This window comes from Gemmatimonadales bacterium (assembly GCA_019637315.1).
Taxonomy (GTDB): Bacteria; Gemmatimonadota; Gemmatimonadetes; order Gemmatimonadales; family GWC2-71-9; genus SHZU01.
This window is the reverse complement of record JAHBVU010000020.1, coordinates 1-57432: the sequence shown is the minus strand read 5'-3', so window position 1 is coordinate 57432 and position 57432 is coordinate 1. Positions and strand designations below refer to the sequence as shown.

Sequence of the window (57432 nt, the reverse complement as noted above, 5' to 3'; positions counted from 1 at the left end):
GAGCTCCGCGCGCGCGGTCATCATCCGGTCCTCGCCATGCCGGGCTACGCCCGCGATCTGGTCGAGCGCGAGGGGCTCGAGTTCCATGCCGTCCGGCCGGACGGCGACCTGAACGACATCGCGACCATCGCCCGCATCATGGACCCGGCCCGCGGGACGGAGTATCTGATTCGTGAGATCATGATGCCCGCACTGGCGGACTCCGAGGCGGATATCGCGCCGCTGCTCGCCGATGCGGACCTGGTGGTGACCCATCCCTTGTCGTTTGCCGCCGTCTACTTGGCCGAGAAGGCCGCGATCCCCTGGGTTTCGACAGTCCTGGCGCCGATTTCGTTTCTTTCGCGCTACGATATGCCGGTTGCCCCGGGCGCACCGTGGACCAAGGGTCTCGAGGCTATTCCCGGCGTCGCCAGTCTCTTCACCCGGCTGGGCAAGGCAATGACGCGCCGTTGGGTCCGCCCCGTCGAGGACCGTCGCCGTGCCCTGGGTCTCCCGACAACGCTCAACCCGCTGGCCGAAGGACAGCATTCCCCGGCAGCCGTTATCGCGCTGTTCTCGAGCGTGCTGGCCGAGCCGAAGCCCGACTGGCCAGAGAACGTAACGGTAACTGGGGCCGTGCAGTACAACGGCGTCGATGCGGAGCAACCACTGTCCGCCGCGCTGATCGATTTCCTGGCGGCGGGCCCGGCGCCAGTTGTTTTCACCCTGGGAAGTGCGGCCGTGGCTGCCGCCGGGACCTTCTTCGAGGAGAGCCTGGCTGCGGTTCAAATCCTTGGTGTTCGAGCAGTTCTGCTGGTCGGTGCGCATGCGGGGAACCAACCCATCGGCACCGTCCCCGATACCGTGCGTCTCGAGCCCTATGCCCCTCATGCAGCTCTTTTCCCTCATGCGGCGGCCATCGTCCATCAGGGTGGGATCGGCACCCTGCATCAGGCCCTGCGATCCGGTCGACCCATGCTGACCGTGCCGTTCTCTCACGATCAGCCGGACAACGCTCATCGAGTTGCCCGGTTGGGGTGTTCGCGCACCCTGCTACCCTCCCGGTATCGGGCCAGGCGCGTCGCCCGCGAACTGCGCCGACTGCTCGACGACCCGATCTGCCATGACAGGGCTCAGGCGGTGGCGGCGCAGGTCCGCGCCGAGGGAGGCGCCAGCGCCGCGTGCGACGTGATCGAGTCGCTGCTTCCCCGCTGACTTACCCTCTCTTGCGCCCTCTCTGATCGCGCCGCACCTTCTGGGGTCCGGCCATCTCGGCCGGCCTTCCCCTCCCAGGAGGCAGTGATGGTTTCATTGGCTTCGCTGTGGCTTCCGATCCTCGTTTCCGCGGTTGCAGTGTTCATTGCGAGCTCTGTGATTCACATGGTGCTCACCTATCACAACTCCGACGTGCGTCGCGTGCCCGACGAGGATGGCGTGCGTGCCGCGCTCCGGCCGTTCGCGATTCCGCCGGGAGACTACGTCATGCCGCGGGCTCAGAGCTCCGCCGAGATGCGCTCAGCCGAGTATCTCGAGAAGCTGAACCAAGGCCCGGTCATCCAGATGACGGTGATGCCGAACGGTATGTTCAACATCGGGAAGCAACTGGGACAGTGGTTCATCTTCTGTATCGTGGTGGGAATCTTTGCCGCGTATGTTGCAGGGCACGTCCTGCCCCCTGGCGAAGCATACCTGCGCGTCTTCCGGATCACGGGAGCTGTTGCCTTTGCCGGTTACGGCCTGGCTCAGATCCAGCAGTCGATCTGGTTCAACCGGAGCTGGACGACGACACTCAAGTCCCTTTTTGACGCTCTGATCTTCGCCGCACTCACTGGCGGCGTCTTCGGTTGGCGCTGGCCGGCAGCGTAACATCTCCGTGGGCGGCTGATCGGCACCGGCGCGGTGCCGATCAGTTCCTGGGTAGCCTAACCCGGCAGGATATTGGCGTTGAGGCGGAACAGATTGGTAGGGTCGTACTTTGTCTTGAGCCGGCTCAGACGGGCAAAGTTCCCTCGATAGTTGGCCTCGATGGCTGAGCGCTCTTCTCCCGACAGATCGTTGACGTAAAAGCCGTTGGTAAAGGGCTCAACGACTTTCCAGTACTCGCGGGCATATGCCAGATGCGGAGCTGCCGGCGCCTTGGGTGACCATCCCACCGCGGCAAGGATGGTCTGCTCCGCGTCCCGGTTGGCAAAGGCGGTCGCGGACTCTGCCACCCGGCCGATAGCGCCGCCGCACTGAGCCGCGAAGACCATCGTCAGGCGATCCGGACGTCCTTCGAGCGCACGGGATATCTCGGCGGCCATCCGTGAGTCGATGTTGCGAGTAAAGCCGCTCTTGAGGTACATCGAGAGCGCGCGAGGATCGGTGTTATCGTCCGCTTTCTGCGCTGTGACATAGGGCATTGTCTTACGGGCATCAGCGACGGGCCGACCCAGCTTGGCCAAGGGCGCCATGGCGCGACTGGCATCTCGCTCCGGCCCCGAGTAGCAGACCTCGAGCAGCACGTTTCCCTCACCACCGCCAGGCGGAAGGGTCTGCACGATGCCGAGAAAGAGATCGTCGGGAGCCCTGACGGTGTACTCCCCGTACAGCTCCCAGGCATCCCGTGCCTTGGAGTAGGGATAGACCAAGCCCCCGCTGATGACGTCCCGCTGCATGGGATGGAGGGCAAACGTGAACGCCGTCACGATGCCGAAGTTCCCGCCACCGCCGCGCACGCCCCAGAAGAGATCCGCATTCTCGTTTGCATCGGCGCGGAGCAGTCGGCCATCCGCCGTGACGACTTCGACCCCGACCAGATTGTCGACCGAGAGGCCGTACCGTCTTGCCAGGCGCCCGAAGCCGCCTCCGGTCGTGAGGCCTCCAACGCCGGTGTGCGACACCGTACCGAGCGGAGTGACCAGACCGTGCGGTGTGGTGGCGGCATCGACAGCGCCCAGCAGGTTGCCACCAGCAACGACAGCACGTCGCGCTGTCGGATCCACCCGCACGGAACGAATCCGCTGCAGGTCAATCATCAGGCCGCCATCGCAGGTCGATTGTCCTGAGAAGCTGTGGCCGCCGCATTTCACGGCAAGCAACAGTCCATACTCACGCGCGAACTGCACTGCCCGTCGAACCGCATCGACGTCACCGGGCTGCGCAATCAGGGCCGGCCGCTTGTCGATGGCCGGATTGAGGATGTGACGCGCGGTCTCATACCCCTCGCTTCGCGCATGCAGCAGTCGCCCCTCCAACCCCTGTGCTAGCTCCCGCACGGCCATGCCGCGCAGGGTGACCTTCCGACCGTCACCCGTTACTGCCTCGATGTCACCCGGATCCTGACGTACCCGCTGCCAGACCCCGGACTCAGAAAGTCCGGGAATCGAGATGGTGGCCAGCGTAGAACCGACGAACGCGCGCCGTTTCATGGGCCTGCCTTGAACTGTGGGGGAACCGTGAACTTACCCGCCAGTTTGACGCCCCGCCAGACGAGGGAAGCTGGCGGGGCAGACCAGGCTTGTCAGGAGCCGCCGGCCGTGGCGCAGGTGGTGAGCCGTTGCCACTGGTGCGGCACGCCGATCAGTGTTTTGGCGACCGGCTGCGCAACCAGGTATCGAGGTCTCCCAAGGTAGGGACTATGTCGATGCCTGCTTGCGGAGACTGGCGCGGCGCGCCGCCGCCCCCTACCACGAGTGACACCGAGTCGGGCAACTGATCGCGCAGCTCGACCAGCGCCCGCGGGGTCTCCCGACGCCGAGGCGGCGCGAAGCTGAGGCCGACGGCCTCGAGCGCGACCTCCCGCGCGAGGGACACGATCTGCCCGGGTGGCGTGTCGACACCCAGTATCAGGCCGCGACGACCAGTCAACGCTACGACGAGCGCGGCCATTTGCAGGCCGAGCCCGTGCAGCTCACCCGGCAGGGTGGCCAGCGCGAGGACCGGGCCGCGGGCGCGCTCGTCATACGGGGCCCGAACCATCCGCAGGAAATCTCCGAGACACATCGAGGCGAAGTGTTCATGGCGAACGTCGAGCACACCTCGAGCCCAGGCGTCGCCGACCGCGGCGAGCAGCGGGGCCGCCCGATGCTCGAGAAAGGTGATCGGGCCGAATCGCGCCCAGTCGGTTTGAAAGGCGCGGCGGAGTCGATCCGCGTCGAACCGATGAATTGCATCGAGAAACTCACTGACGTTCTCGGGCGACGGCACCGTGTCAGGCGTGTCGGGCTCGGGCAAGCCGGGCACCGCAGCGAGCAATGCTTCGAGGGCAGTCTCCGACGCCCCAACCACCTCGGCCGCCCGGTGTCCGCGGGCAAGGGCCTGTGACATCAGTCGAAGACGCGAGACGGTGGCCATCGGGTAGACGCGGTGCCCTGACGGTTTCCGCTCGGCAACGGGGTAACCATACCGCCGCTCCCAGGTCCGAATCGTCTCGGTCGGGACGCCGGTCGCGGCCGACAGAGCGCCGATCGACAACGCACCGTTATTTGGAGGAACCATCACGTCGAGCTGCTCGCGGTGTCAGGACAGGACGGACCCGGATCGTGCCGGGTGTGATGCAATTGTAGCGGCGGCGGGCTCGTTTTGCCTGCCGTACTCCATGGGGCACGGCTCGGGCGCCGCCACCCTCGCGGCGCCCGACCCGACCCGACTTACTCGGCCGTCAACCACCGGCGGTGACTCGCCTTCCAGTTGAGGCCGTAGTATACCGCCGCGAGCCCGACCAGGGCGTACACCAGGCTGCTCAGGGCGTTCTTGGCTCCGAACCCGCCGGCTCCTGTCACGGCTGCGACGAGGTCGAAGTTCGCTACTGCCACCAGGCCCCAGTTGAGACCACCGACCACCAACAGTACTGCGGCAAGGATATCGAGCGCCCGCATGACGACCTGACCTTCCAGAGTTTAGAAGTTGAATCGGAAACCGGCGGTTACCGGCCACACCCAGGCATTCGAGGTGCCCAGCTCACTCTCTTTGCTGAACGCAATGTCGCCCTGCGGAGAAAGCACGAACGCCACTGACGGATTGAAGTTGTACGCCAGCTTGGCACCAGCGTTGATGGCGGGGTACGTGAACGACTCGGGGGCGCCCTCGACGCTGAAGTTCACCAGACCTGCACCCAGGTTGAGCATCACGTTCCAGCCCCGCTCACGGTACGGCGTCACGGCGTAGCCGAGCTTGGCAACCAGGTGCGTCGTCTTGATGTCGACCAGACCGGTGGCCTTGTCCTTATGCATGCCATAGTCGAACTCACCGAGCAGAGCCCACTTGGGCGAGAGCTGATAACCGATCGTTCCGCCGAAGGACGCTCCGGTCTTGGCGACGTCGGCGATGTCGAAGGTGGGGACGACCGCGCCACCTCGTGCCTCCAACATGACCTTCGGGCCCTGCGCCTGGGCCGCGAGCGGCGCAGCGACCATGAGGGCACCGGTCGCAACCAGGGGAAACCAGGCTTTCATACGAACATCTCCTGAAATGGACGTTTTTGACTCACATCGGCCACTGCCGGCTGACGTGAATAGGATAATAACAAGTTTTGAACAGGTTTGCAAGAGACGGCTGGGCGGCGGGGCGAAAAGGCCCCGCCCTCGTCCTTCAAGAAACGGATGCTAGCGGGATGGAGAGGTCACGTCGTAGTGCAGCTCTGCCATGCCAGGACCGACTCGTCGAACAGAACGGAGTTGGAGAGCGGGACTTTCGATCCTTCGAGGCAGCAGCGGCCGACCCGACCCCAACGTGACTGAGCCGATCTGAACGATCAGTTCGTCGAGCAGGCCCACATCGAAGAACTGACCGACGAGATCGCCTCCCCCGACGATCCAGATATTCTTCGAACCTGCCTGCGCAGCCATCTCCTGATGAACGGGCCTCACATCACCCGATACGAACCGAATCTGAGCGTCCGGGGGTGCGGGCAGCCGACGACGGCTGAAGACCCAGACGGGCTGCGTGTAGGGCCAAGGTGCCTGATCCTCCGCGCCAGGTTTGACGACGTGCTGTAACAACCACTGATAGGTCGCGGACCCCATCGCCAGCGCACCAACCTCGGCAATGAACGCGGGGTACCCGGTATCCTCGAGACGAGCCAGCGGGAAAAGCCAGTCTAGCGAATGGTCATCCGTCGCGATATAGCCGTCCAGCGTCGTCGCGGTAAAGTACTGTGTCTTCATTGACAGACTCGATTTCAGCGTGAGATCTCAACCACCCGGCTACCAAAGGCGTTCTGAGCCACGCCGGCGGCGGAGCGCAGCAACCATGACCACGACCACAGCGTCGCGATCCACGCCACCGCTCGCGGGGTGACTCGAGTCGCATCGATCATGCTGGGCAGCGCATCCGCAGGTTCACCCCAAGGCGCCAATCGGATGGCGCCGGAGAAAGTCGATCACTGCCTGGATGGTGGCATGGTCGAGTTCAGCCACGATCCCGTGTCGACCGCCGGGGATGAGCAGGAGTTCGGAGCCGGCAATCGCGTCGGCCATGCGCCTGGCGTTGTCCGGCGGCGTTACCTGATCCTCAGCACCGTGCAGGATCAGCGTGGGCCGATCGATCGACACCAACGCTGACCAGGCATCATGGGTCTCACTGGCCTGATAGTGCAGCCGCCTTGCGAAGGGCGGCGTGTCCGAAACACGCCACGGCCGACCGCCTCCGGCCAGGTACTCTGGCGAGTAGAAGAGACGATCGAGCGCCTCCATGTTGCCGCTCTGCAGCAGCGCTGTCACCCGCCGGTCCCGTGCCACACCCCGCGAGTTGCCGGCCGTCGTTGCGGCCAGCACGAGCGCACCGACTCGGCTCGCGTAGTCAGCTGCAAGCCACTGGCAGACGCGGCCGCCCATCGAAAAGCCGAACAGATGCGCCTTGAGCGCACCAACCGCATCGAGCACGGCCACGGCATCCTCCGCAAAGAGGCGAGTGGTGTATGCAGGTGTGTCGGGCTTGTCGCTATGGCCGGTGCCACGATGATCGAAGGTGATGGCAGCGTAATGAGCGGACAGGCGGGGCACCAGCGTGTGCCACATCCGATGATCGAGGCTCTGACCGCTGACGAGCAGCAGGGGCTCACCCGATCCGGACACCCGGTACGCAATCCTCGTCCCGTCCGCAGAAACCGCGTGTCTCACCCGAGTCCGCGCCGACGACGGGCCAGCGCCATGGCCGGCGTCGGCCGAGCAACCACCTCCTCGAGCGACGGCTCGGTACCGCACTCTCCGCACTGCAAATGCACTCCGACCGTTCCCTCGCAACCACTGTGTCGATACGCGATCGGGGCACCGTCGGGCGCAGCCCAGCGATCGCCCCACTCCGTCAGGGCGATGATCACGGGCTTGAAGTCGAGACCCTTGTCAGTGAGCCGATACTCCGCGTGTCCACTGGCCGCCGCGACCGTTTCCATCAGGCCTTCGGCGACGAAACCCTCGAGCCGAGTCGCCAGAACATTGGGGGCAATCCCAAGGCCCTGTTCGAAGTCAGTAAACCGGGTCATACCCGCAAACATAGCGTTCCGCAGGATCAGCAGGCTCCACCGCTCCCCGGCAATCTCCAGCGCGCGCGCCGCGGAACAGACTTCCCGATCATAGCTTCGCCCCAGCATAGAATGACTCTAACGGGCAAACTTGCATGGGACAAGCATCATTACTAGCTTCATGCAAGCAATGACCCCAACACCCCACGCTCGAGGTGCTCTGTGCCCGACATCATCCATCGCATTGGTATCAAGGCCCCCGTTGACCAGGTTAGCCGGGCGCTCACGACAGTGGAGGGCATCGCCGGCTGGTGGACAGAGGAGACGACAGGGTCAGCCGCTACGGGCGGCATCGTGACCGTTCGTTTCAGCGATCACGGGGTTGAGAAGGGTAAGATGACCATTGAGGTTACCCGGGCCGCGCTCGATGATGTGTCCTGGCGAGTTCAGGCGGGTCCGCCAGAATGGATTGGCACCGATATCAGCTTCCGTCTGACCCAGGAGGGCGACATGACGCTGATCATCTTTGGCCACCTGAACTGGCCGGAGGCAGGCGACTTCATGGGCCACTGCAGTATGAAGTGGGCCGTCTTTCTTCTCAGCTTGCGATCGTTGGTAGAAACGGGTCGCGGCAGTCCAGCTCCGCGCGATCTCAAGATCGACAACTGGAACTGACTGCCGCGTCAGGCAGGACTCACCGATCTCGAGGCCGGCGCCCTGAGGGGCCGACCTCGATAGGGGCCGACCTCGAGTCGGCTCGGTCAGGGAATCGTCGGCCTCGGCTGACTGTACTTCTGGAACCACCGCTCCCGCAGGTTCAGGGTATGCAGGAAGTTTGACGGGCGATTGAAGTAGGCATGCCACTCGTCCTGGAGCCGTACCATGGCCGTCGGGACCTTCTGCATCTTGAGGGCCATGTAGTACTCCTCGGTCTGCGGCATCGGCGTCCGCAGGTCGCCCTCCCCGGTGATGAGCAGGGTCGGTGTCTTGACGTTGCCAACATACATGAGCGGCGACCGACGGAGATGCTCCGACGGATCCTCCCACGGCAGCTTGGCAAAGTTGCGGTACCAGCCGGCTCCATCCGTCGTTCCGACGAACGAGAGCCAGTTCGTGACCGGGCACTCGGATGATGCGGCGGTAAACCGATCGGTGTGACCGACGACCCAGGCCGTGAGCACGCCGCCGCCACTGCATCCGTAGACATAGAGCTTGCTGGTATCGATGTAACCCCGATTGATCACGGTATCGACCCCGGCCATCAGGTCGTTGTAATCTTTACCCGGGTAGGCATTCTTGATGGCGTTCCCGAAGGCGCTGCCGTACCCCGAGCTGCCGCGCGGATTGGTGTGGAGCACGACGTATCCCATGCCCGCGTAGATTTGCCACTCCCACCACATATAGGACAAGGTGCTGGCGTACATCCCATGCGGGCCGCCATGGATCGCCAGCATCAGGGGATACTTCTTCGAGGGATCGAAGTCGGGCGGCTTGACGACCCACCCCTGGATCTTGAGGCCTTCGACCGAGGGATACCAGATCTCCTCGACCGTCCCCAGCCTCTTGCCGGCCAGCACATCGCCATTGAGATCGGTGACCTTGCGCGGAGTTGGGGTTGCGAGGTCGAAGACGACGATGTCACCCGGCGATTCGACCGTATTGAGGATGGCCGCCCCGCGAGCGCCCGCTGCGCTCAGCTGGCTCAGGAAAACGTCGCCCTTGCTCAGCTTGCGAGCCTCTCCCCCGTTGACCGGCGCATAGAAGAGATGGCTCTGGCCGAGATCCTGGGCAATGAAGTAGAGGCCCGATCCGTCCGCAGCCCAGCTTACATTCTCCGGCGAGCGATCCAGGCTTCGGGCCAGCTGCCGAGGATTGCTGCCGTCGATCCCCATCACGTACAGCTTGTTGGTGATATAGGTATCGTCGGTCCAATCGAAGCCCTGATACGCGACGAACCTGCCATCGGGCGACACCACCGGACCCGAGTCGGGACCCTTGCGCCGAGTCAGCTGCCTGACGGCCTTGCTGCCGACGTTGACGGCATAGATCTCCGACTCCCGCCACTCGTACTCCGCGTCAGGAACCCGGAGGCTCGTGAAGAGGATCTCCCTGCCGTCGCGCGACCAGGCCAGTTGGCCGTGATTCCATGACCCCGTGGTCAACTGCGTCGGGGTGCCGCCTGATGCGGGCACGACAAAGACTTGTGCGTAGCCAGCATCGACGTAACCGACCCAATCCGCACGGTAGTTGAGCCGATCGACGATCTTGGGTGGCGCGGTCCAGGTTGCTCCCGCAGGCTTGCCGGGAATGGTGCTGGTCCAGGCCGGCGCCTCCCGTACCAGCGCGGTGTAGGCAATCCACTGGCCATCCGGCGACCAGGTCAGATTCCCTGCCCCGGTCTCGACCCGAGTGATCTGCGTCACCGCGCCTTCGTCATCCATGTATCGAACGAAGATCTGCGCGCCCGTCGGTTCGCCCTGCTTGACGAACGCCAGTCGGGTCCCGTCCGGCGACCAGGTGTGTCCACCCGCGTCGACTAGCCACCGATTGCGGCTGCCGTCGGCGTCCACCAGCCAGATCGACTGCCGCCAGCGATCGGCCATCTTGTCGATCCACCAGCGCGAGTACGCAACCCGCTTCCCGTCCGGCGACATCTGCGGACTGCCGCCCCGAAAGAAGTCTCGCGGCGCCTCGGCGTTGAGATAGTCCTCGTAGGTAATCCGACCCTCAACCGGGGTCTGCGCATGTGCGGCGGGCGCCAGCACCACGAACGCCAGCAGTGACGACGTGAGACAACGCAAGCAAGTCATCTGATCTCTCCGACGGGACGGTCAAGCATGGTCGACCCGCCAGGATACGGCACGGGCCCGATGTTCGCGGAAGTACCCGTAAATCTACTCCTTCACGCCGAATATCAAGCACTCGACTCCTCGCGGCTGTCGCCGGAGCCGTACCGACTTGCTGGCTCTACCCGCCACACCTATCGTTGCCGACGGGACTTCACCTGTTCTGCTCGTGCCAGCAACGATGCCACCCCCAACCGGCCAATGAGATGGCAGACCTTCAGCTGACCGACCCACAGCGAGCACAGCTGTCGGGCGAAGCCGGCCCGGCGGCGGCGCTCGCCATGCGGCTGGTGGTGCGCATGGCCGAGATGACGGGCGCCACGAATCTGACAGCCATTTCACGAGCCCATATCGACGGATGCCTGTATCACGGCCCGGCCAGCGTCGATTTCGCCCGCACCCTCGCGGACGGCGGTGGCACGGTAACGGTGCCAACCACCCTCAACGTCGGTGCCGTGGACCTGCTCCACCCGGAGCTGTTCCGTGGCAAGGCCGAGGTCGCCGCTGCCGCTCGCGCCATGATGCGGTACTATCAGGCCATGGGCTGTCGGCAAACCTGGACCTGCGCACCCTATCAACTGCGGGACCGCCCTGGACTTGGTGAGCAGATTGCCTGGGCCGAGTCGAACGCCATCGTGTTTGCCAACAGTGTACTTGGTGCGCGGACCGAACGCTACGGCGATTTCATCGACATTTGTGCCGCCATCGTGGGCCATGTCCCGATGGTCGGCCTCCATACGGACGCCGGGCGTCGGGCTCGCGTCGTGGTCCGCCTGCGCCAGGTGCCAACCCGCCTGCTCGAGCGCGACACCACGTTTGCCGCTCTGGGCCACGTGCTTGGTCCGCTGGTTGGCGGCCGGATTCCGGTCATCGTGGGCCTTGACTCGGCCTCGGAGGATCAGCTCAAGGCACTCGGCGCCGCAGCAGCATCATCGGGGTCGGTTGCGATGTTTCACGTCGCCGGTGTGACCCCCGAAGCCCCGACCGAAGCCGCTGCGCTCGGCGGTGCAGCGCCCGAGGTGACGTTCGAGATCGGACGGAGCGACCTCCGCGACGCTGTGCGTGCCCTGACCTCGACCACGACCCGACAGCTCGGCGCCGTCAGCGTCGGCACCCCCCACTTCTCACACGCCGAGTTTGTTCAGCTGCGCGAGTTGCTGGGCGGCCGACGCATTGCGACAGAGGTCGAGTTCTTTGTCTCAACCGGGCGGGATACCCTGGCGCGGATTCGCGACGAAGGCTGGGAAGAAGAGCTGCGGAGCACCGGGCTTCAGATCGTGACTGATACCTGCACTTACATCACCCCGATCCTGTCGGGGCGGCCTGGCGCCGTGATGACCAACTCGGCCAAGTGGGCCTGGTACGCTCCGAACAACCTCGGCTATCAGGTCGTCTTTGCCAGCCTCGAGGAGTGTGTGGAATCCGCGGTTGCGGGGAGGGTCTGGCGCGATGAGTCGGTCTGGGAGGATCAATGATCAGCGACGCCGAAGTGCTGATCGCTGGGGAGGCAGCCGGCCCCCTGCTGGTACTGGACGAGCCGCTCTCGTTCTGGGGTGGTGTGCACGAAGCGACCGGCATCATCACCGACACGCACCACCCGCAGCACGGGCAGCCCGTTGCTGGTAGCATTCTCCTCTTGCCGGCCGGTCGCGGCTCGAGTTCGAGTTCGAGTGTGCTGGCTGAGCTGATCCGGGCCGGAACCGGCCCGTCCGCCATCCTTCTCGGTACGACCGACCCCATCATTGCACTCGGCGCGCTGGTTGCGGAAGCGCTTTATCAGAAAACGGTCCCAGTCGTGGTCCTGCCGAGCGACGCCTATCGTGCGGTCGCGACTGTAAGGGGGAGGATTCGGCTTCAGGCCGCCTCAGGCGGGGCTTCGATCACCCCCGCCTGAGCGCGCCTGGTCCGATCGACGGCTACTTGGGGGCGATCAGACGTTCAGCCAGAGTGCGGAGCTTGTCGCGCGCCTCGACATCGTACGCCTGCGCATGCGCCTTGACCGGCTTCAGCTGATTGAAGTATGTACCCGATGGCTCGGTCGTGGTCACCGCGTTGACCACTGACTCGACTCCCTCAGCGATGGTCGATCGCGGGTTCACTTTGAGGGCAAGCGCCATCGTGGTTCCCATGGTCGTGGCCGGGTGAAGTGAATAGGTCAGCACACCCTGCCGCTCGAGCTCGGGTGCCATGTCGATGGTCATCATGATCTGCGCCAGCTTGCTCTGCGCATAGCCGCGCCCTCCGTTGTACCCCTTTGCCATCATGACATCATCGAAGTCGATGGCCGTCTGCGACCCCGACGAAACGTTGATGATGCGAGACGGAGCACTCGCCACGACCAGCGACTGCAGTTCCTTGGTCAGGAGATAGTGGGCCAGGTAGTTCACCGCGAAGTGCATCTCGTGCCCTTCAGCGCTGAACTTCCTCGTGCTGTCAAAAATGAACCCGACCCCGGCGTTGTTGATCAGCAGGTCGAGGCGTTTGTTGTCGCGACGGACCGACGCGGCGAGGCGACGGGTCGCATCGAGCGAGGCGAGATCGGCCTGATAGAACTTGGCACTGCCCCGACCACTCCTATTGATCTCATCGACGAGAGCCTTGCCGCGTTCCTCGCTTCTCCCGGTGATCAGTACATGAGCTCCCGCCTGCGCCAGCCGGCGGGCCACGTCGCGGCCGAGTCCGTCGGTCGAACCGGTGATCAGGGCCACCTTGCCGGTGAGGTCCGGCAGCGGGGGTGCCTTCGGAAAATCAGTTCTGGGCTGCGGCGGCGCCTGAGCGCTGAGGGTGGAGGCTGCGAGGACCAGGAGGAGCGGAAGTCCTCGGAACAGCGCGGTAACGGAACGCGGCGACATGATCATGATGGCTCGACGAATGGTTGAAATGAATGACCGGCAATACGACAGCGTTCCTGGCACCACCGAACCGACCGGCAGTAGCGGAGCATGGAACGAGCCCCTGCCTATATACGAACATCACCATCTGGATGTTACTGCCGCCCCCGTCGACGTCTCCTGTTCGATCCACGATCGGGCGTGCGGCTGCCGCGTTGCCGGCCGCTGACCCAGTGCACCCTGCCGGTAAACGGATATCTTTGGTGGCAGATTTCACCCCTATTCGAGGATCCCTGATGCCCGCGTCCCGACGCGATTTTCTTCGTACCGCCACCGTGATCGGCACCGGCCTGGCGTTAGGCTCGACCGAAGGCCGGACCCAGACAGAACCGGCACGGCCCGAGCGTCCGTCGACCGACCGGACCGGGGCGCCCAAGAAGCTCCTGATGCTGGGCGGCACCGGCTTCATCGGACCCCACATGGTTCGGTATGCCGTCGAGCGGGGTCACGAGGTCACGATCCTGACCCGCGGACGGAGCCAGGCCAAGGTCGCTGGCGTTGAACACCTGATTGCCGATCGCGAGGGCGACCTCAGCGTGCTCAGTAAGCGCAAATGGGACGCCGTCCTCGACAACAACGCTCGTGACTACCGATGGGTCGCGCGGAGCGTCAAGGCGCTCAAGGACTCGACCGACCACTATCTCTTCGTCTCGTCGATTTCAGCCTATCGCACGGCAACGATGAGCTACGCCACCGCCGGCACCGTGCTGACCAAGCCGGCGGTCGACGAGACATCCGAGCGGTTCGCACCGCCGCCCAATTGGAAGGACGGTGAGGCGGTGCCCTACGGGCTCTCCAAGGCCATCGCCGAGAACCTGACGCACGCCGCGTTTCCCGGTCGGACCACGGTCGTGCGACCGGGCCTGATCGTGGGCCCGACCGATCCGACCGATCGCTACACTTACTGGCCGGTCCGGATCGACGAGGGCGGCGAAGTGCTGTGTCCGGGGAATCCGAACCATTCCTCACAGATCATCGACCAGCGCGACCTGACCGAGTGGATCGTCCGCCTCGTCGAGAATCGCACGCTGGGCGACTACAACGCCACCGGCCCCGGCACGCGCCTCTCCATGGTCGAATCGCTCGCCGCCTGCCGGGCCGTGACCGCAACGCCCGTGACACTGACCTGGGTGCCGGAGACCTTCCTTGCGGAGCAGAAGGCGGCCATCTGGAGCGAAGTCCCGGCTTGGTCGCCCGGAGACCCGCTTTCCTATGTCAGCGTCCAGCGAGCGGTCGACGCCGGGCTGACCTTCCGCCCCCTTGCCGTCACGGCACTCGACACGCTCGAGTGGGATAAAGCACGTCCGGCCGCCGAGCGAGCCAAGCGCGCCGCGGGAATGTCACGCGCCCGGGAGCGTGAGCTGCTCGCCGCCTGGCACGCACGACAGGGGTAACCCACCCATGAAGAACCTCGGCACCAAGCGACTGATCGCCTACCGACTGACGGACGAAGCCCCGGTCATCCGGCCGGGCGAGGTTCGACGCCAGTGGATGGACGACTCGCCTCATCGGTTTGCCTATCGTTGTCTGCCACTCACCATCGCGAACTCGTTCGGATGGGAACTCTTGTCGCCCGTTACCTTCGAGGCCACCTGGAATGGCGGCACTCGGATGGAAGATGCGACGGTCAAGATCCTCGAAGGACCGGCGGACGCCGTCATCAGCCACTTCGGCGTCGGAGTGCTGACGTTCCACACGGGCTACCTGTTCCGGACCGAAGCCGGGATCTCCCTGATGGCCATGGGGCCGCCGAACGATCCGAAGGATGGTATCGCGGCGCTGGCCGGGGTGATCGAGACCTCCTGGGCGCCCTATCCCTTCACGATGAACTGGCGCTTCACTCGGCCGGATGTCACGATCCGGTTCGAGAAGGGCGAGCCCTTCTGCTTCATCGTTCCGGTCTCGATCGGTATGCTCGAGGGAACCCGTCCGGAGCTTTCGACCCTCGCGGCCGACCCGCGTACCAAAGCGAAGTACGACGAGTGGGTCGAATCACGCGCCACCTTCATTGACGATCTCAAAGTCGAGGGCAGCGAGGCGCGGGCCGAGAAGTGGCAGAAGCGGTATCACCGCGGCCAGGAGCCCGACGGGTCGAAGACGCCGTACGATCATCGCTCCGCGCTGACGGTTCGGGAGTTCGCCCCACCCGGCGGCGACGCCAAGCGCAAGAAGTAACTGCGCCGTTCAACTCCCCAGAAAATCGAGCAGCAACGCATTGAGGCGCACCGGCTGATCCAGCATCAGCCAGTGCCCCGCCTCGGCCACCCGCTCGTAGCGCCACGATGCGTTGACCATCGGGCCCGACATGGCGACCTGCGCCTCGAGCAGAAACGGATCACCCTCGCTCCAGACGCCGAGCGTCGGACACTGCACCTGATCCCAGGCAGGCAAACTGGGCAGCGGTTCCTCACCAGGCAACGGAGGCATGAACGCGGCGCGGTACCAGTTGAGACCGGCTGTCAGTGCGCCGGGTCGCGCCAGATCGCGCAGGTAGCGTTCCTGGTCGCCCTGTCCTCGACTCCAGTCGCGGAACAGCTTCCAGTCGTTCCGGACGAGCATGGCCTCGGCGTATCCGACCTTGCAGAAGAAGTCGAAGTACCACGACTTTTCCCGCTGCGGGATCGTCTCCCATCCCGGGCTCGTTGGCGCACCAACCGACAGCACCGCCAGCCGCTCGATCCGATCCGGATACGAACCGGCCACGCTCCAGCTCAGCGACGCACCCCAGTCATGCCCCACGAGCGCGACGCGCTCGAGTTCCATGCGATCGAGCAGGTTGAGCACGTCTGCCACCAGGAACGGTCGCCGATACGCCCGGACCTCCGCCGGCCTCGGCGCCTCTCCGAAGCCACGCAAGTCTGGGGCGATGGCGCGGTAGCCGGCCTCGACGAGCGCCGGTATCTGATAGCGCCAGAGGTGACGAGAGTCGGGAAACCCGTGCAGCAGCAGGACCGGACGGCCGCTGCCGGTATCGACCACGGGAAAGCGTTCGCCGGCCAGGTCCACCATCGTGGTTACTGCGTCGAGATCCATACCGGCTCTGGCTGCGGAGAGGACAGGGACGGCTCAGCTGGCGGGTCGGCCCATCCAACGGCAGACGGTGCGGACGTACCCGGCGTACTCGACCCCGAAGGTCGCCGTGAGATACCGTTCCTCGGGCGCAATCAGAATGAAGTAGCAGGCCGCTACGGTGAGCGGCAGCAGCACGAGCATCCAGGTCAAGCCTGCAGCCAGTGCCAGGCCGATCAGGAAGAGCACCGCGCCGACGTAGAGCGGATTCCGCGAGTACGCAAAGATCCCCGTGGTCACCAGGCGTTCCGTCGGATGCCCCGGATCGGTCGGCTGACGGTACCGCGCCAGCTCGCGGCGGGCCGCGCGAATGACCTGCAATCCCATGATCGACAGGACGACACCGGCGGCGATCGTGACACCGCGATGCCCCCCGGTCGGCAGCGCCACAGGCACCAGCCATTGCAGCAGCATCGCGGCGAGCAGGGGCACGCCGAGTACGACCTCCCCGATTCGCCACCAGCGGTTGTGCGCAGCTGTTCTCACTGCCGTCTCCATCGATGAATTCGCTCGTTATCGGCCGGTCAGGATCAGGACCAGACCGAGCAGCGCGGGCAGCGCCTGCACGACGAAGATCCGGCGACTCACCGTCAGTGCTCCGAACACGCCTGCGATGATTACGCAGGAGAGGAAGAATACAGTGACGTCAACACCGTCCGTTCCCCGCGCAACACCCCACAGCAGGCCGGCCGCGAGAAAGCCGTTGTAGAGCCCCTGGTTGGCGGCGAGCACCTTGGTCGCAAGCGCGCGCTCCCGGCTCTGCCGGAACACTCGCAGCCCAACCGGCTTGTCCCAGAGGAACATCTCCAGCACCAGGAAGTAGGCATGCAGGGCGGCGACGAGAACAACGACTGCACTGGCTATCGTGGCCATACTGAGCGGTCTGGTGCTCGAGTGATCGTGATCCCGACCATCAGGGTCAGGGACGCACCTCAACAATACTCCCAATACCCGGGCAGCAACATTCCCGACGCCAGCCAGGGGGTAGTTGACACCACAGGTAGTATCATCAGGCTCCCATTTACAGGCCCACACCTGACGGGCTCGAGGTCGAACCATGCATCAGCGCGAGTACAGTGCGGAGGACGCGAGTTCGCTCGCGGATCTGATCCATTCGGGGCAGGTTTCTCGTCAGGAGGTGGAGGCGGCCGCGCGCAGTGCGATTGCGGCCGTCAATCCCGCCATCAATGCCGTCGTCGGCAACCTGTTCGATCGACCGCTCGACGCAGCAGGGGACGGGCCGTTCGCGGGCGTGCCGTTCCTGGTCAAAGATCTCGTTGCCCATGCGGGGGGCGTCACGCATGAGATGGGTTCCCGACTCGCCAGGGGCTTGGCCTTTCCGCATGATTCGGTACTGATGAGCCGATTCCGTGGTGCGGGGCTCGCCATTCTTGGGCGCACCAACACGCCCGAGATGGGCTGCAATGCAACCACGGAACCGATCGCCAACGGCGCAACTCGGAATCCCTGGGACCTCTCGCGGAGCCCCGGCGGATCGAGTGGCGGGTCGGCTGCCCTGGTGGCGGCCGGGGCCGTTCCGTTTGCGCACGCCAATGACGGCGGCGGTTCGATACGGGTCCCGGCCGCCAGCTGTGGCCTGGTTGGTCTCAAGCCGACTCGCGGTCGCGTGGCCATCGGTCCGGATGGCGACTGTCCGATTGGCGGTATGGGGATCGAGTTCGCCGTGAGTCGCACGGTTCGCGACTCCGCTGCGCTACTGGATGCGGTACACGGATCGGCTCCCGGCGAACTCTTCTGGCTGGCGCCGCCGGCGCGGCCGTACCGTGATGAGATAGGTTCGCCGGTTGAACGGCTGCGAGTCGCCTGGTCGGTAGCACCTCCGAATGGCTTTCCGGTTCATGCCGAGCTGATTGCTGCCGTTGAAGCGGTTGCGAAGCTGCTGACTGAGATGGGGCACAGTGTGCGAGCAGAGGACCCGCCGGTGCCGCGGGAGGCCCTCACTCATGCGGTGACCACCTACTTCGCGGCCTTTGCCGGTCACGGCCTGGGCCAGCTCAGCGCAGCACTCGGCCGGCCCCTGAACCTCGACACCGTCGAGGCAACCACGCTGGCCCTCTACCACCATGCGCAGCGGCTGACAGCAAGCGATGTGATGCAGGCGGATGCCAACCGCAATGCGGTCAACCGGACTGTCGGCGCCTGGTTCGAGGCTGTCGACCTGCTCGTCACGCCAACGAATGCGGAGCCGGCGTGGCCGCTCGGTTGGATGAATGCGGATGATCGCACGCTCGATGGTCCGGCCTGGCTCGAGCGGGTGTTTACCAAGGTGCCATTCACGGCGCTCTTCAACCTCACGGGGCAGCCGGCCATCAGTCTGCCGCTGGCAGAGTCCTCTGAGGGGCTCCCGCTCGGGATTCAACTGGTGGCCCGATATGGTCGCGAGGATCTGCTGCTTCGAGTCGCGGCGGCCCTGGAAGAGGCGATGCCATGGCGGCAGCGGCGGCCTCGGATCCACGTTGCCAACTTCTGACTGCTCGGGCCGGGCTCATTCCCCGGAATCTCGCGAGCCAACTCGGGCCCGTTGGGGCGGCGGCACCATCAGCACGTCGCAGGTCACTTGTCGTAACAGGTCGCCGGCGACAGTGCCAAGGAAGGCGTGCGCGAGGCCTCGGTAGCCGCGTGTTGCGAGCGCCAGAAGGTCAACATGCTCCTTCCGCACGACACTCGAAACGACGTTCCTCGGGTCACCGACCCGGACGTGGAATCGCCATGCCGGCACCTCCGTCATCGGAGCCTTCACCTGTGTCAATGCGTTGTTGAGGCGTCGCCTCAGTGCATCGATCGCCCTTTGTCGGTAGTGCTCACGATCCTCCTCCGCATCCAACTGAGACAGGCTCGGATAAACGAGCCCTCGATAGGGCCGTTCGGCAGCATGAATAACCGAGATGCTCGGTCGAGGGGGAGCGAGCAGACGAAGCGCCAGGGCAAGAACCGCCTCAGGCGCCTGATCGAGCTCCAGGGCAAGGGCGGGCCTCTGATAGGCCTTACGCGGAAGCAGGCGTACCGCGAGTACCGGGCGCTGCACCTGTCGGATGACACGTTCGGCGGTTGATCCAAGGAAGTGGTCGCGCAGACCGCGCTCGCCACCGCGGCCCATGACCACGAGATCGGCATCGGTTGCTGCAGCATTGGCGCTGATTTCGCGCGCAGCGGCGCCGAAGCGGACGACCGTCTGCACGGCAATACCTTTGGATAGGCCCTTCACCAGGCTCGCCCGCGTATCGGCCAACACGCGCTTGGCGTCGCGTTCGGCACGCCTCTGGGCGCCTGCCGGCAGGCTGTCGGGAACGACATGCAACAGGGTAATGCGAGCACCGGGGGCAAGCGGGAGCCGGGCAAGTCGCCCAACCACGCGATCCGATACTGGAGTGAGATCTAAGGGAACGAGCAGGGAACCAAGTCGTGGGAGGCGAGACGTGCCTTCTTCAGTGGCACCACTGCCCCGGGTGCGGTTTGGCATCTGACATATCCTCAGCTGGTGGCATCGTGTCGAGCCGCTTCAAACCCCGCCAACCGCCATCGGTCCGAACCGACCCAAAGGGGCGAGGCCTTGCCAATATGGCTAAGCGAGTGCCTGCCTCAAACCCCAAATCCGCTGTCGCTGCCCAACGCCGTCCGGGTTAGCTGCGCAAGCTCCACCGCAAGTGACGGCCCTCCCCTGCACCGATGAGGCCATTCGCCTGTGCACCCGTCAGGTGCTCGTTTGGGCCGACGGGAGCCCGCGACGTCGTTTGAGGTACCACTCAGCCACGATCAGGTTTGGCACCCAGCAGAGCCAGGCAATCGTGGGATAGGCGGCCTCGAACGGGACCTGTGCCGCGAAGCTGAACGGCAGGTAGACGCGCAAGGTCACCGCTGCCAGGGTCAGCGCAAAGCTCCGAACCATCCACTGCCGATGCGCTTCACGATTTCCACGCCGGATCTGACGTAACGCCGCCGCAGTGAACCACAGCCACAGCACGCCGAGCGCACCGAAGCCGATACTCGCCACGACCCCGGTCTGTGCGAATGGAGCAAGCGACAGTGCGCCAAGCCCGCCCAGCCCAACCGCCAGAACATAGGAGCGCCCCAGCCATCGGTGCCACGACAGCGCGCGATCACGAAGCCGCTGATGGAACTGCCAGGGGCCGACTGCCAGCGCCCACATCCCGCCGGCGAAGTGTGCATACATGGCAAGCGGTCGGCTCGAGCGCATCTCGTTCAGGAAGGGAGGGCCCAGCTGAGGCATCAGGAGCAGGATCCCAACATACGCCGCCACGAGACTCGAGAGCACAACCATGACAACCCAGCCGACTCGCTGCATTGACGCCCCCTGTTGGCCAGTCAATCGAGGTTCAGTTCAGATTGACCGAACAGCCGTATAGATCGTCCCAGCAAGGTACAGCGTGCCGAAGACGGCCTTGTTATGACGTGCCAGCCACAACGGCAAATAGATGTCGAAGTTATCCTGCCGCTCGGCTGTATACCGGGCCGCCAGGTCTGTCAGCGGGCACCGCAAGCGATTGGCAGCAAGCACGAGCACCTCGACTGCCACGAACCCGACCAGCAGCCACGCAAGGCGCAAGCGACCAGAGAACGCAGCCACCGGAATCGCCAGGATCGAGGAGGCAAACACAGCCCAGACCAGCGTATGGACGGCCTTGATCACGCGAAGGACCGAGGTCGGACTCATCGTTCGTTCTCCAGCCGCGGCTTGACAGCGGGGGTCTCGAGCCGGCCTGCGTCGACACCAACGTTGGGGAATCTAGTGGACGGGACGCTGGCGGGCGAAGTGTTGCAGCATCAGATCGGCGGTGACCCGAGGCGCGTCCAGAAACATCTCGTGACTCGCGTCGGGAATGGTGACTCGTTCGGCTCCGCGGATAAGATGCTCGAGGTGGGCATCGATGAGATCATTGAAGCCACCCAGATTCTTCCCGCCAGACAGAAGGAGTGTTGGAACCGAGATGCCCCTGACCCGTTCGAAGTCCAGCTTCGGGTATGTTGCGCGTGAGAAGGCGAGCTCCCGCCATTCAGTGACGTTGTCGCGAAACAGCTTCTGCCAGGACGGATCCACCTCTCCAAAAGGCTGCTGAAAGTACCACCGCGCGGTAAAGTCCAACCCGCCTTCGTCGCCGCCGCTGCGAAATGCCTCCGCCAGGGGATCCCAGACCTTGGCCATGAAGCCCTCAAAGATTCCGGCTCCGCCCCGAATCTCGGGCAGCCACGAGATCAGCGGTGGCTCTGCCAGGATGAGGCTGTGCAGCTGAGCTGGATGCTCCATCGCAAACACCAGCGCGGTGTACGCGCCGTAGGAGTGACCGACCAGGTGAACCGGTCCCGTCTCCAGCACCTCCAGGAATCTGGCAAGGTCGGCAGCTTCGACCAATGGAGAGTGGTTGCCGGTTGGCACATTTGTGTTCGGATAGTTGTTGCGGCGGCTGTAGGCGATGACACGATGCCTGTCGCCGAGCATGGCAAGCTGTTGTGATTGCTCCCAGTAGCTGAGGTCTGCCAGACTGCCGTGAACGAGGACCACGGGCTGACCCGTGCCGCGCTCAACATAGGACAGCGAGACACCACCGCCGATATCAGCCCGCTGTATCGGCGCGACCGAACCACCACCCGGCAACGCCTCTGGCGAACCTGAGCAAGCGACCGAAAAACGCAAGTCCGGTACAGACAATCTTCCGGACTACTCGGCCGCATCGGCCGCGACCAGCGGGCACGAGGATGCCGCTCGCGCCCGTCAGCCTACTTGCCATGATGACGGGCAATCTCACTCTCACTGAGCCTCAGAAATCGCGCTGCATTGTGATAGAGAATATCCCGCTTCTGCGCTGTGGAAAGGAATGGTGCCTGCTCGATGGCGGCGAGGGCACGCTCGATTGCCCCGGGCCAGACCATCTGATCCGAGCCGAACATGATGCGATTGCCGAAGCCAGCCTCCACGATCCCCTGGAGATATCGGTAGAGCACGGGGCGCGGCTGTGTGAAGGCAATGACGCCGACGTCCACATGGACTTGCGGGTGCGCGTAGAGCACAACCAAGAGGTCATCGAGCAGTGGGAACCCGGCGTGCATGAGATAGACCCGAAGCCGCGGATGGCGGACCAGCACCTCCTCCATGGTCAGCGCACTGTGCAGTCGAGCCCGGTAGCCGCTGGCACCAAGGTAGATCACGCCGGGCGGACCGGTGCCAACATGAATCCCGACCGGGATATCGAGCTCCTCCGCCAGGGCCCAGTAAGGCGCCATCCGCGGGTCGTCGGGCGCAACACCGGCATACTGGTTGGTGACTTCGCCGAGTACGGCCAGCTGCCCCGCGGCGTGGAGGCGGCGCAGGGAATCCGGGGTGACCGCTGCATGTTCGACAACGCTGAACTCGAGAGCCGGAATGATCCGGCCCGGGGCTGCAGCGCGCCACTTCGCCACCCGATCGGCGGCTCCGCTCAGGACGCCGATGATGTTCCTCCGCTCGAGCACCTCGAGGGTCCCCGCCATCAGCGCCTGGTCGGTCACGGGCGACCAGACGGGATCGCTGCAGGGAGGCTGCTTGAGCATCCCCATGATGAAGGCGCCGTACGGCTGGGATGGATCCCACGCGGGAAATGCAGGAATCGGTGTACACATCGCGACTGGCGGCGGGCCCTGACCGTCGACAGGATGCGCGTGCAGATGAACATCGATGATGGGAAGCGGTCGCTGTGCAGATAGCTGCGCAGACCAGAAGACCGTCAGGAGAAGGAACGGAACAAGCCCTGAGGCCTCAACCTTCATCGCTGCCACTCCAATCCCCTCACCGACGTCTGGATCGGTAAGGTCTCAAGGATAGCCGCGAAGCGAGTCCTCGCCACGCGGAGGCGTTCTCGGATATGACACATAATAACCCAAAATGGAGCCTGTGCGCTGCCACCAGATGGCCGCGTTCGGCAGGCGGAGACGACGGTCACTGTCGAGTATCGTCGCGCCCTTGAGCCCGATGCGGAGCCCAGCCCGCCGTCAGCCCGACGAGCAGCCAGAGGGCGGCGCCGAAGGACAGGTTATAGACCACGGCGGCAGTCCCTGCGACGTCCGGTCTCAGCACGATCATGCTGGCGGTGAGGCTCGCGTGCATGAGGATTGCGAGCAGCAGGCTTTCGGTCTTGGCGTAGACGCGGACCATCAGCACGCGGTAGGGCGGCAGGTAGGCAAACAGCGCCACCAACATGAACACGGGCCTCGGCACCGAGCCGAAGGCCTCGGCGCTTCCCCAGTACACCGCCAGGAAATGCCACGCCCCCCACAGCAAACCGACCAGGATCCCGGTGCGGTGAACACCATGGCGCTCGCGCATGCTGGCGACGGCAAAGCCGGTCCACCCCAGTTCCTCGAAGATGCCAGCACCAACCCCCACCGCAACACCGAACAGCAGTAACGAGGTCACGCTGCCGGCCGTGGCCGGCCCGATTGCTGCGGTACTGCCGTGCAATATCGCCGGCGTGAACGCCGCCGACAGCAGCGACAACCCTGCCACCGTGGCGCCCAGAACGAGCGGCGCCGTGAGCAGCGCCATCATGTACCACCGCAGGGGGACACGCCATCGGACCAAGCGCATGCGATACGAGCGCAGGCCATCGGAACCCTGCGTGATGGCGGTCATCGCGACACCTGCCACCGCGGGTCCTACCAGCATGGCAAGATAGACGAACGGAAACAGCTGATCGGCGCGCGCTGGAGGTGCGGGAACTTCGCCCGGAGCGATCAGTACGCCCACGCCACCCCATGAGAGGGCGAATGCCAGGATGAAATAGCTCGCCGACGCATACTTGCGCACGAGCGTCATCATGATCTGACTCCTTGACCGCTCAGGTGTGGGCGCTCTCGTCAGCGCGTCCTGTCGCCGGTCTGCCGGCTGCGCGGGCAACACCTCGCAACATCCCTGCGAACACGAGCTGATGGAGCGGCCAGATGCCATACCAATAGGCGACCCCGAGAAGTCCAAGCGGATCGAACGTGGCCGTCTGGCGCAGCTCGGATCCTTCAGCATGTGGCAGCACCTCGAACTCCAGCCACGCCCGACCTGGCAGTTTCATCTCAGCCGCCAGGCGCAACCGCCTGCCCGGCTCGATGGACTCGACCCGCCAGCAATCCAGCGAGTCTCCCGCCAACAGACGTTGTCGATCACGACGCCCCCGACGCATCCCGACTCCGCCCAGCAGCAGATCCAGCCAGCCGCGCAGGGTCCAGAGCCAGTCGGCGTAGTACCACCCCGTCGCACCCCCGATGCGCTCCACGGCGGCGAACACGGCGGCGGGCTCACTTGCCACAACCATGCTCCGAGAATCCACCAGCCGATTGCCGAACCGGACCCCTCCCCACTGCCGAGGCGCCCCCGCGGCCGACAAGGCGTCAGACCAGCGGGTCTGGGCGAAGGCCGAGTCTTCGTTTCGCAGCGCGCGCGCAATCGCTTCCCGCACCCCAATCGGCCGGATTGGAAGCAAGCGCATGCCGGTATCGTCCTGCACCACCGTCGGATGACGCAGGCTGTCGATCAGCTTGCGGCCAACTCGGGCATACAATGGTGTGACCAGGCCGAGCCAGAGGCTGGAGAGCCGGGGGGTCAGGAAGGGCACCGGGATCATCCAGCGCCGCAGCCCTCGCTGCCGCGCATACTCGTGCATCAGTTCACCATAGGAGACCTGGTCGGGGCCGCCAATCTCGATCGTAAGGCTGCGATCGCCGGTATCGACCGCCAGGACGCCGCAGAGGTAAGCCAGAACGTCTTCAATGGCGATGGGTTGTGACTTTGCCCGAACCCACCGCGGCGTCACCATCACCGGCAATCGCTCCACCAGGGAACGAATCATCTCGAAAGACAAGCTGCCCGATCCGATGATGATGGACGCGCGCAGCTCGATCACCGGCACGCCGTGCGCGCGCAGCCGATCTCCCACTTCGTGCCTGCTGCGCAAGTGGGCCGACAACCCTGCGTCGTCCTGGCCGAGGCCGCCGAGATAGATGATTCGCCGCACGCCCGCAGCTCGAGCCGCGGCCGCGAAACTCTCCGCTCCCAGCCGGTCTTGCGCCTCGAAATCGCCCGTCGTGCCCATGGAGTGCACCAAGTAGTACGCGGCGTCGACCCCCTGCATGGCCCGCGCAAGCGATGCTGCATCGAGCACATCGCCGGATACAACCTCGACACCAGGCGGAACCCGCGCCGCCAGCCGTTCAGGCTGCCGAGCCAGGCACCGAACGTGCCGGCCGCTCTCCACGAGTAGCGGCAGCAGTCGACCGCCGACGTAGCCGGTGGCTCCGGTAAGAAGGATGAGGCTCCCGCTACTCATATCCGTCGTGAGTCGTAGGCCCAGTGGAGCAGCGCCTGTCGCTGTTTGCGTCGGCAGTTCAAATCACGCGGCCGGCAGTGTCGGGCAAGCTGGGCAGCGTGCCGTCGAACCCCTTGCCACCGTCGAATCTGCCGCTCGTCGTCCGGGCACCGTCTCCCCAGATAGTATCGGCAGTACCATTGAAACCACCCCCGCGGGTCCTCTTGATAGATCCATCCCTTCGCTTGCCAGACGGTAAGGGGCTGGGAGGCGTTGACGCCGAAACAGTTGAGCGCGGGGTCGCGTCGTTCGGGGCACAGCTTGGCGTTCGCGAACCAGTCGTCAGGATACTCTCCGGCGCAATCGGTCATGTACTTCCCACCGAATACGCCCAGCCTCAGCATCTGCTTCGGGGTGAGTTCAGGTCGGAAGTCCGGGTGGAAGTTGCGACCCACAGGCTCCGTCAATCGATAGACGTAGCCCGTTTGCATCAGGTCGTTGACCTCGATTCGTCGCGGCCTCACCTTCACCTCCCCGGCAACCGCCTAACGACGTCAGCCTCGAGCAGCAGTGTTCATGAAGCTGAGCGGCCGCGCCACCCCGCCGATCGTCTGGGAACGGAGCGGCGTCGCTGGAAGAGTAGGCTCACCCGGCTGCCCGCTGCAACTGACGGTTACACGTCAGGCCACAGCGGGCGTCGAGCGCGGATCAGGGCGGCGCGGGCCTGTTCCAATCGATGCCGGTTGCCGAGGTGACCGTAGCACCGGGAGGAAGGCCCTGGATACCGAGCCACCGGAAGGTCACCTGCCCGCGCGCACTCGCGGCAGGAACCTGTCCCGGGCTCGGTCGCCGGGTTTCGGTGAACAACGCCAGGGAGTGAAACAGGTAGATGGGCGCCCCGTAGGTAAAGGTCACTTCATTGCTGACGAGGCTGACTGGCGGTACCGGTCCCGTCGTCTGGCCAGCACACGGTCCAGCCAGGCCACGCACTGTCGCAAACGCCTGCTGCGACCCGCCGCCAAACGGCTGTAGCTGCGGCTGAAGCCTGGTCTGAATCGTCCATCGTGCCTCGATCATGTCGAGGATCGGCGTACAGGGTCCGGTCGTGGTTACGGACCCCGTCACTTCCAGACGAAAGCGTATCACACCCTGGGTACCTGCCAGCCCGGGACCCGTGATCACCACCCGATCGGTGAGGGTGGAGAACGCCTGGGCAGTCACCTCATGGGCCTCTTGCGAACCCGACGAGCGACTCACCTCTGCCTCGAGGGCCATTTGCGTCGCAGATCCCGCGAGCGATGCTCGACCGGCCACGTCGAGCCCGTAGATACGGCAGGCTCCCGACTCGCTCAGATTCGCGGTAAGGCCAGCCAGGCGGCTCGTCGTCGCGCTGCAGTCTGGACCCGACTCGGGTTCGGGCGAGAATCGGACGTCGGTATGGTGACGCACCAGATACTCGGGCGTGCCGCCTCGCTCAACGAGCGTAACTCCGCAGACCTCGTTGGGGTCGCCGAGTAGAAGGAAGATGGTGCGAGGTGACCCTGCGTAGCAGGCTCGCAGCGTCAGCTGTGCTGCTCCGGCTCCGGTCGGAATGACGGTGCCCTCGTAGTAGCCCGGAGGCGACTCCGCGGTGGCGGTAGGCAGGGTACCTGATCCGCTCGTCAGCGTCGGGGTCACGAAGAAGTTGGCGGGCAGGGTCACCTGACCACCGGGGAACGACAGCTTGAAGGTGAGCGTCAGCGGGTTCGGCCCGCTCGCCAGTGGGTCAGCCAGGGTGACGCCCTCCGCCACCACCGTCGCGCAGAGGTTTGCTGTGAGCCATGCGAGATCCAGACCGTACTCCGCGGTAGCCAGATTGTATGACCAGCTCGCCAATCGATACCAGAAGAGCGCATTGTCCAGGGCCGTGACCCGGGCGCTGGCCAGACCAGGCTGAGCGCAGAGGGCCAGGTTGCCCCGGATCGCGTCCTTGAGTTTCCCGGCGGCGTCAGTGCGCCATTGTCCCCGCCGGGATGCCCAGTCCGGGTGACTCTCGCCCTGGGGCACTGACCGGCTCAAGCCGATTCGGTCGCCCGCGATGGTCCAGCTGTTGTACACCGCTATGGCACCTGCAAGCTGCGCATCTGTCGTCACCGCCTTCATCCGTGGAAGGACGACGTGATCGAACCAAGCCAGATAGATGCCCAATTCAGCGAGCGGATCCCGCGGCGTCGAGGCGGCGGCGTTGACCAGGCCCGCGACGTAGGAGTCGGCATTGGTGGCATCCAGCCTCTGCGACAGGTAAAGGGTGGCAATGTCCTGCGCCGTTCCGAAACCGGCGCCGGCTCCGCTGAAGTGGCTCACCGGGATCGAAATGACACCGCCGCTCGCCTCCGCGGTTGCCAGCTGGACCTGATCCCCGGTACCGGAGTAGGCAATGCCCACCAGCTGCTGCCCGGCCCCAGGCGTCCGCGAGGTACTGATTGAGAGCGTTGCCGGGAAGAGGAAGCTGGTTCCCGAGGGCTTGAGATCCACACCCCCGGCAAGCCCGCCGCTCAGCGGAACGCCTTGCGCAGCCGTGATCGGAGTCATGGTGATCGCAACCGGTTGCTCCAACGCAGCCGGCGGAATCACCAGGGTATAACCTGTTCCGTCCGGTGCCGTCGTCCTAAGTGTATCTCCTGCGGGACCGACGGTTCGGGTCACTGCCGCCGCGGTGCCCAGGGTCAGCACGAGCGGGCCAGGCGCCACCACGACGAGGACGGTATCGGCCACCGCGTCGACCGTCGCAACGATCCGCGCCTGACCAGTCTGCGCAGCCGTCACCACCCCGGTTGCCGAGACCGTCGCGACCGTCGGCGCCGTCGTCGTCCACGCCACGGTCCGCCCGGCAATGACATCACCCTCCGCATCCTGGACTTCCGCAGCAAGCTGGAGGGTCGCTCCCAGCTGGACGACTGCGGTGTCGCGATCGAGAACCACGCGGGCCGCGACCGCCACGACAGTCACTTGCACCGTGCCCGACACGCCCTCGGCGGTCGCCACGATCGTTGCGGACCCAGGGACGTGCCCGGTCACGAGGCCGGTCGTGCTCCCGACGGAGGCGATGACCGGATGATCGGATCGCCAGGCGACCGTGCGACCCGAAAGCGCCGCACCTGCTGCGCTTCTGGGTATGGCACTCAGCTGCACCTGAGCGCCCACCAACACAGGAGAGCCCGGCGGCGCAACCTCGACCGATGCCACCGGCGTCGGCGGGGGCGGAGGTGGAGGCGCAGGCGGTGTCGGCCCACCGGTCTCAGCACCACCGCAGGCCGCCGCCAGGACCAGCGAAGCAATCAATCGGCGCCATGCCGAGCTTACGGGCTGCATCCGTCGACTCCCATGGCTAGCTGGTTGCGAATCAGGCCCGCTGCGTTGAACACGGAAATGCACTCGCGGCGATTGTCGTAGATTCCCGCGGACTTGCCCATGTAGAGGATGGTTGGGGAATTGGTACCCGGGCCGGTATAGATCCGGATCGCCGGCGTGGCACCGGAGAGGAGCGTGCCTGCCGGCACCGTGTACTGGGTCCCTGCGCGGGTGCGAATCGTGGCACCTCCGATGTCCAGGCTCGCCGGGGCGAAGGCGGGATCCCGGGAAATCTCCACGTACTCATTGTTCGGATTGATGTCGTCCCGGTACCCCATCGCGCGGGCCTCGGTCAGGCCGAAGAACACCGATCCCCCAGCGTTGTTGACCGGCCGGGTGTGACGGGAGAAGAGTTCGGGCGCCTGGCCCTGCTTCCAAAGGCGAATGCTGCTTGCGCCTCCCGGATTGCCGACCCAGGGATCCGGGCCTGGTCCCTCCCATCCATACGGATCAATCAGCGAGGGCTGACCATTGTTCGTCTGCGTCAGCCGGAACACCGCGAAGTGGAGGTGGGGATTGAGAGAGCAACCGACATTGCCGCTCAAGCCGATCTGCTGGCCGGCAGTCACCGGCTGGCCAGGCGCCACATCGCGGCGACTCAGGTGGGCGTAAAGGCTCCGGAGCCGGACACCTCCAGGCAGCTGGTGTTCGATCACCACCAGGCCGTTGCCGTCTTCCGGGATCGTGGTGTTGGTGACAGGGCAGAAGAACGCCGGACTCACTGCGGCAACCACCGATCCGGCAGCCGCGGCCAGAATTGGTGTCCCCTCGGCCATCCGCCAGTCGTACCCCTCGTGACCCTCGTAGCCGAGAATGTCGTACTGTTCGCCCCAGAAGCTGACCTTCCGGCCGTTGTCGAAAAACGACTGCGGAATGTCATGGTCGTGCAGGTTGGTCGTGAAGTAGTCCACCCCGGCACCGAACGGACGGCCGAAGACTGGAATGACGAGCGGATCGACCACCTCGACCGAGGCCTGACCAGTCCGCCCATCTACCGAGGCCGTGATAACCGCAGTCCCCGGAGCTAGCGTGGTCACCGCACCGCTCTGGGTGACAGTGGCAACGGTCTGCGCCTGGCTCGTCCAGGTGAACGTTTTGCCAGCAATAGCCGCCCCGGCGGCATCCTTCGCCGAAGCACTCAAGCTCACGGCACCACCCACCAGCAGGCTCGCCGTCGCGGGGGTAACCTCGACCGTCGCCACCACCGGCGCGGCCGGCGGTGGCGGGGGCGGCGGCGGCGGGGGGGGAGCCGGGGGGGGCGACGGGCCGGCACCGCCGCCACACGCGAGAACAGTCAACAGCAGAGCCGGCAGCACAAGTGAGATCGCCCGGGACAGCGGGGGGAACATAGCCGGCTCGCAGAGTGAGGGTTGCCCTCACGGCGACAATCATCCGCCAAAGTGGACAAGGGCGGAACACCGGAGCGTTTCCCGCCAGGCCGACCTCGAGTTACCCAGTCCGTTCGTCCCGTGGCCATGACTCGTGCTGTCATCCGCAGCCTGGTCACCTCTGCTCTGCCGGTACAGCCCGAGCCGGCTCCGGAGCGTCGGGGGCCGATACGCGGCAGCAGGCAGCGCGGCTAGATTCGTGTCATGACCCCCAGATCCACGCGCCAACCGCGCGCGGCGGTATCCAATGACATCAGGCCTCGACGCCGTCGATGGTGGCTCCTCGCGCTGCTGGCGCTCGCCCCCGCGCCGCTCGCTCTCGTGCTCGGGTGCTCCGATGCCGTGGAAGCCACGCGCGTCGAGCGACGTGACGTCACACGCGTCATGGTGCTGACCGGGCGGGTGCGGCCCCCGACGCGCCCCAGCGTCGGGGCGACGACGACGGGCATCGTCCAACGGGTCCTCGTTCGCGAGGGCGAGCAAGTCCGGGCCGGACAACTGCTCGTGCAACTCGACGACGCGCAGGCCCGGGCAGCGGTCGCCGAGGCTCGCGCCGCGCTGGTGAGCGCAAGCGGACAGGCGCAGGCGGTGCGCACCCAGGCAGCCACTGCGCTCGCGCAAGCCGAGCGTGACTTGGAACGGACGCGCCGTCTATACGAGGCAGGCGCAGTCAGCACGCGCGAGGTGGAAGCGGCGGTGAAGGCGGCCGAGGACGCCCGTGCGATTGCCACCGCCGCCCAGGCCCGGGCGGCCGCCGGAAACTTCGCCGAGGAGGAACGAGCGCAGGCAGCCCTTGCGGCAGCTGAGGCTCGGCTCGCAAACACGCGCATCACGGCGCCTGAGGCCGGGACGGTGATCGCGCGCCTGGTGGACCCTGGCGTCGTTGCGACGCCAGGGCAGCCTCTCCTTCAGCTGGCGGCGGCGGCGAGCCCCGAGATCGTTGCCTACGCGAGCGAGGACAACCTCGCGGATCTCCGCCTCGGTGCCAGCGCCCTCATCTCCGCCGATGCCTATCCTGCCGAGCGCTTCGGGGCCCGGATCACCTGGATCGCACCCGCGATCGACCCCGCACAGGGCACTGTTGAGGTCCGGTTCAGCGTGAGCGAGCCGCCCGCGCACCTCATACCGGACATGACGGTGTCGGTGAACATCGAGGTCGCGAGTCGCCCCGACGTGCTGGTCGTGCCGAGGGCAGCGGTGCGGGGTCTGGGCACGCCGGAGCCCTGGGTGCTGGTCGACAACGGCGGTCAGGCCGAGCGACGCCGGATCGAGGTGGGCATCATCGGTGAGGCCCATATCGAAGTCGTGGGCGGTCTGGTCGAGGGAGAGTTCGTACTGCCCGCGTCGGTGCAACCGGGGGCGCGGGTTCGCGTCAGGAACTAGCATGCCGTTCGAGCTGATCGTCGCACTTCGCTACCTGCGCGAGGGGCGGACCCAAACGGCGCTGATACTTTCCGGCATCGCGGTCGGCGTCGGGGTCATCGTCTTCCTGTCGGCGCTGATCGGCGGGCTGCAGCGCCGGCTCATTGCAACCACGCTTGGCTCGCAGCCGCACATCGTGGTGCGCCCGCGCGAAGAGGTGCCGCGCCTGCTCAGCGCGGATGACGCCGGCGTGCGCGAGGTGCGGATCGAGCGGCCGGCCCAGCGGGTGCAGAGCATCGTGCAGTGGCAGCAGGCCCGGCGAGCCATGGAGAACGTACCGGGCGTGCTGGCAACCACGCCTACGATCAGCGGCGCCGCGATTGCCATGCGCGGCAGCGGCGCCAATGCCGTCGCGCTGCGCGGCATCGAGCCCGAGACGTACCGGCAGATCGTTCCCCTCGACAGCCTGCTCGTCTCGGGCCGGCTCGACCTCGACGGACTCAAAGTAGTGATCGGAGTGGAGCTCGCCCGCGATCTGGGCGTGGGCGTGGGTGGGCGGGTGCGGCTGCAGGTCGGAGCCGACACCGCCTCCATGCTTGCCGCCTATACCGTGGCCGGGATCTTCGACATCGGCAACCGGGACCTCAATGAGCGGTGGGTCTTCGCATCGCTGCGCACGGCCCAGAGCCTGTTCCGCATCGAGGGCGGGGCCTCCGGCATCGAAGCCCGCGTGGCCGACATCTATGCTGCGGACGGCATAGCCGAGGAGATCGTGGGCCGCACCGGGCTCGTCGCCGACAGCTGGATGACGACCAACGCCCAGCTGCTGCGCGGGCTGCGCTCGCAAAGCGCCTCGAGCATCATGATCCAAACCTTCGTCGTTCTCGCTGTCGCCCTGGGCATTGCCAGTGTGCTTGCGGTGTCGGTGGTTCAGAAGTCGCGGGAAATCGGCATCCTCCGAGCCACGGGCACGTCGACCCGGCAGGTCCTCCGCATCTTCCTCGCGCAGGGCGCCATCCTCGGCGCCATCGGGTCGACTATCGGCATCGGCATCGGCGTGGGCCTCGGCACTTTTTTCGCGTCGACATCGACCAACCCCGACGGAAGCCCGACCTTCCCGGTGGACCTCGACGCTGCACTCTACCTCCGATCTGCCACGATCGCGATCGTGGTCGGTACGGTCTCCGCGCTGCTTCCCGCACGGCGCGCCGCGCGGATGAATCCTGCCGATGCCATCCGGTCCGGCTGAGATGACACCTGACGGAGAGGCTGAACCGCTGCTCAGGCTCCAGGGCGTCACGAAGGCATATGGCGGGCGCGTGGTGACGCACGCGCTGCGCGGCATCGACCTCGCAATCGACGCTGGCGAGTTCGTTGCCTTCACCGGCCCGTCCGGATCGGGCAAGTCCACCTTGCTCAACCTGATCGGTCTCCTCGACACCCCCACCTCTGGACGCCTCTGGTACCGAGGGGTGGACACGGGCACGCTGGATGAGGCCGGGACGACTCGGCTCCGCGGTGAAGGAATCGGGTTCGTCTTCCAGTTCCATCACCTGCTGACGGCGTTCACTGCGTTGGAGAACGTGCTGCTGCCGATGCTCGCGCTGCGCGGCAGGCGAAACGACGAGATGACCGCCCGCGCGGCGGAACTACTCGATGAGGTGGGGTTGTCGGATCGCGCGAACTACCTGTCGAGCGACCTGTCCGGCGGGCAACAGCAGCGCGTGGCGATTGCGCGCGCGCTGATGCTGCGCCCGCCGCTGGTCCTGGCCGATGAACCGACGGGCAACCTGGACAGCGAGTCGGGTGAGAAGGTCTTTCAGCTGATGCGCAGCTTCAATGAGCGGTACCACACAACGTTCATCATCGTCTCACACGACGAACGGCTCGCGGCGCGGTGCGACCGCGTGGTGCACTTCGTGGACGGCCGGATTGCGAGCGACAGCGCGAACCCGGATCGGCAGGCGGTATCATAAGTCTACCCGCTGTCGCTGAGATCGAACTTCGCCATGACTCATGGGAGGGCGGTCGGCGCGCCTCGCATGGCGACCGCGCAGGCCGTCACGGCAGCGTCGCCCGCAGGACCAAGCCGCCATCGCCTACGGCGATCACCTCGTTGCCATGACGCGCTGCCGCGCGCACAGTTCCGTTCACCGTTCCCACCGTAGCAAGCGTGGCGCCGTTGTAGTGGAGAATATCGGCGTCCCGAAACACGTAAACGTCGTTCGCCGATCGGGCCACGACAGCACGAATGGTCCCGGTGACGGCAGAATTGGGTCGCAAGGTCCAGCTGGCGCCGTTCCACGCGGCGATACCTGACGCGTTGACGTTGATCACGTCAGTAGACGAAAAGACCTCGATCTCACCCCAACCGCCGGGGGGCGTTGCGGCAAAGACGCTCCAAGAGGTTCCGTTCCATTGGACTCCGGACGGCGCAGCACCACCATGGCCGAGGGCAAAGCCTCCTGCGCCGCGGAGTCGCGTCAGCGCGGACGGGCCACCGGCCGGAATCGGCGTCGTACTCCATGCTGCGCCATTGAACACGTCGATCACACCGGCCTGCCCCACAGCAAAGACTTGCGTCGGCGAGGCGCCCCAAATGGCCTGCGCCCCTCGGGCTGGCACGTCCGGCCCCCAGACCCATTCCGTGCCTGTGAAGTGACCGGCAGGTTCGCCACCGATCACGGCGCTGGTGCCAGAAGCCCAGAGTTTCGATGCCACGCCCTGGGTCGGGATGCTGGTCCGCGGCCGGCCGTTGCGGACCCACTGCCCGCCCGCCCGCCGCGCGACGCTGCCGTTCGTCGCCATCACCTCGTTGCCCCCACCGCCGAGCGCAACCGTCGTCAGATCAGGCAGCCAGCGGAGCGTCTCCCACCCGCTCCCGGCCTGCCGAAGCACCAAGCGCTCGAATGCATCGACAGCCACCACCAGGCGATTGTCGGGTTCGCAGAGGATCGCGGCAAAGTCGGCATAGAGGGCCCGCGGGGCGACGAACTCCTCGACCGTTCCCCCAGCGACGCGGAGGATCCGACCGAACGACTCGGCGACATAGATGGCGCCATTCGGGCAGCGAGTGGCACTTGCGATGTTGATCCAGGGGGTGACCGGACCCTGGTGCAGAACCGTAAGCGCCGTACCGTTCCAGCGGAGAATCACGACCCTGTTGTCCGTACCAACCGCCCCGCCGGAGACGCCCGTGATGTAGGCCTCGGTATCACTCACCAGGACGATGTGGCGGGGCCGGAACGGACTGACTGGGAGCGCGAGCGCTGCCCAGGCAGTACCGTTCCAGCGAAGCACGGTCCCCGCTGTACTGGTTATCGGTGTACCTGCAGCAAGCGCAAAGCTTGGGCCTCCGACTGCAACGCTCCCCAGCAGGGCGGAGGTCCCTGAGGCCGCCGCACTCCAGACACCCGCTGCGCTGCGCATCCGGATCGTGCCCCCGGGATTCCCGACCGCGACCCCGCTGCCGTCCGCGCGAATGGCAACCGCATAGATGGCCTGAGAGCTGGTACCCGTCACCTCCTGAACCCAGACTCCGGGTGCCGTGCGACGGTACAGTACCCCATTGGTTCCGCTGACCCACCCGCGACCGGCCGGATCGATGTGCGCACTGATCACGGCGCCGATCCCGGGCAGCGTCGTGCCGGTCGTGTTCCAGGCTCCGTTGGCCGCCCGCTCGAATACTTGCGTCTGGCTGGTGGCGAGCGCGCTGCCATCCGTCCCCACCACCACACCCGAGAACGCCGAGAAGCTGATGACGGGATCGATCGTGCTGATTCGTGCCTCGGTGCTGGAAGCCCAGGAGGCCGATGCAACAGGCTCAACCGTCACTTGCGCGGTTCCGTTGACGCCCTCACTCGTCGCCGTGATCGTCACTGGTCCACCAATAGCGACCGCGGTGACGAGGCCCGTCTCGGAGACCGTCGCCACCTCCTCGTTGCTCGAGGCCCAGCTGACCGTGCGACCCGTCAGGGGCGCACCGGCGGCATCCCGTACCGTCGCGACGAGTGTGGCCGTGGCACCTATGGTGAGGGCGCTGGTTCCCGGCGCAACGGCCACCGTCGCGACCGGGGGCGGGGTGACCGTGACCTGGGCCGATCCGCTCTGACCCTCGCTGGTCGCGGTGATCGTCACCGGGCCCCCTGCCGCCACACCGGTGACCACCCCGGCACTGGAGACGCTCGCAATCGTCGCGTTGCTGGTGGCCCAAGTCACCGTCCGACCCTGCAACGCGGCTCCACCCGCATCCCGTGGCGTTGCCGTCAGCGTGACGGTCCCGCCAGGCACGACCGAAGCCGTGCCAGGCTCGACCGCCACGGAGGCCACCGCGGCTGGGGGCGGAGGAGGTGGCGGCGGCGGCGGCGGCGCAGGTGCTGGAGTAGTGGGAGATGACGAACAGGCGGCCAGTAAGCCGAAGGCGACCAACAAACGGCGCATGACGAGAGAATCCTTGTAAGGCTCATCTCGTCACGCGCGAGTTCCCTCCAGATTGGCTCATCCCGGCTGCGCCACCACCGGCAGCCGCAGGCGGCGAGGTGCCGGCAGCGACTGACTGCCACCGGGCGTACACATGCTCGAGGAACTGGTGGACGCCACGCGCCACAGCCTGGGTACGCAGCGAGGCGGTATCATCGAAGCCATGAAAGCCGCCGTGCACCTCCGCCAGCAGCACGGGCGACTGAGAGACGGCCTGCAAGCGCGCCGCAAACTGGCGCGCGCCTTCGATCAGCGCCAGCGCGTCGTGCGTACCAGTTACAATCAGCACCGGCGGTGCGGCAGCGTGCATGAAGGTGGCCGGCAGCAGCTCGGCCCAGGCCGCAGGATCGTCACGGCGCTCGGCCGGCAGCACATTGTTGCGCAGGTGGTTGACGAGCAGGTCACCGAGATTGGCAAAGTCATAGTCTTCCAAGCCGGCGTAGTACGGAACCGCAGCCTGGATCCGCGTATCGACGTCCTCGAAGCCGGGCTGCAGATCCCTCTCGCCTGCCTTCAACGCAAGGAACAAGCTCAGATTGCCTCCGGCTGAACCGCCTGTGGCAACGATGAAGGCGGGGTCGCCGCCGTACTCGGCGATGTGCTGCCGAATCCAGGCCACTGCCAGCTTGGCATCGACCAGCGGCGCCGGCCAGCGCGCCTCGGGCGCCAACCGATAGTTGATCGTCACGACGATCCAGCCGGCCCGCGCCATCCGATGCAACAGCGGCAGGGCCGACAGGTTCTTGCGACCGAAGGCATACCCGCCCCCATGCATGTGCAACAGCACGGGGCGCCCTGTTCCCGCGTTGTCGGCAGCCCGCAACAGATCGAGCTGGTTACGCTCACCGTACGCGCCGTACGGGATGTCGGCAATGGTCTCGATGCCCTGCGTGTCGAAGTTCAGAGGCCTGGCCCACTCGGAAAACCGGAGCGGCGCGGTTGCCCCGGTTCGGCGCTCCGGAGGAATCTCGTCCAGGAAGGCAGCACCCAGCCCCCCTTCGAGCGTGCGCTGGATCCGGCCTGGCTCGCCGCCGGCCCGTGCGAGGCTCAAAGCCAAGAGTGCCACAGCAGCCAGCGTCAGTGCGACACCCGCGCCACCCGCCCTCGACCGATGCGCACCAACAGCCAGCAGCACCAGCAGAACGACCGCGGCAACGACGATCATCGGCAGCGACAGCTCGCTTCCGGGCAACGCCATCACGTCCCAGTATTGCCGGACAGCATCGATCCGCCCGTCACGTCCGGTGTAGCGGAAGCTGGCCACGACCGCTAACGCCAGCCACAGTAGCCCGAACGCCACCCCGACCCAGGACAAGGCCCAGATGCGCCGCGTCCGCGTCACCTTAGCAGCCATGCTCTCGCCTCGGCAGGGTCACTGAAGATCGAGTCGATGCTGTACATCTCGGCGTAGACCTGATATTGCCTAGTCACGCCGAACCGGACCGGGTTGTCGACCAGGATTGCGGTCTTTCATGTCAACACCTCGAGTGCAGGAACCACCAGTCGAACCCCTGAGTCCATCGCTTTCGCAGATGTTCCTCCAACATGACGGCACCGCCGACTCTCCGGAAGGGGGACGCGACCGCGGCAGACCTGTATCGCGAGCCCGCCGGAGTCTGCCTGGCGCCCATTCGACCGGAACTTCTCTTGACGCACGTACGGCGAGGAGCGACGTTAGTCGAACGCCGGTCTCTGGGCTCTGCGGGACCCCGAGACTATCTCCGACTTCACAGGATCCCCCCATGCGACCTTCGACAGCGCTCCGACTTTCAGGCGCCGTACTATGCGCGGCTATCATCTCGGCCATGCCGTCAAGCCATAAGCTTGCTGCGCAAACGAACGCCAGGGACGGCATGGCGTTGCCACGCCAGGTCCTGACCTGGTATCTCACCGCGAATGCGGAGCAGGTCTGGCCACATGCCGGATCAACGCTGCGTGAGATGTTCGAAAGCCCGCGTGGCTTACGCGAGGCCGGTAATGCAATTTTACGGGACATGGGCCCCGAAGTAGCGGTGATCGGGGAGCAGATGTTCGATCATCCCGAGGGTGGCGGCGCCAAGGTCTATGTTCGTGCATCGCGTCATGCTCAGATACCGGAGATATTCTGGATCGTGATCTTTGTTCCGGCGGACAAGAAGGTGGAGATGATCATGCCCCAACCCCGGCGAACGATCCGAACGCTCTTTCCGCAGGTCGAACTCCCGGGAGCGTGAGAGCGGATCTCGCGCCCTGGAGTGTCCCTGACCGTTCAACTCCCCTGGCGTCGGATACGACAAGGGTGGCCCTCTCCGACGCCGCCACTGTACGCATTCGTATCCAAGAGCGGGCGCGTCGACTCCCGCAAGGCCGCGCGCAGCCGCCCGATATGCCACTGGTCGGGCAGGACCCTCGTTCATTCGTTCGTGGGGGGGCCTGCCGTATCACTTTCGGGTTCCGCGCGCGCAGCCGCCCGCAGCATCGTGATCGCTGCGTAGAGCACGACGATCATCACCAGCCAGCGCAGCGCCGTGAGTGGCAGCGATTTGACGATGTAGGCAGCGAGGAGCACGGCGGGGATGCCGCCGACGGCGAGGCCTACCGCCGACCGGATCTCGTACCGATCGACCCGGATGAATCGGAGGCTGGCAATCGGCATCAGGAACGCGCACGACCCCATCATGATCGGAAAGGCGGCAATGGGGTTCATGCCCAGCAGACTGATCATGATCAGGCACGGGGCGTAGAGTCCGATACCCAGTGTCATCAGCGCACCAAGCACGAAGTTCCCGACGATTCCGATCCCAAGCAGGGTGCCGCGCAGTTCCAGCGCCGTCCCGCCACCTGGTCCGAGATCGAGGTTCCGCATCAGGAAGAGCACGGCAGCGACCAGTAGCGCAATGCCCATACCCCACTGGATCCGTCGCCGAGGCCATCGCACCACGAATCCGGCACCGGTCCACGACCCGACGACCGCCGCCAGGATGAGAACGGCCATCGTGGTAAACTCCACCTCGACGATCTGGATGTAGATCAGCGCCTGCGCGATGGTTGGGAGGGTATGGCCTACATTGAGCGTGCCGGGGATCTTCTCGTCCGGAACGGAGCGAGTAAAGCGAAACCACGCCGTGGTCGGCGCAAACGACCCGATACCCAAGGTGTCGAAGAAATTGGTTACGGCGCCCACCAGCAGCTGCCGAGCGGCCGGGAAGGTGAAGGACCCATGCGCCCGCCGAACCGCCGTGACCCAGACGTACGTGAAGCCGATCGTGACCGCGACCAGCGCGAGCAACAGCACGTATTTTGGATCCGTCATCGATCGCGCAGCCTCAAGTAGGAATGAAGACGAGATTGCAGCAACCCGGGGATATCCCCAGGTACGAACGTCGTGGTGTGATGGCCAGCGGTGATCTCGTGAGCCACCCTACATCGACAAGCCGTGCCGCTCGGCGATAGGGCCGGTACCCTCGAAATCCACGTCCACCGCGTAGCGCTGGGCGATGGCCGCAACCGCTTCAGGGGTCAGGTTGCCGCCGAGTGCGTCCAGGTCGCGAAACGCCTGCTCGAAACCACCAGGAGAGATGATCTCGAGAATGCGGGCTGGGGTATCCCCAGCATTCCAGAACGTATGCCACTGACCCCGGGGCTTGAAGATGAGTTCCCCTGCCTTGCCGTACACCTCCTCCTCACCGAGCAGTGCGCCGACGGTGCCTTCGAGCACGAAGCTGTACTCGTCCTCGTTGCTGTGTCTGTGCAACGGCGCCGCAAGCGCCCGCGGAGGCAGCAGATGCTCCACCAAGGCAAAGCGCCCACTGGTTTCCTGGCCGGTGATGAGGAACCGATCATGCAGCACCCCAGGCTGTCCGGCGTACTCGCCATCTGTCAGGCCGAGAACGCGCGCTTTGTTGAGCTCCGATCTCATGCTGCCGCCTTCTCAAGGGTGAGAGCGTTCATCACGACTGGTCGTACGAGGCGCAGCCGATTCGCGATAGGCTCATGGCTCGTCGGCGCTCGGTCCGTAAATCTGGGGCACCGTTGATCCCATCGGCCGCAGGTACGTCGTGATCTGACCGCGATGATGCACAATGTCGAAGAGAAAGCTCCAGGCCATCGGCGCGGCAGGCCGTTCTCGACCGAGGAACTCGAGCGAGCCCTCCCACCGCTCTGACGGGAGAGCGTTCCATCGCTGGGCCATGCCGGCACTGTGATTGTCGTACGCCTCGAGCACCTCCCGCATCGTCGCGGGCATAGCAAGCGGTGACCATTCGAACTTGCCGGTTTCGAGGGTGTCGATGATCATCCTCTCTTCACATACGATTTGCCAGGCAATCTCCTGTGCTGTGCGCGACTTGGGATCGGGACGGTAGTAAGACCCTTCAGGTATCCTCGCCAGTACGTTACGAGTGGTCCTCGACTCCTGGGTCCAGAATCCAGAGAAGAGCGATTTCTCATCCATATGATCTCCTGAGAGGCAGCAACGCGTTACTCGAGCTGCTCACGACAATCAAGCTGCCACAGGAACGACGGAAGAGTCAAGACAGGAGCTGAGCCGTGGTTCCGCGCATTCCGCGACTGGAGCACTTGCGCGACTTCACGACGATCGACCGCTAGGTACTCGCTTGTGCCAACACGTTCGTCAACGATCACCCTGCTCCGGTTCACCTTCCAACACGGGCCTGTAGCCCCGATCCCGCACGCTCTGGATGATCTGATCGATCTCGGCCGCCGGCACGCGAAGTATCTGCAGCGCCGTCGCACCGAGACGCAGGCTCGCTTCGATGGTTTCGGGATATGCGTGTACCGCGCCGGCCTGAAGCAGCTGCGCACTCGTTGCGAGATCCCGTGCTCTCGCAACAACAGGTACCTGCGGACAGGACCTATGCAGGTACGCAAGAGCACGCAAGGCTGTGGTCGAACCGTCGGTGGCAAAGATGACCAGCGATGCACGCTCAACATGGATGGCTGCCAGCAATCCCGAATCGGAGATGTCGCCGAAGTACACTCGATGACCATCCGCTCTTCCTTGTGCAACCCGATTCGGATCGGTATCGAACGCGAGGAATGGAATACCGTGTGAATGCAGCAGCACAGCGACGGTGTGACCTACGCGGCCATAACCACCGATCACGACCTGCTGTTCCAGCGTTTCCGGTAACTCAGGCCTCGTGGGCGCCTCAGCACGCGGGGCCCTGACCAGCCGGGAGGCGATTGCACCGTTGAAGCGAATCAGAACGGCGCCGCCGACCATGGCAAGCAGCACTGAGGTTATCGCAATCTGGCCCAGTGGCATGCCGATTACGTTTGAATCCGACGCGATGGCAATCAGGGCAAGACCGAACTCACCACCCACGCTCAACAGCAAGCCGGTGCGCCAGGCAACTGGGGCGTACACCCCCGACCTGCGCACCATCGCGGCGACAATCAGCGTCTTGCTTGCCAGAATGAGCAGCGCGCCGAGTAGAGCCCAATGCCAGATCGGAGGTATCGCACCCGGGTCGAAGCGCATGCCTATCCCGATGAAGAACAAACCGAGCAGAACATCACGGAATGGGCGTATACTGGATTCCACCTGGTGGCGGAACTCCGTTTCTCCCAACATCATCCCGGCAAGGAAGCCGCCCAGCGCCAGCGAAAGCCCGAGGCTGCTCGTGGTCCAGGCCGCGAGCAGGGCGATCAGCAGGACAGCCAGCGTAAATACTTCGAGAGATCGGCGCTCCGAGATCGAGTGGAAGAGCGGCCGCAGCAGCCAGCGACCGACAATGAACACCAGTACGAACGCGAAAACGGCCTTCGCAATCGCCCAACCGAGCGTGGCGGCCAGTACCCCCGCAGCGACCGACGTGCCCAACACGGGTATGACGACGAGAAACGGGACTGCGGTGACGTCCTGAAATACAGACATCGCGAGTCCGAGGCGGCCGTGCTGGGTATTCTCCTCACCCCGCTCCTTCAGGAGACTCGCAATGATGGTGGTCGATGACTGAGCGAAGACCGCACCGAATACGAATGCGACGGCAACAGGCTGCCCGGTGAGCCACACGATGACTCCAACCAGCAGGGTTGTGAATACGACCTGCCCGGTTCCCAGTCCGAAGACCTGGTGCCGCAGCGTTTGCAACTGCGGCAGGGAGAAGTTCAGCCCGATGGTAAACAGCAGGAAGACAACGCCGAACTCGGCCAGGGTCCCGATCGCGGGTATCGAAACCGTCGGCCCCAGCGTGTGCGGCCCGAGGATCACACCAACCAGCAGATATCCCAGACTCGTCGGGATGTGGAGTCGCTGAAAGGCAACCACGACGGCTGTTGCCATGGCCAGCAGTATGAGGATCTGTGCGAGATACGACATCATCTGGTTACCGTGAGGTGCTAGCGACTCTGGGCACCTACGACCGCTCGCGAAACGGAGCGGCCATGCCATCCCGAACAACATGGGTACAGGACCGCAACCTGGCAAACCGGAATAGCTCGGGGACAGGCCGGATAGACGTCGGTGATGGTCCGAGATCCGACGAGATGCGAACCCACCATGACGTCACCGGGCCGCACGTTCCACCTCGAGCAAGAGGCGGTCGAGTCTCTCTCGATCCAGCAGGATTCCCTGCAGCACCACGGCATGGATTTGCCGCGTGTGGCGAATGTCGTCCAGTGGGTTCGCATTGAGGAGGACCAGGTTGGCCAGCTGTCCTGGACTTACTGACCCAAGCGAATCCTCGACACCGAGGAAACGAGCCGGCGCGTTCGTGGCGGCTCGAAGTGCCTCGAGTGGCGGGATACCTCCCAACTCGACTAGAAGTGCAAGCTCCTCGTGGAGACCAAACCCAGGTAGCGAGTGCTGTGAACCGGGATCGGAGCCAGGCATGATCGTTACACCCGCCGCCCGCATCTCTTTGAGGTTACGAAGCTCCGCCTGATAGGCAGCAGACCAATCCATCGGAGACTCCCCTCTCCGTGCTTCCAGGTCGCCGCGCCATGCCTCACGGGTCCCCCGCGGCACGTACCGAACCGCCGGATTCCGTTCAGGATGGAGGTCGTCGATCAGCGCATCAACGGGAGAGAGCCGCCCTGGCCAGTACGTGAGAGTGGTGACGAAAGTGACGTTGTGTGTCTTGAGGAGCTCCCATAGCGTCCTCCGCGCCGTGTCGGAGACTTCATGCGGTGGCCACAGCCCGTGCTCGACGCTTGCCAGGCCCTCCGGCGGGAAGGGCCAGTTGGCGTGGGCGGCCACGGGCAGCCCATGCTCTCGGGCCCGCACAATCAAGGCAGTCGCGACCTCCCGCTCCGGCCAGCTCCGGATCTTCAGGTGGTCCACCCCAAACGTCACAATCGAGTCCAGCCATCGGACCGCTTCCTCGGAAGTACGGGGCCCAAAGCGCTCCTGCGCCCACTCCGTCGATGCTCCGGCCTTGTCATACAAGTCCCGAGCTGCCGCAAGCCAAGCAGCGTTCTCCACGATTGGAGTGGCAATGAACATTCGTGGTCCCACGACCCGCCCGTCCGCAATCCCGTCGCGCAGTGCCTTGGCCTCCGCCAATCGCACCGCTCCCATGTCGCGGATCCCCGTTACCCCATTGGCCACATAGAGAGCCAGTGCCTCGGACCCGGAGCCGAACATGGTGACGTGCGTGTGCATGTCCCAGAGCCCTGGAATCAGATATCTCCCCGTGCCGTCGACGACCTCCGCAGCTTCCGGGACTGCGGCGTCCGGGCCCGTCTCCACGCGTACGATCCTGTCATGCGAGATAAGCACGGTCTGGTGAGGCCGCGGCCCCATTTCATCGATTACCGTGACATTCACGATCGCTACCGTGATCGGCAATCGAGGGCTGCCACATGAGACGGTGGCGAGCATGAGGAGCAGCGTGAGGCGTCTCCATCCCTTGCGAATCATGCGTTCCGCCTTCGGTACGAGTTTCGATTCCCGTCTGCCGCGCACGACGGGCGCCTTCTGCCCCGGGATCGGAGCAAACTCGCTCCAGAACTCACAAACCCGTGGCTCGCCCGGGCTGATGGCGAGCAGAACCCCAATGCGCCGAGCAGCAGCGAAAGGGTGACAACGGCAAGAATCATGGCCATGCGCACAAGCTGACTCCGCTCGGCTTCAGGGCCAGGCCCCCCCGGACCCCGCCCTGCAAGCGGCATCTCGGCGGATGACGTACATTCTCGGGGCGACATGCGCGTTCGACTCACTGTTCCGCGTGTGTATCCACCTCTGATCCCTCACCGCCATGGCTCCATCCCAGGCCCCGCATCGCTTCCCACAAGCCGCTGAGATGGCCGGGGTGCTCGATGCGTTCGATTGGACGTCCACGGCAATCGGGCCGCCGGACCAGTGGCCGGCCGACCTTCGGGCCCAGGTTCACCTGGCGCTGGATGCACGTATCCCAATGATGCTCGGATGGGGGCCTGACTTCCACCTCATCTACAACGACGGCTATATCCCGATCCTCGGGGACAAGCACCCCGCGGTGTGGCAGACCGGCCCCGATGCCTTCCGGGAACTCTGGGGGTACGTCGGCCCAATCCTGGATGAAGTGTACCGGAGCGGCCGCGCCGTCATGATGGAGAATGCCCTGCTCCCCCTCGCGCGACGGGGCTTTCTGGAGGCGCGCTACTTCACCTTCTCCTATTCTCCGCTGCGGGACAGTGCCGGCAAGGTCGTCGGAGTGCTGTCCGCAGCAGTGGAAACGACCCTCGAGGTCCTGGCGTCCCGCCGCGAGACCCTGCTGGCAACCATGGCGGAGCCGGTCGCTCCGGCGACTCCGGCTGACGCAGTGGCCCGCGCCGCTCGCGCCCTGACCGACGCCGCCGACGTCCCTTGCCACCTGGTGGTGGTTCGGAGCGGCGCCGATTGGACGATCGCGAGCACGAGCGGCTTCATCGGACCAGCGCAGGAAGACATCGACGAGTGGGTAGCGGCACTCCTGCTGTTGTGTCGCGACAGTACCCCGGAGCGACCCGTGCGGTGCCCGATCGCGGACGTCCCGGGGCTCAGGCTCGCCAGTGACACCTGCGGCGCGAGCCACGTCGCGATCATCCCCTTCGCGGGAAACGGAGCGGAGTCCGACGGGATCACCGTGCTCGGTACGCACCCGATGTTGTACTGGGATGACGCGTTCGCATCGTTCTGCGTCAGAGTCAGCGCGCTGCTGTCGGGCCACTACAATGCGCAGCGCCTCCGCACCCTCACGATCGCCGAGGCCGAGGACAGATATCACCAGCTGTTCATGCAGGCGCTCGACGGCATCATTCTCGGCAAGCCCACGGGCGAGATCCTCGCGGCCAACCCCGCTGCATGCAGGATTCTCGGGTATACGGAGGCGGAACTTCTGGCGGGAGGACGTTCGCTCGTACAGGACGACGCCGACCCTCGATGGCGCGATGGCCTGGTGCGCCGGGCCGAGACCGGGGAATTCACCGGCGAACTGTCGTGGATCCACAAGGCGGGCCACCGAGTTCCCTGCGAGGTCACGAGCCGCACCTACGAGGCCGATTCCGGAGAAATGCGCAGCACCGTCGTCCTGCGCGACATCAGCGACCGCCTCCTCCTTCAGGCCCAGCTCGCCGAGGCGCAGAAACTGGAGGTCGTGGGGCGGGTCTCTGGTGGGATCGCGCACGACTTCAACAACCTGCTCGCCGTCATCGACATCCAGGCGGACCTGCTGCGCCATGAGTTGCGCGGCAACCACGAGGCCCTCGCAGATCTGGATCTCCTCGGTCAGACCAGCCGACGGGCTGCTGCGCTGATTCGGCGCCTCCTCGACTTCACCAAACGGTCGCAAGGAGAACCGCGTACCTTCAATCCGGCCGTCGCGATTACCGAAATGGCCTCGTTGCTGCGGCGCCTGGTCGGACCAGGATGCGAACTTACCTTCCATCTGGAGGAAGGAGTTCCGGACGTGCGCATGTCGCCCCATCAGTTCGAGCAGGTGTTGTTCAACCTGGTGGTGAATGCCCGCGATGCGGTGGAGGCGACCGGGCGGAGCGGTGTGGTGGAGGTGCAGGTGGAGCCCGGTCCCGGAGAACAAGTGCGGCTCGTCATTCGCGACGACGGGGTGGGAATCCCCGAGCAGATCCAGCCGCGGATCTTCGATGCCTTCTATACGACCAAGGACCACGGCACCGGGATCGGCCTGAACACCGTCAAGTACCTCGCCGAGGAAATGGGCGGATCCGTGTCGATCGAAAGCGCACCCGGTGTGGGCAGCGTTTTCACCGTCTGCCTTCCCGCCTGGACGACAGAGGAGCCCACCGACGCGCCCGCTCCGGCCGCCGCCACCGCCGTCGCCACCCGTCTGGACGGGGTTCGGGTCCTGTTAGTCGAGGACCAGATCCAGTTGCGAACTGTGCTGACCAAAGTCCTCCGCCGAGCTGGCGCCGAGGTGGTCACGGCATCAAACGGTGAAGAGGCGATTCGCCTGGCCCAGGACAGCCTTCCCGACGTTCTCGTCAGCGATGTCGTGATGCCACTGGTCTCTGGCTCCGAGCTGGTTCGCAGCCTTCGCGCCATCCACCCAGATCTGGCCATCGTGCTCATGTCCGGTTACGCCGGAGAAGAGATCCTTCCGAAGGAGACCCTCGCCGGCATCACCTTCCTGGACAAGCCGTTCGCGGTCGATGTGCTGGTCCAGGCAATCCACGACCTCCTTCCCCGCAACGGAAGCGGGTGAAGCGTCCTGTCTTGCCGCGACCGCTTCGCTCCGGCCCGAACGGAAACGCTACGGGCGGTTGGGCCAGTGGCTCGTCAGCCCTGCCGTCAGCGTGAATGATTCGTTGATGCTCGAAACCGGGATGCTGGCCATGACCGACAGCAAGCGGCCATCGTCGTCGTCGAACTCGAGAATGGCCTCGCGATTCCCTGCCGTGCGCGCAGCAAGCAGTCGGTCACCGAGCAACCGGGCAGTCAGGGCGCGCTCGTGATCCAATGAAGGCAGCGCGCGACAAACGCCGGTCGGGAACACCACGACCCCGCCCTCGACGGCACGGTTGGCGAAGTAATTGCCGACCCCTACCGCGCGCTGGCCTTCGAGTGCCACGACACCGGAGGTTTCGCTGACGCGCGCCTGCCAGGTGGCCCGAGACTGAGCCGGCGTCTCGACCTGGATGTCCGACCATCGCTCATGCATGTAGTGGTAGGCCGCGCCGAGCGCACCGAAGAACACGTCGGGCGTAACCTGCGAGCTGGGCACCAGGGCGTACGGGCTTGCCTGTTCGATGGCATGCCTGCACCAGAGGTCGACCGCCCAAGAGGTGAGGTCCAGCGTGAGCTGGCGCGACCGCATCAGCGGTCGCATGCCGCAGGACGAGGCGAAACGAAATGCGACACCTTCACGACCAGCAATCGACGCGACCGGCGTTCGTCCCTGCGCACGTACGAGAGGAGCAATTTCCTGATACAGACGCGTGCCGATCCCCTGCCGCCGGTGTGATGGCGCGACGATCGTGTGTGTTCGTGCGTTCCGGCCGAGGGCAAACGCACTCGAGGAACCCACCCCGACTACGGTCCCGTCCTGCTCAGCTACCAGAGTCGTCCGCCAGCCGTTGTTCCGCCCTGACGGAAGGTGCAGGCCCCGGTTGATCGCGTGCAAACTACTCGCGCGGTCGGCATCGTTCAGGTACTCGGCGTCGACGAGGCGACCAACGGCCTCCGCGTCGTTCGATCTGAACGGCCGAATGACGAGGTCGGCTCGATGGTCCGTCCGGAGTTGATAGGTTGCACCCGGTATGCGCCCGGCCCAGAGCGTCGAGAGGCCGATGGCAGCAAAGTCGCGTCGGTTCAGGTTCGTCATACCGTGACACCCCAGCGTTGAGGCTCGAGCGATCGTTCTCAATGCTCGTCTCTTGACCGGTGCTCGCGCAAGAGCGTCCCGAGCCGCGAAGCTTGGCAGCGTGTCTGCCGCCGCCGAGCGGCTCCGCACCGGGTAGCTCGAGGGCTTGCCAGCGCCCATCGATCGCCGTTTGGTTGTACGAATCGACCCTCGACGAGCCGCCATGCCCCTCGCCTCTCCCCATGCCCCGCTTCATGCTGACGTCCGCCTCCTCGGCGAGTTGCTCGGCGCCACGTTGCGCGAGCAGGAGGGGAACGCGCTGTTCGAGACGGTCGAACGGGTGCGCGTCCTTGCCAAAGACGCCCGCGGAGGCAGAGTGGCGCGCGAGGAGCTGACCCGCACCCTGCAGGCGCTCTCCACACCCCAGTCGCTCACCGTAGCCCGGGCCTTTGCCCATTTTCTCGGCCTGGCCAATATCGCCGAACAGCACCACCGCATCCGCCGGCGGCGTGACTACCTGCGCACACCAGACCAGGCGCCGCAGCGGGGCTCGCTGGTCGAGAGCTTCCGGCGGATCCTCGGCGCCGGGGTAACACCCGACGCGCTGCATGCGGCGGTGCAATCGCTGCACGTCGAGCTGGTCATCACGGCGCACCCGACCGAAGTGGTGCGACGCACCGTCAGGCGGACTCAGCGGCGCATCGCCGAGCTCCTGGGCGAGCGCGACCGCACCGACCTCACCCCGGGGGAGCAGGAAGAGCTGACCCGCGCTCTCGCGGCCGAGGTGACCAGCCTCTGGCTCACCAACGAAGTCCGCCGTGAGGCACCGACGCCGTTTGACGAGGTCAAGTGGGGGCTGGTGTCGTTCGAAGGGACCCTCTGGGACGCGGTGCCGCGCTCGCTGCGCGAACTCGACCGTGCACTGCAGGCCGCCACCGGAAGGAAGCTGCCGCTGGATGCCGCACCCCTCCGGTTCGGCACTTGGATCGGCGGCGACCGCGATGGCAACCCGAATGTCACCCCGCTGGTGACGGCGCAAGCCGTGATGCTGGCACGCTGGATGGCCGCCGACCTGTATCGCCAGGAGATCGCGGCCCTGCGGGGCGAGCTCTCGATGGACAAGGCCAGCGACGAGCTGCGCCGCAGGGTGGGCGACGCGCCGGAACCGTACCGGGCGCTGCTCAAGCCCGTGGTCGCCCGCCTCCTTGCCATGCGCGAACGCATGGGCGCCCTGCTGGCGTCTGGGGCGCCCTACAGCGCCGATGCCGGCGACTATGCCGACGCAGCAGAGCTGGCCGAACCGCTCCAACTCTGCTATCGCTCGCTGCACCAAACCGGCGCGGCGCGCGTGGCCGACGGGCGCCTGCTCGACATTCTCCGACGGATCCCGAGCCTCGGCATGTGGCTTGCTCCGCTCGACCTGCGACAGGACGCGGATCACCATACCGAGGCGCTCGATGCGCTCACGGCTTCAGCCGGGCATGGCTCCTACCGCGCCTGGGACGAACAGGCCCGGCAAGCGTTTCTGCGCGGGGAGCTGAGCGGCGCGACCCGGGTCATCGCGGATGCCCTCGCGACCGGCTCCAGGTTCGGCAACGATGTCGACGACGTACTCGACACCGTCCGTACCGCCGCGACGCTTCCTCGCGATGCCCTGGGCGCTTACGTAATCTCCATGGCCGCACAACCCTCGGATGTGCTTGCCGTGATCGCGCTGCTGGAGGGGGCGGGACTCGAGCCACCGCTCCGGGTGGTGCCCCTTTTCGAGACGGTGAACGATTTGCAGCAGGCCGCAACGATGGTGGACGCGCTGCTGTCGCTGCCCTGGTATCGCCAGCGCGTAGGCACGGCCCTGGAGGTGATGATCGGCTACTCCGATTCTGCCAAAGACGGCGGCCGCCTCGCCGCCGCATGGGAGCTTTACGCTGCGCAGGAGCGATTGGTCGCCGTGGCGCGGCAGCATGGCGTGCGGCTGACCCTGTTTCACGGTCGTGGTGGATCGGTTGGCCGGGGTGGAGGTCCGACACACTTGGCAATTCAGTCCCAACCGCCGGGCTCCATCAACGGCACCATCCGCGTTACCGAACAGGGTGAGATGGTCGATGCCAAGTTCGGGCTGCCGGCAATCGCCGACCGCACCTTGGAGGTGTACACGACGGCCACGCTGGAAGCCTCGCTGCTGGAGTCGCCGCCGGTGCCGGAGGCGTGGCGGGTGCGGATGCAGGCGCTTGCCGACGCGTCGCGGGCGCATTTTCGCAGCATCGTTTACGACATGCCGGAGTTCATCGACTATTTCCGCGCGGCCACCCCCGAGCCGGAGCTGGGTCGGCTGCGAACCGGAAGCCGCCCGGCGCGCCGGCGTTCCGGGGGCGGAGTGAAGTCGCTGCGTGCGATACCCTGGGTCTTCGCCTGGACTCAGACGCGCTTGCTGCTCGCTTCGTGGCTCGGCGTGGGTGCCGCGCTCGACCAGGCGCTCGAGGCTGGGCACGCAGCGGAACTCCGGGCCATGTATCAGGGCTGGCCATTTTTTCGTTCCACCCTCGACCTGATCGAGATGGTTGTGGCCAAGGCATCGCCGGACGTGGCGGCGGTCTATGACGCGGAGCTGGTACCGCCGCACCTGCGTCCGATCGGCGTGGCGTTGCGCGAGGACCTGGCACGCACCGAGCGTGTCTTGCTGCAGGTGACCGGTCACACGCATCTACTGGAGGAGAACCAGGTGCTGCGGCGGTCGATCGACGTACGAAATCCCTACGTCGATCCGATCAATCTCGTGCAGGCCGAGGTGTTGAGCCGGCTGCGCGAGCCGGGAGCGGACCCGGCGTTGTTCGAGGCCTTCCTGAGTACGGTAAACGGTGTCGCTGCCGGGATGCGGAATACCGGCTAGGGACGCCGACCGTGACCGAGTCGTTCACGGCGCCGGCCGGTTCCCCGAGCAAGCGCCGAACACAGTCACTGCGAAATGCGCGCACCGTCGCCCGAGAGGAACACCGAATTCCAGGACAGGCGCGGCTGCGTCTCTCCGACAGGCAACGGCAATGTCAGGTAGGCATCAACGCCCGGCGCGTAGAGCCAGCCGTAGCCGACCTGATAGAGCTGGTAACGTGGCCCGTCGCCGACTTGCATAACGGGCGTGGCGCCCGCGGCGTCGATCATAACCTCGCCAAGGCCTTCGATACGATAGCGCCCCGCCACGGCGACCAGGTCGACCTGCGTGTCCTTGTCGGATGCAACCGCTGGCGCTGGCAGGGCGTCACCCCCCTCCGCGAGCGCGATGAGCGTTCGCATGAACCACGGATGCAGCGGCGGGGCGATGGTGCTGTTGGAGACGAACACGGCGGTCACGTTTCGCGCGGCATCCCAGTAGACGAGGTTGAAGAACCCCTGGTGGTGACCGGTGTAGTAGCAGCGCAGGCGATCCGTCGCGCAGTACCAACTGGACAGCGTCATTGCCGATGGGTGCCCGTCGATACGCGCAGGCACCAGCGCCTGATCCCAGACGTCCGCCGGCACGGCACGCCGCTCCGCCCACGCACGCGCCCAGGCGTGCAGGTCGCGCGCCGAGAAATAGATGTTCGAACCGCCATAGATGGCCTCGTTGTCGAACACGTCGAAGACGGCCGCATCGGGCCGGCTCGAGTCGAACCCGAGCGTGCGCACGCCAGGCCAATCGGCGAAGCGCGCCGGCCGCAAGAATGCTGTCGTCGCGCCTGCTTCGGCGAGCATTCCCTTTACCACGTGCTCACTATAGGACGCGCGCGTCACCCGTTCGATGAGCAGCGCCAGGGTGTCGTAGCAGATGTTGCAGTAGCTGAACTGCGAGCCGGGCGGAAAGAGCGGCCGTGGCGATTGCCGCCGCATGACGTTCTGCAATTCGAGATTGTCGACCGGTCGTTCGCCCTCGAGCACCGGCTGAAAGGGATCGTAATCCGGCAGACCCGCGGTGTGACTGAGCAAATGCCGGATGCTCACGTCGGGATAGGGAAACTCTGCGACGTATCGTTGCACCGGATCGTCGAGCGCAAGTGCGCCTGCGGCGACGAGCCGCCAGATCGCGGCCGCGGTTGCGGTTTTTGCCAGCGATGCGCCGTCCGCTGGGGTGTCGAGCGAGAAGGAGCGGGTACGATCCGCCCGTCCGAACGCCCCTTCGTACACGATACGTCCGTCGCGCGACAGGATCACCGCGCCGCCGAAACTGCCTGCGTCGTGCAGACCGCGAAGCAGCGCCTGAGCGTCTCGCGCCGTCTTCGCACCCTCCTGGCCACCGCACGCGCCGACGATGAAGAGCGCAATGACAAGCACGAGGGTCCGGCGCGTCACGATCGGATCCATGCGGCGAAAGCTTGCCAAGCCATCGTGTCGGCTACCAGGAACTGGACCTCGAAAACGAAGACGAGGAAGGCACCGGCCCACAGCGTCACAGGGTGAACCCTGCGCGTGCTCCAGAGATCGTAGAGAACCATCAGGAGCAGGAAGCTGTAGGGCGCGCGGGCGGCGCTGGGAATGTTGTGGTACAGGAACTCGACGGGCCACCGAATGAACCCTGCGAACATGAGCGCGACGTGGGCCATCACGACCAGCCGCTTGTGCGCGGGCGGAGCGCCTCGCATTCGGTAGGCAAGCGCGATGAGCACCGCGAAGACCAGCACCATATTGGTGTTGATGAGAAAGAGCAGATGTTCGAGGCCTGGCGGAATGCCTCGCCTCAGAATATCTGCGCCAGCCATCAGACCGGTTACGACCATTGCGCAAGCCAGTGGCACAGCGATGACCCCGAGGCGGCGATGCAGGTCGACGCCGTGGGCGGAAGCCAGAGACACCTGCGCGGCAAACAACAGCATCCAAGCGGTGGCCACGAGCGCGTGGACGTGAATGATTCGACTCGGTAGGGACGCGTTGACCATCCCGGCGAGGTAATAGGAGGACGCAAAGCCTACGAACACCGTGGCGAGCAGGAGCACGGCCATGCCCAAGAAGAACAGGTGTTCGTGGGACCGCCTCGATGGCGCCGAGGCCGGATGTTGATCGTTCGGTTGAGTAGGCCCCACGAGAGGCTCCACGCGAGTGCTGGAGAATCCCGCCTCTTTCATCCGGGCTGCCCGGTATAGTCGAAACCGCCCGCCGTCTCGATCAGCATGTTTCGGTCGGCGGCACCGACCGCTGCGACGTACTCCTCGAACACTGGCGCCACTTCCGGCAGGTCGAATCCGACGCCCCGCAGGTGTCGGCTGGCCAGCACGATCTGAGCTGCCAGATCGCCCTGCGCAGTGCCCACATCGACGAAGGTTCGGTGATTCGCCCAGGGGTACGCCCGGGCGATCTTCATGGTGGCACCATGGCTGATGCCGGTCATTGCCGCAAGGAACTCCTTGAGACGAAGGGGATCGGTGTAGAGCGTCTCGAACAGACCTCGGACGCTTGGGGCGTCCAATCAAGGCGGGTCACCGGCTGAAGCGCTTAACAATCTCCTCATGGGGGATGAGCTGGCCGGCTTCGACTTGGGCCAAGCCCCGCTCCACTTGGGCGATGAAAATCAACCGCTCAATGGCGTCTTCGATCGTCGCGTCGGCGGGGAGATCATCGACGGCGGCGAGAATGCGTTGCTTCAGCTGCGGCGAACTCGGCATGGTAATCCCTCGGTCCGGAATAACGACATTCTCAAGTAAGCCGGGGCTCGGATGGTTCGCAACTTCGCGAGGAAGTGACCGACGCCGTGCGGCATAACGACTCTGGGTTTCAGCGGCAGCCGGCACGGAGCCGAGCGGCCGCGCCATCCTCCAACTAACATGGGGGCGCGGCCGCGACTCCGGAAGCGGAGGCCCGCCCGGCTGTCCGCTGCAAACCCTGTTATGCCGCCCTTGACAATCCTCTCATATTGTACAATAGTCCTGTACAAGACAGGAGGTGCCCGATGACCGTCAAGACCAGCTACAGCCACGCCCGTGAAAACCTCGCCTCCCTCTGGGACGAAGTCGAGAGCTCGCGCGAGCCCGCCGTCATTCAACGCCGTGGCCACGAGGACATGGCACTCATTCCGGCCGACGAATTGGCCAGCCTGCGGGAGACTGCCTATCTCTTGCGATCGCCTCAGAACGCGGCCCGATTGCTCGCCGCCTTGACCCGCGGCCGACGCGGCCGGACCAAGGCGAGCGACCTCGCGACTCTTCGACAGGACCTCGGACTGAGCGAGGCATCCTGACCCGCCGGTCTCCACACCGGCGCCGGGCCGTCCTCCAGGATGAATGCCTGGAGGATCTCCGCTACTGGGTGGACACCAACCGCAAAACGGCCCTGCGCGTGTTCGATCTGCTGGAGGCGGTCTTGCGGGATCCCTTCACTGGTCCCGGGAAACCGGAACCGCTCAAACATCTTGGCGGCAATGTCTGGTCACGCCGGATCAATGAAGCGGACCGCCTCGTCTATGAAGTGTTCGACGATCGCGTGGAGTTTCTGCAGGCCCGCTATCACTACTGATCCGCGCCGACGGCATAACGACTTTGGGTTTCAGCGGCAGCCGTCTGGGAGCTGAGCGGGCGCGCCATCCTCTAACCAACATGGGGGCGCGGCCGCGACTTCGGAAGAGGAACCGCGCCCGGCTGCCCGCTGCAAACCCTTGTATGTCCAATTTGAAGTAAGCTCTCTGCACAACCCAGCCGACAGCCCGGGCAAACCTGGGTCCCGAGACCGGTAACAAGCGAGGGCGTCGGGTGGGCCTCGAGACGAGCCCGAACGGTTGAGCGGGGGCACCCCGGATGACGCAAGGACGGGCCGCAGCGAGATCACCCAACAGGGAGGCTCCCATGACGCAGGGAACGGCAGGAGTCGTGGTCGGCATTGACGTCGCCAAGGCCACGTTGGATGTCGCAGTGCTCCCGAGCGAGCCGCCCTGGACGGCGGCCAATACCGACGCGGGTGTCCGCCGGTTGGTGCGCCAGCTCCAGGCCCGCCACCCCGCGCGCGTGGTGCTCGAAGCGACGGGCGGCTATGAACGCCTCGTGGTCGCCGCGCTGGCGGCCGCGGGCCCGCCCGTCGTCATCGCGAACCCACGGCAAGTGCGCGCCTTTGCGCGGGCGATTGGCCAGCTGGCGAAGACGGACCGACTGGATGCGACCGTGCTCGCCCGGTTCGGCGAGCAGGTGCGCCCCGCGCCCCGGCCGCTGCCGGATCGGACGACCCAGGCGCTGGACGCCTTGCTCACCCGCCGTCGCCAGCTGATGAAGATGCGGACCGCCGAGACGAATCGGCTGGACCTCGCGCCGCGCGCTGTGCAGGCGGATCTCCGCCGCCATCTCCAATGGCTGGCGCGCCGTCTCCAGGCGCTCGATGCGACCAGTCGCGACGCACGTTGCGGCCAGTCCCCTCTGGTGCGCGAAGGACGCGCTGTTGCAATCGATGCCTGGCGTCGGCCCGGGCCTCAGTCGCACGCTCTTGGCGGACTTGCCGGAGCTCGGGGCACTCTCCCGACGCCAGATTGCGGCGTTGGTCGGCGTGGCACCGATGGCCCGCGACAGCGGCACGGCGCGGGGCGTGCGGCGGGTGACCGGCGGCCGCGCCCCGGTGCGGACCGCGCTGTACATGGCGGCGGTGACCGCGGCGCAGCACAACCCGCCCGTGCGGGCGTTTTACCACCGGCTTCGCGCGGCGGGCAAGCCCACGATGGTCGCGCTGATGGCCTGCATGCGGAAGCTGCTCACGATCCTGAACGCGATGATCCGGCATGGCACACCGTGGCAGGGAACGGTCGACGCCGACCTGGCGACCGCCCCCGGATAACACGGAGCGAGACACGGTTGCTTGTTAGGCGTCAATGCGGCACGAACCGCTTGAGTGATCTAGATCCAGCATCGTATAAGCAGTATTTGCGAAGGCAAGCCAACCCTTGCCTGTCGTGAGACTCCTGTCGTCTTCCAACTCCCAGATGGCGGCGAGGACCGCCTGAGCGAACGCCCACCCAAGAATGCGCGTCGCCTCCAGCCGTAGTATGCGTGCAAAATGATCGACTCGCTTCCGGAGCGTGTTCGGTGCAGCGAAAATCTCGGGACGGTCGCAAGGATTCCGGAGTGCGGCTCCGACTTCATATGCAAGTTCGCCGACAACACCCTTGGGGTCGATTGCGAGCCACCCTCGCTGTGAATCAAGAAGCACATTCGAAGGATGGAGATCGCCATGGAGCAGACGTACATGCTCCTGGGAGGCACATAGTTCCCCATAGGTTCGGTGCGCTGCCTCTACGAGCGGCTTAGGAATCTCGGACCCGCCAAGCGCCGCATACCGCTCGAAGCCTTCCCCCCACACTTGGATAGTCGGCACGGTGCTCGGTGGAGGATCGGGAGACATCTGACCGACTACCTCTGCGATGATCGCGATCGCGGCATTGTCCTCGATGCCGGCATCCACAAGGGTTGTCCCCGGCAGAAGCCGCTCAAGCAGCACAGCGCCGTTCGTGTATTCCAGCACTCGAACCACACCTCGGCCCGCGAAAGCCTCTAGCACCTGTCCCGAGCACCATTCGTCGCTGGAGGGCCTCGCAAGCTTGATGACGACTGGCTGTCGATCGCGGCGACCAAATGCGACGACGGAACTGGCTGTGTGGACTACATCCTCGACGCTGACACGCCACGCCAAGACACGCTCGTGCAACCGTGAATGCAGTTCATCCGGGCTCATCGAGTCTATCAACGTTGACGCCTAACGACTTTGGGTTTCAGCGGCGGCCGCTCGAGGAGCTGAGCGGCCGCGCCATCCACACCTAACATGAGGGCGCGGCCGCGACTTCGGAAGAGGACGCCCGCCCGGCTGCCCGCTGCAAACCCCCGTTAGACGGCGCCTTGACGATATGTCACATTCGACATACTATCCCCTATGGGCGCGGACAAACCGCTCGTCTGGCTTCGCGGGGAAGTCAAAACCCCGCCCTTCTCAGCAGCCGCCCGCCTCGAGGCCGGGGTGCTACTGCGCCGCTTGCAGCGGGGCGAGAAGCTGAGCCTGCCGCACTCGCGACCGATGCCCAGCATTGCGCCGCGCTGCCATGAACTACGCATCCCGGACGAGCAGGCCACCTGGCGAATCATCTATCGGCTGGATACCGATGCCATTGTGATTGCCGAGGTGTTCAGCAAGAAGACGGCACAAACCCCGGCTGGGATTGTCGCGAACTGCCGCCGACGCTTGCGGCGCTATGATCAGCTGATGGCGGACTCGGAGGACGCATGAACAAGGCAACGCGGACCAGACTGGAAGCGCACGGCTGGCAGGTCGGAACGGCGGCGGAGTTTCTGGGCCTGAGCCCCGAAGAGGCAGCCTTTGTCGAACTGCGTCTGTCGCTGGCGGAAGCGCTGCGCACTCGGCGAACGGCACGACGACTGACCCAGGCCGCCCTCGCGAAGCGCGTGGGTTCCAGCCAGTCACGGGTGGCCAAGATGGAAGCGGGCGACCCGTCGGTGTCGATCGATTTGCTGCTGCGCTCGCTTCTGGCGCTGGGGGCAACTCCCCGGGAGATCGGCTCATCGTTGACCCGTCGTCGAAAGCGCCGGGTCGCCGT

At 65.4% G+C, this 57432-nt stretch carries 53 protein-coding genes and 1 pseudogene (1 of these 54 only partly in view); 19 read left to right on the top strand and 35 right to left on the bottom strand.

The genetic code is table 11. The features are described from left to right. A protein-coding gene (locus KF785_15195; protein ID MBX3148109.1) for a glycosyltransferase family 1 protein crosses the window boundary here: on the top strand, positions 1–1194 show its 3' portion. It extends 72 nt beyond the left edge of the window; 1194 of the gene's 1266 nt are visible here — the last part of the coding sequence; its start codon lies beyond the left edge, outside the window; the stop codon is at positions 1192–1194. A gap of 87 nt (positions 1195–1281) precedes the next feature. Then, positions 1282–1845, top strand: coding sequence for a hypothetical protein (locus KF785_15190; GenBank protein ID MBX3148108.1), 564 nt, complete (start codon positions 1282–1284; stop codon positions 1843–1845). A gap of 56 nt (positions 1846–1901) precedes the next feature. On the opposite strand, the gene KF785_15185 is transcribed toward KF785_15190, so the two are convergent. From KF785_15185 to KF785_15150, 8 genes are all read right to left on the bottom strand, one after another. After that, positions 1902–3389: an FAD-binding oxidoreductase gene (locus KF785_15185; protein MBX3148107.1), complete on the bottom strand. Its 1488-nt coding sequence runs from the start codon at positions 3387–3389 to the stop codon at positions 1902–1904. 151 nt (positions 3390–3540) lie between these two features. Continuing rightward, positions 3541–4461, bottom strand: coding sequence for a cobalamin B12-binding domain-containing protein (locus tag KF785_15180; protein ID MBX3148106.1), 921 nt, complete (start codon positions 4459–4461; stop codon positions 3541–3543). 149 nt (positions 4462–4610) lie between these two features. Continuing rightward, positions 4611–4838 carry a DUF378 domain-containing protein gene (locus tag KF785_15175; GenBank protein ID MBX3148105.1) on the bottom strand — a complete coding sequence of 76 codons (228 nt, stop codon included), beginning with the start codon at positions 4836–4838 and terminating at the stop codon, positions 4611–4613. Between the two features lie 21 nt (positions 4839–4859). Then, positions 4860–5414, bottom strand: a complete 555-nt coding sequence (locus KF785_15170) for a porin family protein (protein MBX3148104.1) — start codon at positions 5412–5414, stop codon at positions 4860–4862. A 150-nt stretch (positions 5415–5564) separates the two neighbouring features. Beyond that, complete coding sequence (locus KF785_15165) at positions 5565–6125, bottom strand: dihydrofolate reductase (GenBank protein ID MBX3148103.1); 561 nt, start codon at positions 6123–6125, stop codon at positions 5565–5567. A gap of 14 nt (positions 6126–6139) precedes the next feature. Further along, positions 6140–6277: a hypothetical protein gene (locus tag KF785_15160; GenBank protein ID MBX3148102.1), complete on the bottom strand. Its 138-nt coding sequence runs from the start codon at positions 6275–6277 to the stop codon at positions 6140–6142. Positions 6278–6299: 22 nt separating this feature from the next. Beyond that, on the bottom strand, positions 6300–7034 hold the full coding sequence (locus KF785_15155) for an alpha/beta fold hydrolase (protein MBX3148101.1): 735 nt from the start codon (positions 7032–7034) through the stop codon (positions 6300–6302). A gap of 41 nt (positions 7035–7075) precedes the next feature. Beyond that, on the bottom strand, positions 7076–7549 hold the full coding sequence (locus tag KF785_15150; GenBank protein ID MBX3148100.1) for a helix-turn-helix transcriptional regulator: 474 nt from the start codon (positions 7547–7549) through the stop codon (positions 7076–7078). Between the two features lie 267 nt (positions 7550–7816). Between KF785_15150 and KF785_15145 the strand changes: the two genes are divergently transcribed. Further along, a complete protein-coding gene (locus tag KF785_15145; protein ID MBX3148099.1) occupies positions 7817–8095 on the top strand; it encodes a hypothetical protein in 279 nt (92 codons plus the stop codon). An 86-nt stretch (positions 8096–8181) separates the two neighbouring features. Here KF785_15145 and KF785_15140 read toward each other — a convergent pair whose 3' ends face one another. Beyond that, entirely contained in the window at positions 8182–10230 is a 2049-nt protein-coding gene (locus KF785_15140; protein ID MBX3148098.1) for a S9 family peptidase, read from the bottom strand. Positions 10231–10472: 242 nt separating this feature from the next. Between KF785_15140 and KF785_15135 the strand changes: the two genes are divergently transcribed. Together KF785_15135 and KF785_15130 are read left to right on the top strand one after the other, a co-directional pair. Continuing rightward, positions 10473–11741 carry an aconitase X catalytic domain-containing protein gene (locus tag KF785_15135; protein ID MBX3148097.1) on the top strand — a complete coding sequence of 423 codons (1269 nt, stop codon included), beginning with the start codon at positions 10473–10475 and terminating at the stop codon, positions 11739–11741. Next, the gene (locus tag KF785_15130; GenBank protein ID MBX3148096.1) at positions 11738–12160 is read left to right on the top strand and encodes a DUF126 domain-containing protein; all 423 of its coding nucleotides are present in this window, start codon (positions 11738–11740) and stop codon (positions 12158–12160) included. Before KF785_15135 ends, KF785_15130 begins: the two co-directional genes overlap by 4 nt. 22 nt (positions 12161–12182) lie before the next feature. Here the strand turns inward: KF785_15130 and KF785_15125 are convergent, their stop codons facing one another. Beyond that, positions 12183–13118 (bottom strand): SDR family NAD(P)-dependent oxidoreductase, encoded by a 936-nt coding sequence (locus KF785_15125; GenBank protein MBX3148095.1) that lies wholly within the window; start codon positions 13116–13118, stop codon positions 12183–12185. 275 nt (positions 13119–13393) lie between these two features. On the opposite strand from KF785_15125, the gene KF785_15120 reads away from it, so the two are divergent. Together KF785_15120 and KF785_15115 are read left to right on the top strand one after the other, a co-directional pair. After that, positions 13394–14551 carry an NAD-dependent epimerase/dehydratase family protein gene (locus KF785_15120; GenBank protein ID MBX3148094.1) on the top strand — a complete coding sequence of 386 codons (1158 nt, stop codon included), beginning with the start codon at positions 13394–13396 and terminating at the stop codon, positions 14549–14551. 7 nt (positions 14552–14558) lie between these two features. Next, positions 14559–15332, top strand: a complete 774-nt coding sequence (locus KF785_15115; protein MBX3148093.1) for a hypothetical protein — start codon at positions 14559–14561, stop codon at positions 15330–15332. Between the two features lie 9 nt (positions 15333–15341). Here KF785_15115 and KF785_15110 read toward each other — a convergent pair whose 3' ends face one another. Genes KF785_15110 through KF785_15100 form a run of 3 tightly spaced genes read right to left on the bottom strand, consistent with a single transcriptional unit; the run spans position 15342 to position 17099 of the window. Continuing rightward, on the bottom strand, positions 15342–16190 hold the full coding sequence (locus tag KF785_15110) for an alpha/beta hydrolase (GenBank protein MBX3148092.1): 849 nt from the start codon (positions 16188–16190) through the stop codon (positions 15342–15344). A gap of 33 nt (positions 16191–16223) precedes the next feature. Next, complete coding sequence (locus KF785_15105; protein ID MBX3148091.1) at positions 16224–16712, bottom strand: isoprenylcysteine carboxylmethyltransferase family protein; 489 nt, start codon at positions 16710–16712, stop codon at positions 16224–16226. A 27-nt stretch (positions 16713–16739) separates the two neighbouring features. Then, on the bottom strand, positions 16740–17099 hold the full coding sequence (locus KF785_15100) for a DUF1304 domain-containing protein (GenBank protein ID MBX3148090.1): 360 nt from the start codon (positions 17097–17099) through the stop codon (positions 16740–16742). Positions 17100–17283: 184 nt separating this feature from the next. Between KF785_15100 and KF785_15095 the strand changes: the two genes are divergently transcribed. Beyond that, the gene (locus tag KF785_15095) at positions 17284–18717 is read left to right on the top strand and encodes an amidase (GenBank protein ID MBX3148089.1); all 1434 of its coding nucleotides are present in this window, start codon (positions 17284–17286) and stop codon (positions 18715–18717) included. A gap of 15 nt (positions 18718–18732) precedes the next feature. On the opposite strand, the gene KF785_15090 is transcribed toward KF785_15095, so the two are convergent. From KF785_15090 to KF785_15050, 9 genes are all read right to left on the bottom strand, one after another. Further along, positions 18733–19599: a universal stress protein gene (locus tag KF785_15090; GenBank protein MBX3148088.1), complete on the bottom strand. Its 867-nt coding sequence runs from the start codon at positions 19597–19599 to the stop codon at positions 18733–18735. Between the two features lie 339 nt (positions 19600–19938). Further along, positions 19939–20526, bottom strand: a complete 588-nt coding sequence (locus KF785_15085) for a DUF2306 domain-containing protein (protein ID MBX3148087.1) — start codon at positions 20524–20526, stop codon at positions 19939–19941. A gap of 60 nt (positions 20527–20586) precedes the next feature. Then, positions 20587–20919, bottom strand: a complete 333-nt coding sequence (locus KF785_15080; protein ID MBX3148086.1) for a hypothetical protein — start codon at positions 20917–20919, stop codon at positions 20587–20589. Between the two features lie 72 nt (positions 20920–20991). Then, positions 20992–21765, bottom strand: a complete 774-nt coding sequence (locus KF785_15075; GenBank protein MBX3148085.1) for an alpha/beta hydrolase — start codon at positions 21763–21765, stop codon at positions 20992–20994. Between the two features lie 215 nt (positions 21766–21980). Beyond that, positions 21981–23006, bottom strand: a complete 1026-nt coding sequence (locus KF785_15070) for an amidohydrolase family protein (GenBank protein MBX3148084.1) — start codon at positions 23004–23006, stop codon at positions 21981–21983. A 169-nt stretch (positions 23007–23175) separates the two neighbouring features. Further along, positions 23176–24054, bottom strand: coding sequence for a CPBP family intramembrane metalloprotease (locus KF785_15065; GenBank protein ID MBX3148083.1), 879 nt, complete (start codon positions 24052–24054; stop codon positions 23176–23178). A gap of 19 nt (positions 24055–24073) precedes the next feature. After that, positions 24074–25552: an SDR family oxidoreductase gene (locus KF785_15060; protein MBX3148082.1), complete on the bottom strand. Its 1479-nt coding sequence runs from the start codon at positions 25550–25552 to the stop codon at positions 24074–24076. A 687-nt stretch (positions 25553–26239) separates the two neighbouring features. Further along, positions 26240–28882 carry an Ig-like domain-containing protein gene (locus KF785_15055; protein ID MBX3148081.1) on the bottom strand — a complete coding sequence of 881 codons (2643 nt, stop codon included), beginning with the start codon at positions 28880–28882 and terminating at the stop codon, positions 26240–26242. After that, positions 28870–30270: a peptidoglycan DD-metalloendopeptidase family protein gene (locus KF785_15050; GenBank protein ID MBX3148080.1), complete on the bottom strand. Its 1401-nt coding sequence runs from the start codon at positions 30268–30270 to the stop codon at positions 28870–28872. The genes KF785_15055 and KF785_15050 overlap by 13 nt, the downstream gene beginning before the upstream one ends. 243 nt (positions 30271–30513) lie before the next feature. Here KF785_15050 and KF785_15045 point away from each other — a divergent pair, with 243 nt between their 5' ends. From KF785_15045 to KF785_15035, 3 genes are read left to right on the top strand one after another with little or no spacing between them, the layout of a single operon-like run. Then, positions 30514–31692 (top strand): efflux RND transporter periplasmic adaptor subunit, encoded by a 1179-nt coding sequence (locus tag KF785_15045; protein ID MBX3148079.1) that lies wholly within the window; start codon positions 30514–30516, stop codon positions 31690–31692. Position 31693: 1 nt separating this feature from the next. Next, a complete protein-coding gene (locus KF785_15040; GenBank protein MBX3148078.1) occupies positions 31694–32920 on the top strand; it encodes an ABC transporter permease in 1227 nt (408 codons plus the stop codon). Between the two features lies 1 nt (position 32921). Then, complete coding sequence (locus KF785_15035; GenBank protein MBX3148077.1) at positions 32922–33647, top strand: ABC transporter ATP-binding protein; 726 nt, start codon at positions 32922–32924, stop codon at positions 33645–33647. Positions 33648–33732: 85 nt separating this feature from the next. Here the strand turns inward: KF785_15035 and KF785_15030 are convergent, their stop codons facing one another. Together KF785_15030 and KF785_15025 are read right to left on the bottom strand one after the other, a co-directional pair. Further along, positions 33733–36111 (bottom strand): Ig domain-containing protein, encoded by a 2379-nt coding sequence (locus tag KF785_15030; GenBank protein ID MBX3148076.1) that lies wholly within the window; start codon positions 36109–36111, stop codon positions 33733–33735. Between the two features lie 22 nt (positions 36112–36133). Next, positions 36134–37504: an alpha/beta hydrolase gene (locus tag KF785_15025; GenBank protein ID MBX3148075.1), complete on the bottom strand. Its 1371-nt coding sequence runs from the start codon at positions 37502–37504 to the stop codon at positions 36134–36136. 499 nt (positions 37505–38003) lie between these two features. Here KF785_15025 and KF785_15020 point away from each other — a divergent pair, with 499 nt between their 5' ends. Continuing rightward, positions 38004–38363 carry a hypothetical protein gene (locus tag KF785_15020; GenBank protein MBX3148074.1) on the top strand — a complete coding sequence of 120 codons (360 nt, stop codon included), beginning with the start codon at positions 38004–38006 and terminating at the stop codon, positions 38361–38363. Positions 38364–38542: 179 nt separating this feature from the next. Here the strand turns inward: KF785_15020 and KF785_15015 are convergent, their stop codons facing one another. The 5 genes from KF785_15015 to KF785_14995 form a co-directional block, all read right to left on the bottom strand. Beyond that, positions 38543–39442, bottom strand: coding sequence for a sulfite exporter TauE/SafE family protein (locus tag KF785_15015; protein ID MBX3148073.1), 900 nt, complete (start codon positions 39440–39442; stop codon positions 38543–38545). Positions 39443–39550: 108 nt separating this feature from the next. Beyond that, positions 39551–40048 carry a cupin domain-containing protein gene (locus KF785_15010; protein MBX3148072.1) on the bottom strand — a complete coding sequence of 166 codons (498 nt, stop codon included), beginning with the start codon at positions 40046–40048 and terminating at the stop codon, positions 39551–39553. A 72-nt stretch (positions 40049–40120) separates the two neighbouring features. Continuing rightward, on the bottom strand, positions 40121–40582 hold the full coding sequence (locus KF785_15005) for a hypothetical protein (GenBank protein MBX3148071.1): 462 nt from the start codon (positions 40580–40582) through the stop codon (positions 40121–40123). Positions 40583–40762: 180 nt separating this feature from the next. Continuing rightward, positions 40763–42475: a cation:proton antiporter gene (locus tag KF785_15000; protein MBX3148070.1), complete on the bottom strand. Its 1713-nt coding sequence runs from the start codon at positions 42473–42475 to the stop codon at positions 40763–40765. Between the two features lie 183 nt (positions 42476–42658). Beyond that, complete coding sequence (locus KF785_14995) at positions 42659–43843, bottom strand: amidohydrolase family protein (GenBank protein MBX3148069.1); 1185 nt, start codon at positions 43841–43843, stop codon at positions 42659–42661. Positions 43844–44351: 508 nt separating this feature from the next. Between KF785_14995 and KF785_14990 the strand changes: the two genes are divergently transcribed. Next, positions 44352–46793, top strand: coding sequence for a response regulator (locus tag KF785_14990; protein ID MBX3148068.1), 2442 nt, complete (start codon positions 44352–44354; stop codon positions 46791–46793). Positions 46794–46841: 48 nt separating this feature from the next. On the opposite strand, the gene KF785_14985 is transcribed toward KF785_14990, so the two are convergent. Continuing rightward, positions 46842–47912 (bottom strand): GNAT family N-acetyltransferase, encoded by a 1071-nt coding sequence (locus KF785_14985; protein ID MBX3148067.1) that lies wholly within the window; start codon positions 47910–47912, stop codon positions 46842–46844. Between the two features lie 202 nt (positions 47913–48114). On the opposite strand from KF785_14985, the gene ppc reads away from it, so the two are divergent. Continuing rightward, positions 48115–50778 carry a phosphoenolpyruvate carboxylase gene (gene ppc / locus KF785_14980; GenBank protein MBX3148066.1) on the top strand — a complete coding sequence of 888 codons (2664 nt, stop codon included), beginning with the start codon at positions 48115–48117 and terminating at the stop codon, positions 50776–50778. 65 nt (positions 50779–50843) lie between these two features. On the opposite strand, the gene KF785_14975 is transcribed toward ppc, so the two are convergent. The 4 genes from KF785_14975 to KF785_14960 form a co-directional block, all read right to left on the bottom strand. Then, positions 50844–52223, bottom strand: a complete 1380-nt coding sequence (locus KF785_14975; protein ID MBX3148065.1) for a beta-lactamase family protein — start codon at positions 52221–52223, stop codon at positions 50844–50846. Next, positions 52208–52858, bottom strand: coding sequence for a hypothetical protein (locus tag KF785_14970; GenBank protein MBX3148064.1), 651 nt, complete (start codon positions 52856–52858; stop codon positions 52208–52210). Before KF785_14970 ends, KF785_14975 begins: the two co-directional genes overlap by 16 nt. A 119-nt stretch (positions 52859–52977) precedes the next feature. Next, on the bottom strand, positions 52978–53322 hold the full coding sequence (locus KF785_14965) for a hypothetical protein (GenBank protein ID MBX3148063.1): 345 nt from the start codon (positions 53320–53322) through the stop codon (positions 52978–52980). Positions 53323–53332: 10 nt separating this feature from the next. Then, a complete protein-coding gene (locus tag KF785_14960; GenBank protein ID MBX3148062.1) occupies positions 53333–53518 on the bottom strand; it encodes a hypothetical protein in 186 nt (61 codons plus the stop codon). Positions 53519–53802: 284 nt separating this feature from the next. Between KF785_14960 and KF785_14955 the strand changes: the two genes are divergently transcribed. The 3 genes and pseudogenes from KF785_14955 to KF785_14945 all read left to right on the top strand — a co-directional run bounded on the left by KF785_14955 (position 53803) and on the right by KF785_14945 (position 55664). After that, entirely contained in the window at positions 53803–54090 is a 288-nt protein-coding gene (locus KF785_14955) for a type II toxin-antitoxin system prevent-host-death family antitoxin (protein ID MBX3148061.1), read from the top strand. 68 nt (positions 54091–54158) lie between these two features. Then, entirely contained in the window at positions 54159–54365 is a 207-nt protein-coding gene (locus KF785_14950) for a Txe/YoeB family addiction module toxin (protein MBX3148060.1), read from the top strand. A gap of 326 nt (positions 54366–54691) precedes the next feature. Next, positions 54692–55664 (top strand): annotated as a pseudogene (locus KF785_14945) (IS110 family transposase). A gap of 24 nt (positions 55665–55688) precedes the next feature. On the opposite strand, the gene KF785_14940 reads toward KF785_14945, so the two are convergent. Further along, entirely contained in the window at positions 55689–56558 is an 870-nt protein-coding gene (locus tag KF785_14940; GenBank protein MBX3148059.1) for a phosphotransferase, read from the bottom strand. Positions 56559–56753: 195 nt separating this feature from the next. Here KF785_14940 and KF785_14935 point away from each other — a divergent pair, with 195 nt between their 5' ends. Continuing rightward, the gene (locus KF785_14935; protein MBX3148058.1) at positions 56754–57104 is read left to right on the top strand and encodes a type II toxin-antitoxin system RelE/ParE family toxin; all 351 of its coding nucleotides are present in this window, start codon (positions 56754–56756) and stop codon (positions 57102–57104) included. Next, the coding region (locus tag KF785_14930) for a helix-turn-helix domain-containing protein (protein ID MBX3148057.1) at positions 57101–57432 on the top strand (332 nt) is incomplete at its 3' end. The genes KF785_14935 and KF785_14930, both read left to right, overlap by 4 nt.

Bases quoted from the DNA above. Each gene is read 5' to 3' on its own strand.
- KF785_15070 (MBX3148084.1), bottom strand. From the start codon at position 23,006: ATGAAGGTTGAGGCCTCAGGGCTTGTTCCGTTCCTTCTCCTGACGGTC.
- KF785_15025 (MBX3148075.1), bottom strand. From the start codon at position 37,504: ATGGCTGCTAAGGTGACGCGGACGCGGCGCATCTGGGCCTTGTCCTGG.
- KF785_15000 (MBX3148070.1), bottom strand. From the start codon at position 42,475: ATGATGTCGTATCTCGCACAGATCCTCATACTGCTGGCCATGGCAACA.
- KF785_15110 (MBX3148092.1), bottom strand. From the start codon at position 16,190: ATGGATCTCGACGCAGTAACCACGATGGTGGACCTGGCCGGCGAACGC.
- KF785_15050 (MBX3148080.1), bottom strand. From the start codon at position 30,270: ATGTTCCCCCCGCTGTCCCGGGCGATCTCACTTGTGCTGCCGGCTCTG.
- KF785_15165 (MBX3148103.1), bottom strand. From the start codon at position 6,125: ATGAAGACACAGTACTTTACCGCGACGACGCTGGACGGCTATATCGCG.
- KF785_15145 (MBX3148099.1), top strand. From the start codon at position 7,817: ATGACCATTGAGGTTACCCGGGCCGCGCTCGATGATGTGTCCTGGCGA.
- KF785_15005 (MBX3148071.1), bottom strand. From the start codon at position 40,582: ATGGATGAGAAATCGCTCTTCTCTGGATTCTGGACCCAGGAGTCGAGG.
- KF785_15035 (MBX3148077.1), top strand. From the start codon at position 32,922: ATGACACCTGACGGAGAGGCTGAACCGCTGCTCAGGCTCCAGGGCGTC.
- KF785_15185 (MBX3148107.1), bottom strand. From the start codon at position 3,389: ATGAAACGGCGCGCGTTCGTCGGTTCTACGCTGGCCACCATCTCGATT.
- KF785_15040 (MBX3148078.1), top strand. From the start codon at position 31,694: ATGCCGTTCGAGCTGATCGTCGCACTTCGCTACCTGCGCGAGGGGCGG.
- KF785_15115 (MBX3148093.1), top strand. From the start codon at position 14,559: ATGAAGAACCTCGGCACCAAGCGACTGATCGCCTACCGACTGACGGAC.
- KF785_15010 (MBX3148072.1), bottom strand. From the start codon at position 40,048: ATGAGATCGGAGCTCAACAAAGCGCGCGTTCTCGGCCTGACAGATGGC.
- KF785_15080 (MBX3148086.1), bottom strand. From the start codon at position 20,919: ATGAGTCCGACCTCGGTCCTTCGCGTGATCAAGGCCGTCCATACGCTG.
- KF785_15020 (MBX3148074.1), top strand. From the start codon at position 38,004: ATGGCGTTGCCACGCCAGGTCCTGACCTGGTATCTCACCGCGAATGCG.
- KF785_15015 (MBX3148073.1), bottom strand. From the start codon at position 39,442: ATGACGGATCCAAAATACGTGCTGTTGCTCGCGCTGGTCGCGGTCACG.
- KF785_14940 (MBX3148059.1), bottom strand. From the start codon at position 56,558: ATGAGCCCGGATGAACTGCATTCACGGTTGCACGAGCGTGTCTTGGCG.
- KF785_15190 (MBX3148108.1), top strand. From the start codon at position 1,282: ATGGTTTCATTGGCTTCGCTGTGGCTTCCGATCCTCGTTTCCGCGGTT.
- KF785_15045 (MBX3148079.1), top strand. From the start codon at position 30,514: ATGACCCCCAGATCCACGCGCCAACCGCGCGCGGCGGTATCCAATGAC.
- KF785_14960 (MBX3148062.1), bottom strand. From the start codon at position 53,518: ATGCCGAGTTCGCCGCAGCTGAAGCAACGCATTCTCGCCGCCGTCGAT.
- KF785_15175 (MBX3148105.1), bottom strand. From the start codon at position 4,838: ATGCGGGCGCTCGATATCCTTGCCGCAGTACTGTTGGTGGTCGGTGGT.
- KF785_14990 (MBX3148068.1), top strand. From the start codon at position 44,352: ATGGCTCCATCCCAGGCCCCGCATCGCTTCCCACAAGCCGCTGAGATG.
- KF785_15150 (MBX3148100.1), bottom strand. From the start codon at position 7,549: ATGCTGGGGCGAAGCTATGATCGGGAAGTCTGTTCCGCGGCGCGCGCG.
- KF785_15140 (MBX3148098.1), bottom strand. From the start codon at position 10,230: ATGACTTGCTTGCGTTGTCTCACGTCGTCACTGCTGGCGTTCGTGGTG.
- KF785_15095 (MBX3148089.1), top strand. From the start codon at position 17,284: ATGCATCAGCGCGAGTACAGTGCGGAGGACGCGAGTTCGCTCGCGGAT.
- KF785_14935 (MBX3148058.1), top strand. From the start codon at position 56,754: ATGGGCGCGGACAAACCGCTCGTCTGGCTTCGCGGGGAAGTCAAAACC.
- KF785_15170 (MBX3148104.1), bottom strand. From the start codon at position 5,414: ATGAAAGCCTGGTTTCCCCTGGTTGCGACCGGTGCCCTCATGGTCGCT.
- KF785_15125 (MBX3148095.1), bottom strand. From the start codon at position 13,118: ATGTCGCCGCGTTCCGTTACCGCGCTGTTCCGAGGACTTCCGCTCCTC.
- KF785_15160 (MBX3148102.1), bottom strand. From the start codon at position 6,277: ATGATCGATGCGACTCGAGTCACCCCGCGAGCGGTGGCGTGGATCGCG.
- KF785_15060 (MBX3148082.1), bottom strand. From the start codon at position 25,552: ATGAGTAGCGGGAGCCTCATCCTTCTTACCGGAGCCACCGGCTACGTC.
- KF785_15120 (MBX3148094.1), top strand. From the start codon at position 13,394: ATGCCCGCGTCCCGACGCGATTTTCTTCGTACCGCCACCGTGATCGGC.
- KF785_14955 (MBX3148061.1), top strand. From the start codon at position 53,803: ATGACCGTCAAGACCAGCTACAGCCACGCCCGTGAAAACCTCGCCTCC.
- KF785_15065 (MBX3148083.1), bottom strand. From the start codon at position 24,054: ATGATGACGCTCGTGCGCAAGTATGCGTCGGCGAGCTATTTCATCCTG.
- KF785_15055 (MBX3148081.1), bottom strand. From the start codon at position 28,882: ATGCAGCCCGTAAGCTCGGCATGGCGCCGATTGATTGCTTCGCTGGTC.
- KF785_14970 (MBX3148064.1), bottom strand. From the start codon at position 52,858: ATGGCCGTGCTCCTGCTCGCCACGGTGTTCGTAGGCTTTGCGTCCTCC.
- KF785_14985 (MBX3148067.1), bottom strand. From the start codon at position 47,912: ATGACGAACCTGAACCGACGCGACTTTGCTGCCATCGGCCTCTCGACG.
- ppc (MBX3148066.1), top strand. From the start codon at position 48,115: ATGCCCCTCGCCTCTCCCCATGCCCCGCTTCATGCTGACGTCCGCCTC.
- KF785_15030 (MBX3148076.1), bottom strand. From the start codon at position 36,111: ATGCGCCGTTTGTTGGTCGCCTTCGGCTTACTGGCCGCCTGTTCGTCA.
- KF785_15135 (MBX3148097.1), top strand. From the start codon at position 10,473: ATGGCAGACCTTCAGCTGACCGACCCACAGCGAGCACAGCTGTCGGGC.
- KF785_15100 (MBX3148090.1), bottom strand. From the start codon at position 17,099: ATGGCCACGATAGCCAGTGCAGTCGTTGTTCTCGTCGCCGCCCTGCAT.
- KF785_15085 (MBX3148087.1), bottom strand. From the start codon at position 20,526: ATGGTTGTGCTCTCGAGTCTCGTGGCGGCGTATGTTGGGATCCTGCTC.
- KF785_15130 (MBX3148096.1), top strand. From the start codon at position 11,738: ATGATCAGCGACGCCGAAGTGCTGATCGCTGGGGAGGCAGCCGGCCCC.
- KF785_14975 (MBX3148065.1), bottom strand. From the start codon at position 52,223: ATGGATCCGATCGTGACGCGCCGGACCCTCGTGCTTGTCATTGCGCTC.